The following is a 57,671-nucleotide window of genomic DNA, read 5'->3' as shown; positions in this document are numbered from 1 at the left end:
CAAATTTATAATTACCTGATATTCTCAATTGACATAGCACATGATAAAAGATGATAATAACAAGCGGCTTTTAAGATGCAATAAGGAGAGAGATCATGGATTTATTTCGTAAAAAATCAGCAGAAAGTTACATTCAAGAGGGACTTGCTGGAGATCAGTCAACAAAACTAAAAAAGACATTAGGCGCTATGGATTTGACCATTCTAGGCGTTGGAGCCATTATAGGCACGGGGATTTTTGTGCTAACAGGTGTTGCAGCGGCTGAACTTGCAGGACCAAGTTTGGTACTTTCGTTTGTTATTGCAGCTATAGCGTGTGTGTTAGCAGCTCTTTGTTACTCTGAATTCGCATCATCTGTTCCTGTATCGGGTAGCGCTTATGCGTATAGTTATACTGCTTTCGGTGAGATGTTTGCCTGGATTCTAGGTTGGGATCTTGCGCTAGAGTATGGTGTTGCTGCTTCAGCTGTAGCCAGTGGTTGGTCAGGTTATTTAAAAGGGTTATTAGATGGTTTCGGCATCCAACTGCCAACTGCGATTTCTGGAGCCTTTAATATGTCAGAAGGAACCTACATAGATCTCCCTGCCGTTATAATCGTCCTCTTAATAAGCTTTATGCTAACTAGAGGAATTCAAGAAACAGCACGATTTAATACCATTATGGTTGTCGTTAAGATTGCGGTCATATTATTATTTGTAGTTGTCGGTATTTTTTATGTAAAACCTTCAAATTGGTCACCATTTCTACCCTATGGAATGACTGGCGTGTTTAATGGTGCAGCAGCTGTGTTTTTCGCCTATATTGGGTTTGATGCCCTATCGACTGCAGCTGAAGAAGTGAAAAATCCACAAAGAGATTTACCTATTGGGATTATATCTTCTCTTGCTATATGTACTGTTCTGTATATTATCGTGGCCTTGGTTATTACAGGGATTGTTCCTTATGGACTTCTTAATGTGACAGATCCAGTGGCATTCGCGCTACGTTTTGTTGACCAGAACTTGGTAGCCGGTCTCATCTCGGTAGGTGCAATAGCGGGTATGACCACGGTTCTTTTAGTGTTAATATACGGACAGTCACGCTTGTTATTTGCGATATCCCGGGATGGGATGCTGCCCAAGGTCTTGTCTAAAATTCATAAAAAGACACAGGTACCTGTCGTGGGCACATGGACCACAGGTATCATCATTGCTATACTAGCTGGGTTAATTCCACTAGATAAGCTTGCGAGTCTTACAAGTATTGGAACACTGTTCGCATTTGCTGTCGTCTCCTTAGGGATCATTGTTATGAGGATTACAAGTCCAGATCTTCCAAGAGGATTTAGAGTACCTTGGGTACCCTTTATTCCACTATTAAGTGCGGGAGCATGCTTTTATTTAATGTTCAATTTAAGTAAAGAAACATGGCAAGGGTTTCTGTTATGGTTATTGATCGGAATCGTGATTTACTTCGCTTATGGTTACCGACATAGTAAGTTAAATAAGTAAATGAATAGTTAACGCAGGGTAGGCCATGAACTTTAACGTTCATGGTTTTTTTATATTGTAGAGATAAGAATTATTTACAGAATGGTAACAATGGGGAGAATTACTTCGACAAAGAAACAAATCCTTCATGTGATTAATCAGAACTTAATTTATTCCCAAAATGAAGGCCTGGAAGGATATAAATCAACATAGGATCCCTTTTATCCAAATCGAACGTGAAAGTGATATCCTATTAATATTTAATATAGTTAAACATTAATCTATGATGTCTCGTTTAATTTGTTATTAATAATCCATTTTACATATTGTGATATAATGTTTACTTAGATTATACTTCATCTAATAGAGGCTAACACAGACGAGGGTTATTCATAGAGTATTTACTCTTAAGAACTTTTAGGAAGCCCGTATGACGGAGGTAGAAATTATGAAGTCACATAAACATATATGTCTAACCATTGCTATTATATTAGGATTACTACTTACGGCTTGCTCGAAGACTAATAACGTATCGTTAGATGCTCAGCCGTTACAACAAGCACAAGAGGATCCAGGTGAACTGGGGCAGACATTGAATGTAGTTACAGTATCCACACCATCTGAAGACCAGAAACAAGAACAAGAACAATATCAGATTCAGACTCGCTTAGTTGATTTTCATCTTCTAAATGAGACAACTGGACTAGCATGGGGATTAACGCGAAACTCGATTAGGATATATTCTACTGAAGATCGCGGTGGGAGTTGGGTTAATATGTCCCCTGCAGAAAATGTACAATTCACTTCTAATCCGGAGTATGGAACAAATGTGTTCTTTATAGATAAGAATAACGGCTGGATTGTTCGTAATGGGCAAGGAACGCAAGAAACGGTTGTACTTCGGACCAATAATGGTGGTCTTCATTGGAAGATATCCTCTTTGCCTAAATCGGATGATATCAAAGGGATTTCTTTTAGTTCTGTTAAACGAGGGTGGATTCTAACTACATCAGATTCTTCTATGGGGCAAGAAGAGAAGTACCTATACAGAACAGATGATGGTGGAGCAAATTGGACGAAAGTCATGCAGAACACAGGATCACGAAACGCTTCAAAAGATACGCCATTTGCTATTTCCAATCAAGGTTACGTAATGGATATGTCTTTTGTAGATTCTCTGAATGGTTTTGTCACCCTTCAAGATGAGGGGACCGGAACATTATATACGACAAAGGATGCGGGTAATTCATGGGTAACTGTACCTAATCTCATTGATCGTAAAAAAATGGCTGTATGTCGTACAGTGACTCTAGGGAATTCGGAGTTTAGCGGTGAATCGACTAATCAGGGGTTTATTCCTTTGGCTTGCACAGATGGTGATCGTACGAAATTAAATGGTTACTTTACATCGGATAAAGGTGTAACGTGGAAATTCACTCCATTTGATCTCAATTGGTCAACGGGATTGAATCAAATGTTGAGTCCAATCTTTTTAAATCGTAATGAAGGTTGGTATCTTCAAGAATCAACGATTTATCATACGATAAATCAAGGGAATAATTGGGATGCTTTACCTGTTAGTAGTACTTTACAAGAATATATTGAGACATACCCGAGTGTTGTCAAAATGGAATTCATTTCTTCTAAATTAGGCTGGATACTCTTAGAGAATACGGAAAACAAACGTTCACTGTTATTACAAACCTTAGATGGCGGAGTGAGTTGGAAAGTGTTGTAATATAAGATTTCTTTAATAAAGCTAATTAAATTTTAGCTTTTAGCCAACATTGTGAAATATATCACAATAAATAACTTATTTTTATGGTATCTTTAATTTGTAAACAAGATTGAAAAGACGATAGGAGTGGGAAAGATGACAACATTCAATTATGAAACGGACCTAACTAGTAAAAAATTACTCCAGTTCTGCTATACATGTGAAGATGCTCATTTATGTAATTCCGAAGAGAAATGCAAAGCTTGTTGGACAGAACAAGGAATGCTAGTAGAAGAAGATGAAATGAACGAGACGCAAGTATTATTGCAACTGATCCATGCATAACGTATATAGGAATAGCGTGTTAAAAAGATGAGTAACGCAAAGTGTGATTAAGCTTTGTAATACTCATCTTTTTTGTGTGTAGACATGTATGTTATATAAACCTACGAATAAATGATCAATTTCTGAAATGGGATGCATATACTTGATAATGGAGAGCCCAATAGAAATGCGCACGAGGATTTTATTTGACAAAAGAAATGACATCGACTTCCTCTCCAAGCCAATACTTTCGAAGCTTACTAAGAAATACATAACCTTGAGAGAGCCATTTCAACGAGAAATATAATCAAAGGTTGGCGTAATATGAAGGGAGGAGAAGTATGGGGACAGACTCATTTTGGATGTTCGATTTCATAGGTACGGTTATGCCGATATTTATCATTGTGATCATTGGTATATTGTTATTGAGTGCTGGAAAAGGTATATTACGTTGGAGTAGTAACAATAAACAACCGCAACTTACTGTAGGATCTTCTATAGTAAGTAAGCGAAATGAAGTTAAACAACATCAGAATTATCAGAATGATCAGATATCAAGTTACACAAGGACTTGTTATTATATAACTTTTGAGGTAGACAGTGGTGATCGGATAGAGTTCGTCGTCAATGGGGAGGAATATGGACTTTGTGCAGAAGGAGATACGGGTCAATTAACGTTTCAGGGGACTCGCTATATGGGATTCCAGCGTAATCCCCGCTTCACTAGGCAAGAAAATGCACATTCACAGCGAAGAGGATATGATTAATAAGTATGCCGCCTTTAGATAAGGCGGTTTTTTATTAGATAATAAGGAGGTCCATCATGTCATATAAGAATAAGGTAGTTGTCATTACAGGAGCAGCTCAAGGAATCGGACAAGGTATTGCCCAGATGTATGCATCTAGAGGCGCATGCGTCACGATCGGTGATGTCGATACAATCAAAGGTGAATTAACCGTAGCGTGTATTCGCGAAGCGGGTGGTAGGGCTCTATTTGTGGCCTGTGATGTAAGGTCAGAGGAAGAGATACAGAAGTTAATGGCTCTAACCGTTGAGGAATTCGGAACCATCGATATTCTGATTAATAATGCGGGAGTATCCCGCTTCAAATCACCTTTTGAATTAACTGTAGAGGAATGGGACGATTGTTTAAACACAAATGCTCGCAGCTGCTTCCTAGCGACGCGTGAAGCAGCGAAGATCATGAAGAGCCAAGGTAGAGTAGGTTCAGTAGTGAATATCTCCTCAACCCGCTCTACGATGTCTGAGCCACATTCTGAGGCCTATGCAGCATCAAAGGGCGCTATTCTCGCTTTATCCCATGCAATGGCGATCTCACTTGGGAAAGATGGCATTAGAGTGAATAGTATTAGTCCTGGTTGGATTCAGACCCATGACTATACCGCATTAAGCGCAAGAGATCACGAGCAGCATCCTGCAGGACGAGTTGGGACTCCTGAGGATGTCGCACGTACTTGTCTATATTTAACTGATCCAGATAACAGCTTCATTACAGGAACAAATATTGTACTGGATGGAGGCATGACACGCAAAATGATCTATGAAGAATAGATAAGCATTACTGGTCATCAATAAGGAGTAACAAAGACACTTCCCCATTTGACGTATGTGTGGTCAAAGGGTGGTGTCTTTATTTTATTTGTCACCAACTGGGCGAATGTACATAAGATACTGTGAAGTTAGCAAGATCGTAAACAAGGAGGTGTATTAAATGCCAGCTGTTAAAGCGACTTCGGAAGATATTAAGGTACTCGCACGTTTAATGCGAGCAGAAGCCGAAGAAGATGGAGAACTAGGTATGCTGATGGTAGGTAATGTTGGGGTGAATCGGATCTTAGGAGATTGTTTGGATTTCAATAATGTTCGTAACATTTCGGATATGGTATATCAAAGTCCAGGTGGGTTCGAAGCTCCACAAAAAGGATACTTCTATCAAAGAGCTCGTGAAAAAGACATCAGACTTGCCGAAAGAGCTATACGTGGAGAACGCACTTGGCCTGCGAGCAATGCACTGTGGTTCTTCAGACCGACAGGCGATTGTCCAGCGACCTGGTACAACCAACAGAATACAGGAAGATTTAAGGCACATTGTTTCTTTACTCCAACGTCCGAGGATTGTCCGACAGTGTATTAACAAAATAAATTATTGTTTTATAACATAAGGAGGAATTATTATTATGTCAATGCAACCTTTTCAACCGGTATCTTATCAAATTGGTAATGAACGTGGAGGTTTTGGCGGTCAAATGAACCCAGGTATGGGAGGATCATATATGATGCCTCCTCAAGTAGCATCTGGAAACCCAATGACGCCGCAAGGTAGTGTTATTCCAACAAATGCGCCTGTATATGAGCAGTCATATGTTGAGAATATCTTGCGCTTAAATCGTGGGAAAACAGGAACCTTCTATATGACATATGAGAACAATAAAGAATGGAATGCTAAGATATTCAAAGGTATAGTTGAAGCAGCAGGACGCGATCACATCATTATCAGTGAACCGTCGGGTAAAAGAGTCATCTTATTAACGATTTATTTGGATTACATTACGTTTGATGAGCCAATCAATTATCAATACCCAGGTACACAAGGAAATCAAATTCAACCAAGACGTTAATATCGTATAGAAACATCCAAAAGGGGTGCTTATCGTCGCAATTGACGAAGGCATCCCTTTTAGCGTTATAAATGGCTGTTTACACATTAAAAGTCAGTGTTTCTGTGAAATACAGTCATACCCTAGCGTTTGACTGTGTAATGTATAACTATATAATTAATTATAAGGTTTAAATTCAAGATAACTGGGAGATGAGTCGCTTGGGAAATTGATGCTCTATTGCGTAGGCTTGATAATTCAACCGCATCATATTTTTGAAAAACGAAGGAGGTGTACCTATTCGTCAGTGAAGGTTTACGATGAATAGGTTAAAGATTGGACCCATTACCGAGTAGTATAAGTTTATTTTGGGTTGTTGCTTTAATATTATTAAATGGTTTTTTCGTCTCAGCAGAATATGCTATGGTGAAAGCAAGAAGTAGTCGAATTGATACACTTGTAGCAGACGGACGTAGAGGTGCAATATTAGCTAGAAACATTACGAATAATCTTGAATCATACTTATCAGCATGCCAACTTGGAATTACATTAGCTTCATTAGGACTAGGGTGGATTGGTGCACCGGCCATCGGACGATTATTATACCCACTAGTTAACTTACTTGGTTATAGTGAAGCCGTTGTACATGGTATTTCTGTTACCATTGCATTCATCATTATTACAGTACTCCATATCGTATTAGGTGAATTAGCACCCAAGACATTAGCACTTCGAAAGTCGAATTCAGTCACATTATTGTCTGCTGCACCAATCACATTATTCTATAAAATAATGTCGCCTTTTATCTGGTTACTTAATGGATTAGCTCATCAAATATTGAAATTTCTACACATAGCACCTGAATCCGAACAAGATTCCGCTCATTCGGAGGAAGAAATACGGATCTTGATGAAAGAAAGTAATAAAAGTGGATTGATCAATAATACAGAACTCGCACTTGTAAATAATATCTTCGGATTTGCGGAGACGACCGCACGTGAGATCATGATCCCTCGAACGGAAATGATCTGTCTATACAAACATGTTCCTAGAGAAGAGAACATTGAAATAGCATATGAAGGGATGAGAACGCGTTATCCCCTTTGTGATGGAGATAAAGATAATATTATCGGATTTATTCATATTAAAGACTTGTTAAGAGCGAACGACAGTGAATATCCGAACATTGTTCGCCCAATGATTACGGTACCAGAGTCTATCCACATCAGTGCATTGCTCAAATTGATGCAAAGAAGTAAGTCACAAATCGCCATATTAATTGATGAGTATGGTGGAACTTCGGGACTTGTAACGATGGAAGACATAATGGAGGAAATCGTAGGCGAAATTCAAGATGAATTCGACGAAGAAAGACCAGGGATTGAGAAGATAAGAGATGACGAATACTCTATTGATGGATTGATGTTAATCGATGAGATCAATGAACGTTTCGGTCTGGAGATGGACACAAATGATTATGACACGATCGGTGGCTGGCTCTATTCAAGACTTGAAACGATTCCACCTCAGAAAGGTCAATCCTTGGAATTCGACAATCATATATATATCGTAGATGAAACGGATAACAAACGTATCTCCCGAATTCAATTGATTAAGAAGCTTCATTTGGAAGAAGGCGCGTAGAAAGTCATAGTTAGATAAGTAATAATAAATTATTTTGTATAAACATGAAACTTTCTCTCTCTATAGGCGTTTCTATTATATCCCAGGATAATATCCATATACGAGAGGAAGTTTTATCTATGAAAAGAATCAAGCCAAAGAAGTTTCTCACATTAACATTGTTAATGGCCTTAGTAAGTATGTTGTTCTCTATTCAAGTGAGCGCAGCAGATTCGCAACAAACGCTAGAGCCAGGTGCGTTAACGACAGCTCCGCCTGTAACAGAGAGCCTACTGCCCTTTGCTGTTAATTCTAGTTTTAAGTACATTTATTATACTGATCTTGGAATATCGAATCCGAGTAGCTTAAAAGTAAGACTCAATGCCACTATTTCAGCTTATGAGATTGTGAACTCTATAGGTGCTAATGTCTCCTTAGAGCGCTATAATGGATCTATTTGGGTGGCTGTTTCAGGTACGGGTAGTTCACTATCTTCTGTCTCAACGGATTATTATAGTGGAAATGTTGAATATACGGTAACGGCAGGTTATTATTACCGTGGTAGAGGTGTTCTTTGGGCGAAAAAAGGGACTACACTTGAAGAAGTCACGTATTCCACGGGTTCCGTTTTAGTTACACAATAGAATACAATAAAGGGGAGTATCAGTGAACTGATACTCCCCTTTATTTATTTCACTAGAAGTTTTTCTTTTATTTAAGAGTCAGAAGCACAATAAATTTTGCAGTCAATATCTATCATGTGTTAAGACCTTAATTGTTCTTACAATAAAGCAACCGCCCCATGATGAGTAGGGCGGTTGCTTTATTGATAAAGTTCTTATGAATTACCTATCTTGGAAGGCTCTCTGCCATCTTTACAAGCTCTTCCTTTGTTACATTTCCATATATCCAAATTTTCATTCCATTATATAGAAATTTAATATCATTAAAACGGCCAGGAGTGTAGTATGCTTCAATTTCATTCTCTAATATTAATATTTCTGTATCCTCTGAACCAGTAGAAGAGGATACTGTTGGATAAGCGAAATAATGCATTATTATTCTCATCGTTTCATTATTGTCCGTTTTATAAGTCATGGTAACATCATCTGACTTCTCTACGGGAGTTGTCGTGGGTAACTCAGAACTTTTCAACTTAAATCGTTCAGGTATATTGTGTATGTTGGGATACGCAAAGGATATATATTTCTGTACTTCTTCAACGGATAATACTTTGGACTGATACTCAGTCACACTTTCCAATGTCGCTGAAGGGTTTTCCTCGGTTTCATTAAAATAATCAGGTGGTGCTGAAGTCTTAGCATCTTCCGAATTGGATTGGTCAGTTGTACCAAAAACGATATTGATAACGCCGTCGCCCCAGTCTTTAATGGAAGAATATACAGGAGAACCAGCCTGTGTTATAGCTGGAGGATTGAAGATAATTGCGCCCGCAGCAACAGAGGCAGCGACGACAGCAGCAAGCTGGAAATGGCGCTTTCTCTTTTTGAGCATATTTATTTTTTCAATCTTTACCTGAACCTTTTTCCAAGATTCCTTTTTAGATTCCTCCGAAGAGAGGCTAGATGATGAAACTGAGTTATCAAAGGCATCATCAAACCATTGATCAAATCTTTCGTCGTTCATCTAGTACACCCCATTCTTTATGCATCATTTTTTTAATGTTCTCCCGCGCTCGGAATAGTCTTTGCTTAATGATATCTTCACGAAGATCCAGAAGTTCTGACATTTCTTTATACGATAATCCTTGTTTCCAACGGTATTCAATTAATACGCGGAACTCTGGTTTCAAAGAATTAATATACGAAAGTATAGAATCCTCCATCATTTTACTCTCCACAGAGTGTTCAACTGAGACTGGTGACTGTAATACTTCATCTATATATGTATAAACGCTGTCAATATCTAGTTGGTTACGGTGTTTTTTGTTTTTTCTTAAAAAATTTATGGAAGTATTCCGGGTAACTACTTTTAACCAAGCTTTAAGTTTGATCTCGTTCTCAAAGATAGGCTTTTTCGTAATTATTTTTATAAAAGCATCTTGAATAATGTCTTCTGTAGTCGCATGGTCTTTAACTATATAATAGATCATGCCATAGACGTATTCATAATACTCATAATAGATTTTTTCTTGTAGTTCTTCACTAATTTGACTGAAGTCAGCTGCTACTAAAAGATTCAAATTGTTCGACATGATACTCTCCTCTCTAACAAAGACCTTTCTAAAGGTAAAAGTGGTAATATTTTCTTAACTACTACATATTACATCATTTATATGGGTGTGCCTATCTTATTTCATAGTTAGAATATGAGGTTACTTCTTTGGATAACGTAATAATACATGGTATGATATACCTATTATTTTATAAATCATCTAGGACTTTATAAAGTGCGTATAATATAATTTTTTAGGAGGAACTTATGAACACTCAATATTCGGCATACGAAACCAACTTTCAGGGAGAAAAGGCAATATGGCTTAAGCATGGAGATTTGGAAGCAGCTGTGTTACCTGAATTAGGTGGAAATCTAATTTTATTCCGAGATACTAATAAGGGCTACCAATTCCTACGTGAACCGAAAGCGGATGAAATGGAACATTTTAAAGCTAATCCAGGCATATATGGGATTCCTATATTGTTCCCACCCAACCGCTTCGAAGATGGAAAATTCCCGTGGGAAGGGAAGATATACCAATTACCTATCAACGAGGAAGCGAATAATAACCATTTACATGGATATATGCATACACTTCCGTGGGATGTGGTTCATTTTTCTTCAAATTCCTATGAAAGTAAGGTCGTACTATCACAAACAGTGCGTGAAGGTCATTTATATAAGAAGTATTTTCCTTTTGAATTTACCATTACACTAACATATACCCTTAGTGAGGCTGGACTTCAACAACAAGTGAACGTGAAGAATGACGGTAAAGAACGGATGCCTAATTTAGTTGCCTTTCACACAGCCATTAATGCGCCATTTGTTCCTGATAGCGTTGCAGCCGACTATCGTGTGAAGCTCACGATTGGTGAGCGAATAGAACTGGATAATCGTACCTTGCCTACAGGTCATATCCTTCCATTAAGCACTGATGAAGAGCTCATGAAGGGTGAAGGTGTTAATCCTTACTTTGATGGCTTGGATAACCACTATACATCACGTCCTCAGAATGGACGTAATATGATGGAACTTAACGATATAAGAACAGGTGATAAGCTCATTTATGATGTAGGTACATCCTATAAGTACTGGATGATTTGGAATAACGGAGCGTGTGGAGAGTTCTTCTGTCCCGAGCCACAAATGAACCTTGTGAATGCCCCTAACATTCAGGGCAGAGATGCTGAAGAAATTGGGTTAATTAGTATCAAACCTGGTGAGAGTTGGGAAGAGACGAGTCGCTTGTATTACATACAGGGGTAATGACATAAAAAGATAGGTAGCGTAACAGCTACCTATCTTTTTATTATAATTTAAGACCCTTGATCCGTTGATTTGGATTGTAGTTCCATGGAACTATACACACTCATCATGCCTATAATTGATGCCCACAAGTTTTACAGAAATGATCTGTTGACATAACGGAGCTTCCACATTGTGTACAATGTCGGCTTGAATTTACGTGTTGTGTATTTGAAGAAGATCCCTGTCCACTAGTAGGTACCGTTCTTACCTTGACTACATGAAACTGTTGTCCGCAAAAAGGGCAATAGGTGGCATCGGCTGGCAACATTTTACCGCATCCACATTCCTTCTGACTTTGAATCTGTTGTATTTTTCGCTGCATTAGTTCCATTTCTTGTTCAAGATTTAGGATGATTTTTTGGAATTTCTGAATATCAGCAATGGGAATGGTACTTTCTTTACGTGCTACGGATTGGTGAATGATACGACCAATTGCGGAATAATTCTTATCTATTTCTTTTTCCTTCGATGTAATTTGAATTTTCAAAGTAGCCGCTTCAACGGTATTTTGTGCTTTTTTGCTAACATCGGTTACACCTTGTTTCATTTTATTGAAGAAATGTGACATCCTGTTCCTCCTTTTAGGGATGATGTGTTTGGAATCCCCTTGAACAACTTAAATACACGGTTCATAATTATATTGTATGGTATATGTTTGTCTTGTATGACCTTCGAGGCTTTCTTGAATTTTCTTTGTATGACTGGATTATAGGTGACATATAAGTTGTCACTAATCCTTTGCTATAATCATGGCATACCTTCTTGAGAGGAGGGGCAATAATGAAAAGAGTAGACCGGTTAATGGCGGTCATTATGGCATTACAGCTACAAGGGGAAACGGCTTCATCTTTGGCGAATAAAATGGAGGTGTCTCGTCGGACTATTTTACGAGATATTCAATCTTTATCTGAGATGGGCGTTCCATTGTATGCGATAAGTGGTCCTCAGGGTGGATTTAGACTGATGGAGGGATACCACCTTCCACCGCTTCAGCTTAATTCACAAGAGGCTCTAACCGTATTGTTTGCGCTGCAAGGTTTAATGGAATACTCAGACACACCATTTAACAGTGAACGTTGGACAGTAAGAGACAAGATCAAGAACATCCTTCCGATGAATATGATCGATCAGATTCAGCCTCTGCTTCAAACATTGGAAATGAATGTGCCTAATCGGAATTATGTAACACCATACTTGTCACCATTAATACTGCTAACAGCAGAATCTAAGTGGATCTCTACACTTTACAAATCCATGAATCATCATAGAAGACTCATCCTTCAACCACATAAAATATATGCTGCACACGGGTTCTGGTACTGTGAGGCTTATTCTCCTACACACGGTGAAATAAGGGTGTTTAGAGTAGATCGAATGGAGGAGGTTAAAGAAGAACAACCTCAAGAGAATCTACGATATAAATCCCGACATGATCCAGAACATAAGAAAGACCCGGTATCCGTACATATTCGTGCAAAATTGACTTACAAAGGCATGCTTCATGTCGAGCGGGACGAGCATATCGGAGAGTCTATTAGATCTATAGGTGAAGATGAATGGTTGGTTGAATGTGATCTACCAGCTTCAGAGATTCCCTGGGCTATTCAATTGTTCTATACGCTTGGAATGGATGCAGAAGTCATGGAGCCTACGTCACTTAGAGACGAGATCCGTTCTAAATCAAGAGAAGTGTATGATCGCTATAACCAATAGTCTAATGAATAAGGAGATGGAAATAGTTGAAGATGGATACAGATAATAAATATGAAATCATCCATACTTATGAGGAGGTAATACAACTTATTGAGCGTGTTGGTATTCTTCCTCTTGCATCACTGATACCTGAACACCCTTCTCTTTCAAGTGTGACTGAGTCTAGACAATGGCATTCAGGTACAGACCAGGATCCTTGGTCGTGGAGAGTTCGATTCCCTGGGATGGTTCAGCCGCATATGGGAAAATGATCAAAAAGAAAGCAATTCTCGTGTCACGGGAGTGGTTTCCGTATGTTCATAAAGTTCTGGGACTTCCAGACGTGCCAGATACTCGTTATAGGGAAGGGTTATTATCGAAAGCGGCATTAGATGTATACCAATGTATCCAGCATAAAGAAGGTATTGATACGCGCGAATTGCGATCTCAAGCTGGCATGAAAGCAAAAGAAATGAAATCGACATTCGATAATGCGCTAATTGAATTACAAGGGAGTCTAGATATCGTTATCTCAGGGGTTAAGGAAAGAGTAAATGAGCTAGGCGAAATAAATGGTTGGAATAGCACCTCTTATGAAACGGTAGAACATTGGATCGCATCTTCAAGGGTTAAAGAACTATCAATAAGTCGTGAAGTAGCAGCTTCTATATTACAAGTTAAACTTGCGAGCGTATGTAGTCCTGAGGCCTTTACATATCTTCAGAAACAATTTCATTTAAAATAATTTGAAAAGGGGTTGAATTCATTGTTGACATCAGAACAAATGAATCGTGCAAGAACATTCGTCTATTCGAATGCTAGATTACTGGATCGCAAAAGATATGAGTATCACTTCGAAGGCGGATCTTCGGAGGCTGTTGTTACAATATTACGTATGTATCAAAATCCAGATGGTGGATTTGGAAACGCATTGGAACCTGATATTCGGACAGCGATCAGTCAGCCTATTCCGACTGAAATGGCGCTTCTGATTATGGATGAAGTGGATGCATTTGATCCTGAAATACTTGAGGGGATCGTATCGTATCTTAAGCAGATTACTATTCCTATAACAGGTGGATTTCCACGAGCATTCTGTAGTCTGAATGCAGATCCTCATGCCCCATGGTGGACTACAGAGGAAGATCATATAGGTTCTATGAATCCAACAGGTTCCATACTAGGATTACTATATAAACAGTCGGTATTAACTTCATTTTATAAGGAACAATGGTTCGAACAATCTGTTCAATTAGTTTGGGATAATATGGCTAAGATCGATACCAAAGACTATCATGATCTGATTCAATGTATTACGTTCTTGGAAAATACACCTGATCGAGATCGAGCAGTTCCTATGTTACGCTGGCTAGATGAACAACTTCAGCAACATGGAACCATTGAATTGGATCCCGAAGCGGGTGGGTATGTCCATAAGGTATTGGACTTTGCGCCAAGATCAAGAAGTTACTGTCGTAAATGGGTATCTCCAGAAATCTTGACGCAGCATTTGACTGCACTGGTTAATGAGCAACGCGAAGACGGTGGTTGGCCGATCAGATGGCCTGCTCTCAGCCCTGGTAATGAAGCAGAGTGGAGAGGTTCCATAACGGTTGATCGATTGCTTACACTACGAGAATAATAACGAGAATACAAGAAGAGACCAAGTTATCCCACATAGGGTAACTTGGTCTCTTCTTGTGCTAAGCGAGTGAATAGTCACTACATTCTTCATATTTCATACTGCATCAGGAGGATACGAAGTGATCCTCCTCATCATGAATTTCTGGTATTCCCACGACTTAAGGCGGGGAGATGCTCCGTCAGAAGTCGGATTTCATAACCCGTCGCATGGCCGTTGTGTCCACTTTCTAAACCATCTATATTTAACAAAGTACATAGGATATACCATATTTTGAGAGGGGATTAAATGGAATGGGATGGTTAACAAAGTGGTCATTTGCAAATAAAGCAGCTGTAGGATTACTGGTCGTTATGGCGCTTGTAGTTGGAGGGATTAGCTACACGACACTTCCGATGGAATTCATGCCGGAGGCGGATAACCCACAGGTGAGTGTTATGGTAATGGGACCTGGTCAGAATGCCGGTTCCATGGAGAATAAGGTTACTAAACCGATTGAAAGTGCCGTCGGTTTAGTGAAGGGAAAGAAGGAGATACTTTCTACTTCCGGAGAAGGGTATGCGAAGATTGATATCTACTTTGATTCCAGTACGAATATGAAAGAGGCCTCACAAGAGGTTCAAAAAGCATTGGATCCATTGCAGTTACCTGAAGGTGTGATGAAACCATTCGTACTTCAATTAAACACTTCTATGATCCCAATTTCTCAAATCACAGTATCATTTGATGAAGGTTTGACGGAAAGTAATCTGGCCGTTGCAGAGACAACGATCCTCCATGAGTTGCAAAATATTAAAGGGGTCTCAAATGTTGGACTTTATGGTAGACCTGCCTCACAGATCAGTGTTAGTGCAGACCAGACTAAGATGGCTCAAAAGGGAGTCTCCTTCACGCAACTGATGAGTGTACTTAAAGGTCGTAACGTAGAAGCTTCCGTAGGGGCACAAACGATTGGCGGACAAAGTGGCAACGTGAATGTTATATCACAAATTGACAGCATAGATACGTTGAATAAGCTACCGGTAATGGAAGGTGTGACACTCCAAGATATAGCAACGATTGAGCTGAGACAGGATCATGAAAGTATTAGTCGAGCCAACGGTAAAGATGTACTATTCGCAGTGGTGACTAAAGAAGCCAATGCAAATGCAGTAGATGTCGGTAATAAAGTGCAGGAAGTCGTTAATGATATTAATAATACAGTGAAAAATGCAGATGTAGCCGTCGTATTTAGTACTTCAGACATGGTAGTTGACTCGGTTAACAGTATGATGCGTGAAGTTCTCATGGGCGCACTGTTCGCGACGATCATCATTTTATTGTTCCTTCGTAATATACGAGCGACGTTAGTTACGGTGATTTCAATACCTCTATCTCTAGCAGTCACCTTGTATCTGTTGAAAGTATCTGGTGTGACCTTGAACATTATTACGTTAGGGGGTGTCGCTGTTGCGGTAGGGCGTCTAGTGGATGATAGCATAGTCGTTATCGAGAATATTTACCGTCGAATGCAAAAAGAATCCTTCTCCGTTGAGATGGTGATTAGTGCAACGAAAGAAGTGGCTCAAGCCATTACAGCATCTACGATTGCCACGGTTGCTGTATTCCTTCCGATGGGGCTGTTAAGAGGCGGATTACAGGCTTTCCTTTTACCTTTTGCCTTAACGATAACGTATTCACTCATTACATCTCTGGTCGTAGCACTGACGGTAGTTCCATTACTTAGTTCATGGTTACTACGGAGTTCTCGCCTTAAAGAAGAGAAATCATCGAAAAAGTTCGGATTGTTTCTAGCATGGAACCTTCGTCATAAATGGATAACGCTATCCCTTGCATTTTTCGTATTTGCTGCTTCGATTGCAGCTTATGTATATATGCCAAAGGGTGCTCTTGATGCATCCGATGCAGGTTATGTCGTGGTGAAATTGAAATATGCGAATGATGTACCGGTTAAAGAAGTTCTTGAAAATGGTAAAAAGCTTGAAGATTATATGATGAAACAAGATCAAGCCGATACCGTACTACTTCAATATGGAAATAGTGCTGAAGAAGCACAGTGGGGGAATGTTTCCTCGCTCGCAGAGGTTAACTACACGATTATGATGAAGGAAAACGCTGATGCGCAGGCGTTCATGGAAGCAGTTCGAGCACAAAAGAAAAATTATGACGGAGCGACTTTGACAGCTAATGAAACAGGCGTCATGAGTTCAGGTTCCACAACCGAATACGTTGATATTGTGGGTGATGAATTCACAGCAATTTCGTCGGTAGCCAAAGAACTAACGGCTAAATTACAAACAGTGGATGGTGTAGAAAAGGTCACTAGCAGCGGTGATGATACAAAGCCAGTATTTGCTTTCAATGTTGATCCACTTGCAGCTAATGGTCAAGAAATTGCGATGCAAATTAGCGCGATGCTTAATCCCATGCCCATAGGTCAAATTGAACTAGATCATGTCTCAACGTCAGTGGTATTGGAACCAACGGTTCAACCTACAACTGAGAAGGAACTAACTAGCCTGGCGTTAATGACTGCTGGAGGACCGGTACCTCTATCCAAGCTTGCGACACTTGAAGTTCGGAATGAGCCAGCTATGATTTATCACAAAGAAGGTAAGAAATACCTTCGTATAACGGCAGAAATAGATCCGAAGTTGGTATCGAAGATTGGTGCTAACATTCAAAAGGAAATAGACACAATCAAGGCTCCTGACGGTGTACTGATATTAGCGGGTGGTGCATCTGTCGACCAATCTGATGATTTTGGAGACTTGGGGATGACAGCATTGATATCGATCGGTTTGGTTTACCTAATCATGGTGCTTACGTTCAAGACGTTACGGGCTCCGCTTGCGATTATGTTCTCACTCCCGTTAGCAGCGATTGGCGCGATTGTTGGACTCCTCGTCTCAGGCGTAACACCAGACTTCACAGCCTTGTTCGGTGCATTGATGCTCATCGGTATCGTAGTCACAAATGCGATAGTCCTCATTGACCGGATTAAACATAATGAGCAATATATGACGATTCGTGAAGCGATTATCGAAGCAGCATTAACACGGATGCGTCCGATATTAATGACCGCAATTGCGACAATCTGTGCTATGCTGCCACTTGTATTCGGGCATTCAGAAGAGGGTAGTATCGTCTCACAAAGTTTAGCGATTGTCGTTATCGGAGGGTTGACCGCCGCAACGATTCTGACTCTAATCGTGATACCCGTCATTTATGAACTATTCTATTTCCGTAAGTCAGCTAAACAGCGTATCGGGAAGGTTGATTCGGCAAACCATTCGATAAGTTCCCTCTAATTGTTCTGATAATACAAGTGATAGTTACGTTCAGACCCAAGTTAATAACGTGAATAATAAAAAAGGGAAAAGGCTGAGTTACTCCATGTGGGAGAACTCAGCCTTTTCTTGTGCATGCACGTCGGAGCAGGAATATTGCTAAAGAACCCTATCTCGAATCGATCTTTTGGTTTAAAGTGTGATTCTTATACTTCCGAGAAAACTCATCACAGAAGAGAAGGCTGCACCAATCATCGTGCCGCGGCTACCTAGTTTGGAGAATGTAATTTGAAGCTGCTGCTTGTGGTAGGGAAGTGTACGTTCTGCTACAACTGCATTCATGGATGTTGCTAGCCATGGCTCAGCCTCTGACAGAGCTCCACCAATAATAATCAATTCCGGATTAAAGCTGTTAATTAAATTGGTAACGCCAACACCAAGGTATTTACCCATTTGCTCGAAATGTCGAATGGCCTCAATGTCCCCTTGTTTAGCACAGCGTATCAGATCCTGTGTATTGTGTGCGGGTAGCTTAAACAAGGACGTGTCATATGTTTTCTCGGAGGCATACAATTCCCAACATCCACGGCTGCCACAACTGCAGGGTTTGCCATCTGCCTCAATACACATATGTCCTGTCTCACCAGCATATCCTCGAGCACCCTTGTATAACTTTCCGTCAATGATGATGCCTGAACCGATTCCTGAACCTGCACTGACGTATAGTAGATGACTCACATCTTGTGCCGCTCCAAAGTTCAATTCACCAACCGCACCGGCATTCGCTTCATTATCAAGGGTCACGGGAATAGCAAAATAAGTCTCTAGTATCTGTTGAAGTTCAACCATCTCCCAACCAAGATTGGGCGCAAATAATAGGATTCCTTGTTCATCGACCATACCAGGCACACCGATGCCAATCCCTACTGTTCCATAAGGAGTAGAAGGGGCAACGGATATTAAGTCAGCAATGAGTTCTTTCATTGTATCTAACACATAGGCTAGTCCATGGTGCTCCAATGTGAAATCACGTACGAGTATGATATCGCCTTTCAAATCGCATAGAACAGCAGATAACTGTTTAACATGCAGTTCAATCCCAATCACAGTGCCTGCCATATTGTTGAAATGTAGCATAAGCGGTTTACGACCACCACTAGATTGTCCAGGTCCGACCTCAATGACGAGCTGTTGCTCGCATAGTTCTGCAACAAGCGTAGACACGGTGGCTTTATTTAAACCTGTCATGACTGATACGCTAGATCTTGATAGGGGGAAGTGCTTACGAACGGTATGCAGCACTAGCGATTTGTTGATTTTTTTAACCAATGCTTGATCCCCGGTAACTTTCACAAACCACACATCCTTTTTAAACATTCGGTTAATAAGCTTCTAACATTATATCGTAAGACTAGTATACACTAAATAAAATACTTTGTTTAACCAATATACAAAGTGGAAAAGTTATGATACGATACCGTTGTAAACGCTTGCGAATGTTCTAAATTTGAGGAGGATACATCACATGGCCTATTTTAATTCCGTTGGTAAGATTGCTTATGAAGGTAGTCGTTCCACTAATCCTTATGCATTTAAATTTTATAATCCGCAAGAAATGGTAGCCGGTAAGTCGATGGAAGAACATCTGCGTTTCGCTATGGCGTATTGGCATACCCTAACAGCTGGCGGATCAGATCCGTTTGGTCAAGAGACGGCGGTACGTGCTTGGGATTCATGGACTGGACTTGATTTGGCGAAGGCACGCGTGGAAGCGGCATTTGAATTTTTAGAAAAAATGAACCTTCCTTATTTCTGTTTTCATGATATAGATATTGCACCAGAAGGAAGTAGTCTACGTGAATTTTATAGCAACATAGATATCATTGTGGATCAAATCTCAGAGGGTATGAAATCAACAGGTAAGAAACTGCTCTGGAATACGGCCAATATGTTCTCCAATCCACGTTACATGCATGGTGCAGGGTCAACCTGTAATGCTGATGTATACGCACATGCCGCTGCGCAGATTAAGAAGGGCCTTGAAGTCGGTAAACAACTTGGGGCAGAGAATTATGTGTTCTGGGGTGGGCGTGAAGGATACGAGACATTACTTAATACCAATCTAGAGCTTGAGATGGACAATATGGCACGTCTGTTCTCGATGGCTGTAGATTATGCGAAGAAAATCGGATTTGATGCACAGTTCTTAATCGAACCGAAGCCGAAGGAGCCGACCAAACATCAATATGATTTCGATGCGGCAACAACGATTTCTTTCTTGCAGAAATACAAATTGGACGGTCATTTCAAGCTTAATCTAGAAGCAAACCACGCTACACTTGCAGGACATACCTTTGAACATGAACTGCGCGTTGCCCGTATAAACGGCATGTTGGGATCACTTGATGCTAATCAGGGAGATATGCTTCTTGGATGGGATACCGATGAGTTCCCTCTCAATATTTACGATTCAACACTAACACTCTATGAAGTGCTGAAGAACGGCGGTATGGGTCGAGGTGGTATTAACTTTGATGCTAAAGTACGTCGTCAATCTTTCGAACCTGAGGATTTGTTCTTAGCTCATATTGCGGGTATGGATACGTATGCCAAAGGGTTGAAAGTCGCAGCAAGATTGATCGAAGATCGTGTGTTCGATGATTTCATCGATCAGCGTTATAGTAGCTTTAATGAAGGCATTGGTGCAGATGTGATCAATGGGAAAGCAACGCTCGCTTCACTTGCTGAATATGCAATGAATAATGCTAATCCTCGCAGAAATGAATCAGGTCGTCAGGAAATGTTGAAGGGTATACTGAATCAATACATTCTAGCTGAGTAGGAGTGCGCTATGAAATACGTCATTGGGATTGATCTAGGCACAAGTGCCGTGAAGACAGTACTGCTAAGTAAGGAAGGGAATATCGTCTGTGAGCAAGCACAGCCTTACCCCCTGAGTAGACCGGAAGCGGGATGGAGTGAGCAAAATCCAGAAGATTGGGTTCAGCAAACGCTAAGTAGTTTGTGTCAACTTATGGAAACATCCAATGTGAATCCTGAAGATGTTGAAGGTATTAGCTTCTCTGGACAAATGCACGGACTCGTGCTCATTGATGCTAATGGACGTGTGATTCGGCCAGCGATACTCTGGAACGACACACGAACAACTGAGCAGTGTCGTAGGATCGAGAAGACACTTGGAGATAAGCTTCTAACTATTGCATGTAACCGTGCGCTAGAGGGGTTCACGCTTCCCAAATTATTATGGGTGAAGGAACATGAACCTGAGTTGTTAGAGCAAGCGAGTCTATTCCTACTACCTAAAGATTTCTTGCGCTACCGTCTGACAGGAAATCTAGCGATGGATTATTCGGATGCTGCAGGAACACTGCTTCTCGACGTACGGAATAAATGTTGGAGCTCAGAAATTGCAGAAGCCTTTGATTTACCAATGTCTCTGTGTCCCACATTGGTCGAAGCTTTCGAACAGACGGGGACACTGTTACCAACGGTAGCGGAATTCACGAAGCTTCTACCTGAGACAAAGGTATTTGCTGGGGGTGCTGATAACGCTTGTGGTGCGATTGGTGCAGGAATTCTGAGTGAGGGCAAAACTATGTGTAGTATAGGAACTTCAGGTGTTATTCTCTCTTACGAACAGCGCAAGGAGCTTAAGCTTGACGGCCGTGTTCATTTTTTTAACCACGGAGAACAAGATGCTTTTTATACGATGGGTGTGACCTTGGCTGCGGGACACAGCCTGACATGGTTTAAGGAGACATTCGCGAAGGATCTCAGCTTCGATGAATTACTTCAAGACATTCATTTGATCCCAGCAGGTAGCGGAGGGATATTGTTCACGCCGTACATTAGCGGAGAACGTACACCGCATCCTGATGCAGATATTCGCGGTAGCTTGATTGGTTTGGATGCTGGGCATACGTTATCGCATGCTGCTAGAGCTGTGCTTGAGGGTATTACTTTTTCACTTCGTGAATCACTTGAAATCATGCGTCAATCAGGTAAGGAGATTACTGAAATTGTAGCTATTGGCGGTGGGTCACTTAACGAGACATGGCTGCAAATGCAAGCGGATATCTTCGAAGCACCTGTTGTAAAGCTAGAGAATGAACAGGGGCCCGCGATGGGAGCAGCGATGTTAGCAGCCTACGGTTGTGGTTGGTTCTCATCACTTCGTGCCTGTGCCGAAGCCTTCATTCGACCAGCACGAGTGTATAGTCCCAATCCCCAGCAAGTTGAAGAATATCAAGGTCTATTCTCACTCTATCAGCAGGTCTATGGGTTAACCTATGAACTGAATCGACAGCTTACGGTATATCGCAGATAAAGCGATGAGCCTTGATAAATTTGAAATAATAGATGTCTTTCGCATGACTCGCGGAAGGCATCTATTATTTATTACATATTGCAGAATGTTCTTTTCTTATGTAAGGTATGGATATTCACACCAGTAGATTGAGAGGGTCGTGAAATCCGAAAAAGAGTTGGAGGCATCCCCCTATGTGGCACCGGTTGGTGAAGCTACTAAATGATATGAAAATCCGTAATAAACTTCTTCTATCCTTTTTAGTTGTAGCCCTGATACCTGTTGTGCTTGTTGGTGGTTATTTAACATTCGAAATGAGGACCATGGCATTTCAGAATGCCAGTGAACAGGCGTCGATCAACGTGGATCGGGTTAATAAGAGAACTGAGGAAGTTCTTAATGTTTCGTTGGATATCTCATATCGATTGTCGAATGATGCCCGACTAAAAAGACTTGCAAATCGTCAATATGAAAGCGTATATGATGTGGTTGAAGCTTACCGTGATTATCCCGATTTTCGTGAGTATATACGATTATATAAGGAAATATCCAATATCCGCTTGTACACAGACAACCAGACATTGCTTAACAATTGGGAGCTTATAAATGTCTCGGAAGAAATAAGGAGTAGCGAGTGGTATCAGAAGGCACTACATAATGTAGGATTGGTAGGTTGGGAATATCTCGAGGACGAACGGGACCATAAGAAATATTTAAGTCTTGTGCGCAAAATAGAACTAGAGGGTCAGAAGAATTACGGTATGCTTGTCATTAATGTAAATAGCTCTCAAATAAGCTCCATCCTGAATCAGGAATCATTCGAAACGATGATTGTCGATGAGAAGAACCATATTATCGCATCTAATCGCAGTGAGCGAACGAATAAAGAGCTATCAGATATAGGGTTGGATACAAGTGTACTTGGGCAGGAAAGTGGTAGCTACGAAGCCATTATGGATGGTGAAGCATCCAAAATTATTGTGGAGAATTTAAACCCACAATCCAGTTGGAATGGGCTAAGGATTATATCTGTATTTTCAGTAGCTAGCATTGTGAAGGAGCCTAATCAGATTATTAAGCTCGCACTTACGGTTATCGTAATTAGTCTAGTACTAGCCTTTTTATTTATTTATAGCTTCTCGTCCCTATTCTCTCGAAGATTATTACAGCTTAGCCGTCATATCAATAAGGTAGGAACAGGGCATTTCGATACGACCCTACAGATGGAAGGGAAGGATGAGATTGGACTGCTGGCACGCCAATTTAACTCTATGGTAAGAAGTATTCATGATCTGATGATTGAGGTACAACAATCGAATGAACAGAATATTCAATTAGAGCAGATGCAGCACGATATCCGATTTAAAATGCTGGCTAGCCAGATTAATCCCCATTTCCTATTCAATGCGCTCGAAGCTATTCGAATGGATGCACATATGAAAGGACAAGCGGAAATTGCTAGAGTGGTTCGTTTGCTTGGGAAGATGATGCGAAGTAATTTGGAAGTTGGAAACAGTACAATCCCATTGAAACAAGAGCTTGAAATGGTTCGATGTTATTTGGAAATACAACAGTTTCGGTATGAAGAACGGTTACAGTATCAATTTATCGTGGATCCTGGAACTGAGAATTTACATATGCCGCCGTTGATTATTCAGCCCCTGGTAGAGAATGCAGTCATCCATGGCTTGGATAATAAAATGGGGGGAGCTCTCGTAATAGTGGAGATAAAAAGGGTAGGAGACAAAGCGGTATTCATGATTCGAGATAACGGGATCGGAATTTCTTCCCAGCGACTGGTGCAAGTTCGTAACATGCTAGAAATGCATGAAGAACAAGCAGGCGAGAGAATTGGACTTCGGAATGTGCATTTGAGATTGAAACTTACCTATAAAGAAGAAACACATGGATTGATTATTGAGAGCTATCCAGAAGAGGGGACTACCATATCCTTTAGCATTCCAATGGAGGAGACAATCAGATGATAAAAGTGCTAATTGTAGACGATGAACCTAAGATCCGAGAAGGAATGAGAACCTTCATCCCGTGGGAAGAAACAGGGTATCAGGTTGTAGACACGGCATCTAATGGATTTGAAGCGCTTGATAAATATCATAGTCTAAAACCTGATCTTATGATTATAGATATCCGAATGCCAGGGATGGATGGACTGGAGCTAATTGCTGAACTTCGAACACAGGGCTCCAGTTCTCATATTTTGATCTTGAGTGGATATGCCGATTTCGAATATGCGAAGCGAGCAATGGCACACCAGGTCGATGGTTATTTACTTAAGCCTGTTGATGACGATGAGCTGATTACTTATTTGGATAATCTTCGGAATACGTTGAAGCTAGAGAATCAATTTCGTCAGTGGAGTAAAGCAGAGCCAGATCGTAACAAAGAGACCTTATTTCATGCATTGTTAGAACCTCAGGCTGAGGAAGCTTCTATAATGCTCAGAATAAAGCATGCTCAGGATCTAGGTCTTGGGCAAGAGCCGTGTGAGGTTGTCCTATTCAAGTTCAGTGACATCACGGAAGCATCGCCGGAAGCGTTGGATTTACTCAGAGCTAAACTTTCGAAACAGGTTCAATTGACTGGGGTGGGTGTGTTCTTTAACATTCCTCCTTATGTAGGCATACTTTTATACAAGCCGCTACAAGACATGGAAAGTTATGAGATGTGGTTCAGACCGCTTGTTGAAATCTTTCGTAATGTTGGGCTTGATTTCAGTGCAGTAGCGGGTGGTGGTGTCGAAGGGCCGGAAGTTGCTACAATCTCATTCAACGCTGCACGTGAGTTACTAGAATTAAGCTTTTTTTCTCCCAAAAATAGACTGATGAGCACGAGTTCCGCACTCCCTAATATGGAATTGAAGGCTTTCAAAGAGCTATCCGTTCCTGGTGAAGTCCAGACCCGGTTACAGCTCGCGGTAGAAACAGGGAACAGCATGATGATTGAGCCACTCGTATTACAAATAAGTGATGAACTAGATATAAGTCAAATGGATGAGACTGGAATAAAGGAAAGCTTTGTTCTTTTGTTGAGCGGCATCCTTGCAAGGTTAGAGTCGGTTTACCCAAGTATTCGCCTGTTCGCTGCAGAACATTCTGTCCCTGTAGGAGAAATATATCATAGTCATTATCTGAGTGATTTGTTAGAACATGCGGTATCTTATTTACAAGGGATGGCTAGTCAGATTAGCAGCGAGGGACGTGGCAATGAAATTAAACAAATTACGGAACTTATTCATGTACGCTACAACGAAAATTTGAAGCTGGAAACACTATCGGAATTATTTAACTATAATACAGCCTATCTGGGGAAAATGTTTAAGAATACGACGGGTGAATATTTCAATACGTATCTAGACAAGGTTCGCATTGAAAACGCCAAACGATTTCTAGAAAAAGGTATGAAAGTATACGAAGTAGCTGAAAAGGTTGGTTATATGAATGCGGATTATTTCAACGCCAAATTCCGTAAATATGAGGGGGTGTCTCCTTCCTCATATCGTAAAGGTGTGTGATATTTCGTGATGGAGTCCTTTCTATATGAGAGGTCTTTTTTTTATGTGTAATTTTGGGGTGAAATCTCTAATTTTCATATGATTTTATATCGAATTATCAGGGTACTGTAATCGCTTACATTTTATTAAAATTACGATATAGAGAGGAGGGCGTTATATGAAGACGGCAACAGCCCTAGAGACGGAAAGTTCAGTTAATCAGCCAGAACCCGTGAGAAAGCCTAAGTCATCAAATTTTTGGAAGACGTTCAAAAATCAAAAGTATTTATATTTCATGACGATTCCTTTTGTAATTTGGGTGTTCGTATTCAGTTACCTTCCATTATGGGGTTGGACGATGGCCTTTCAAAAATACAAGCCAGCACGAAGTTTTTTTGAACAAGAATGGGTAGGCTTGGAACACTTTAAAACGTTATTCCAAGATGATCAGTTTCTATTGTCGCTCCGAAATACACTCGCCATGAGTAGTATGGGATTGATAGCAGGTTTTATTTTTCCAATTACCTTTGCTCTTCTTTTGAACGAATTACGCTTAGGTATATTCAAAAGATTCGCACAGACGATATCTTACTTGCCTCACTTTGTATCTTGGGTCGTTGCAGCAGGTATCGTTACAAAGATGTTGTCTACAGAAAACGGCATGATAAATGCTATTCTAGTCGGTTTAGGAATCATACACGAACCTATACAGTTCATGGCACAAGGTCATCTGTTCTGGGGAATTGTCACCTTATCTGATGTTTGGAAGGAAACGGGATGGAACGCCATTATTTATCTCGCTGCGATATCAGGCATTGGTCCTGAGCTTTACGAGGCAGCACGCGTGGATGGTGCAACTCGGTTACGGCAGATTCGGCATATCACCATTCCAAGTATTCGTCCAACAATCATAGTACTCCTCATCATGTCCGTTGGTAATTTGTTGAATATCGGATTTGAGAAGCAGTTCCTATTAAGCAATAACTTAGTAACTGATTATTCGCAGGTACTTGATTTGTACTCACTGAAATATGGACTTGGCATGGCAAGATATTCATTCGGTACCGCTATCAACATTTTTAACTCAGTCATCAGTGTAGTGTTGCTATTTACGATAAATGGTATTTTCAAACGTACGACGAAGGAAAGCCTTCTATAGCAAACTGACTTCCAAGTTATTAATCATGAAAAAGGAGGGCCTACTGTGTCTAATACATCGTTTGCTAGCCGCAAAAGTTGGTCAGATCGGATTTTTGATATATTCGTATACGTTATTATCTCATTCGTCGTTATAGTCACAACTTATCCATTTCTGAATGTACTCGCGATCTCGTTCAATGATTCCATTGATAGTGTCCGCGGCGGAATTACAATTTTCCCTAGGGAGTTTACGTTAGACAACTATATTAAGATTTTTACATTCTCTGGACTTATTACAGGTTTTAAGATTTCTGCGCTTCGGACTATCATTGGTACAATATTAGGCTTGATTAGTGCTTCGATGTTGGCCTTTGCTATTAGCCGCGTAGAGTTTCAAGCACGTAAATGGATCTCAACTTTCCTAGCACTAACGATGTATATCTCTGGAGGACTCATTCCTACCTATATACTAATGCGTGATTTGGGTCTAATGAATTCTTTCGCAGTTTATGTTCTTCCTGGTGTTGTAAGTGCTTTCAACGTATTCGTTGTCCGTTCTTTTATTGACAGTATTCCTTACGCTTTGCAAGAATCCGCCAAACTTGACGGAGCCAATGACTTTACGATTTACTGGCGCATTATTCTACCGCTTGCTAAGCCGGCTCTAGCTACGATAGCCCTATTCCTGGCAGTAGGACAGTGGAATGCATGGTTCGATACGTATTTATACAATGGATCGAATGAAGCGTTGACTACACTTCAATATGAGTTGATGAAAGTACTCCAAAGTACGACATCAGGCAATGGTGGAGATTATCGTTCCAATATTCCATCCAATGCGACGAATCAGGTCTCGCCAGAATCTATCAAAATGGCTATTACGATCGTAGTTACTGTACCCATTTTGATTGTATATCCATTCCTGCAAAAGTACTTTGTTAAAGGTATGACACTTGGTGCGGTTAAAAGCTAACGGCTAGATAGGTTTGTAAAAAAGGTATGATCAGGGGTAATCCTGTTATACGATAGATACAACTAACTTAGGAGGGTTCGATAAATGGATAGCAAACGAAAAACAAAGACGAAAGCATCCGCTCTATTACTTGCTTCTACAATGCTCATTGGCTTGCTAGCTGGATGTAGTGGGACCAAGAATGTAGAGACGGTTGCTCCGGTAGACAAAGGAACAGAAAGCACAACACCTACGACAAAAACAGAAGATATAACACCAATGACGTTATCCCTCTTTAGTGCTGATCCAAGTCCGAACTGGACGGGGATGAAAGATGAGACAGGTAAAATTATTACAGAAAAAACGGGTATTACGTTAGATGCAGAATTCGCCGTAGGTGATCCACAGCAGAAAGTGGGCTTGATTGCTGCTAGTGGTGAATACCCAGATCTAATCAGTGCGAAGAACGATATCAGTAAACTCGTCGATGCTGGTGCGATGTTAGATTTGACAGATTTAATTGAAGAACATGCGCCGAATATTAAAAAAGTATTAGGTGAATATACAAAACGCGCTCGTTATAGTGATGATGATAAGGCTATTTATGCGATTCCTTCCTATGCAGGGGTAGATAATCAATCGTTGAGAGCAACGGGTGGGTTTGAATTGCAGCACCGTGCCGTTAAAGAAGCAGGATATCCTGAAATCAAAACTGTTCAAGATTATGAGAACGTTATCAAATCATACATTGATAAACATCCTACAGATGAGAATGGTAACAAAAACATTGGTCTGACACTGAATGCGGATGACTGGTATATGTATATCACTGTTACAAATCCAGCCTTCTACACAACAGGTTCCTCCGATGATGGAGAATATGCGATTGATATCGATACGCAGGAAGTTACCTATCACTACAAACGTCCAGCAGAGAAAGAATACTTCCGTTGGTTAAACCATATGAACGACATTGGATTATTGGATCCGGAAAGTTTCGTACAGAAATATGACCAGTATAAAGCGAAGATTGCAACGGGTCGTGTTATAGGTATGATTGACCAAGACTGGGCTTATGGGGATGCGGAGAAGGCACTTAAAACGGCAAATAAGCTAGATCAAGGCTACGGTCACTATCCAGTAACCCTATCTTCCGAGTATAAAGAAACATCATTCTGGCCTACAGGATTTATGGCTGGATACGGTATAGGTATCAGTGTCGATTGTAAAGATCCTGTCCGTGCAATCAAATTCCTCGATTACCTAGCTTCAGACGAAGGTCAAGTGTTATTGAACTGGGGCGTTGAAGGTAAAGATTACAAGATAGAAGATGGTAAACGTGTGATTCCTGCAGATGTAGCTTCACGTAAAATCAATGATGCTACCAATTTTACTAAAGAAACAGGTATTGGCTTATATAACAATCTTAGCGTTCACTATGGCGATGGTGTGAAAGATTCAACAGACAACTATTACACAACAAGCTTCCCTGAACAAATTGTTGCAGATTACAACGCTGTTGAGAAAGAAACGTTAGCTGCGTACAAAGTGACAACTTGGAGAGAGTTATTCCCTAAAGATGATGAATTCAAAGTTAAACCTTGGGGAGCTGCATGGAATATTGCAATTCCAGGCGATAGTGAAGTTTTAATCCTTGATAACAAACTGAGAGATATTACGTGGAAACGTATTCCTGAAGCGATTCTAGCTAAACCAGATAATTTTGATAAGGTTTGGGAGTCCTACATGCAGGACCTGGATAAAGCAGGTGTTGATAAGGCAGAAACACTACGTGAGGAACTTGTGAAACAACGTGTCAAACTGTGGAACGATTAACATGAATCATTGATTTGACAAACGTTAGATGAACAAACACAAAACATATGGCGGGGAGTCTGTACCATGAGTTCAGGCTTCCCCCTAAACTACTGAGGTGACCTTATAATGAAATTTAGTGATGGTAACTGGTTGACACTTCCAGGATATGAAGTAATGAGTCCGGTACAAGCCTATGATCCTAAAGCCCAAGAGAAATCAATTAGTGTCTATGCATCTCCAAGAGATTTGAAGCCACGTTGGGCTTTACTTGATTTACCTTTAATGACGGTCAAACTATCGTCCCCTATGGCGGACGTTATTCGTGTATCTGTTCATCGCCATAAAGGTGGAATTGTTCAGAGACCTGAGTTTGAAATCACGGAACAAGAAGGCATACAGATTGAGACAGGTATGGAAACGGGTGAACTGTGGCTTCAGAGTGGTGGACTCAAAGCGTGTGTGCATACCGAAGGTGATTGGGGCATTTCATTCTTCCAAAATGAACGCCGTATTACAGGTAGCGGAATTAAGTCCTTAGCCCATGTAACAAGGGAAGATGGGCAGACATACATGCGCGAGCAATTGGATCTGGGTGTAGGAGAACAAGTATATGGTTTAGGTGAGCGATTCACAGCTTTTGTTAAAAATGGCCAGTCTTTCGATATATGGAATCGGGACGGAGGCACCGGTACGGAGCAGGCATATAAGAACATCCCGTTCTATCTTTCTAGTCATGGATATGGTGTATTCGTTAACAATCCGGGGTTAGTCTCATTTGAGGTTGGTTCGGAACGCGTATCGAAGGTACAGTTCAGTGTTGAGGGTGAGAAGCTAGAGTATTTCATCGTTGGTGGGAAAACGCTACGTGATGTGTTAAGAAACTATACTACATTGACCGGTAAACCAGCATTACCTCCGGCATGGACGTTCGGGTTATGGCTAACGACTTCTTTTACAACCAATTACGATGAAGCGACAGTCATGAGTTTTGTTGATGGTATGAAGGAGAGAGATTTACCGCTGCATGTGTTCCATTTTGATTGTTTTTGGATGAAGGCACTCCACTGGACGGACTTTGAATGGGATGAGAAGGTATTCCCAGATCCCGAAGGAATGCTCCAGCGCTTGAAGGAGACAGGTCTGAAAATATGCGTGTGGATTAATCCCTACATTAGTGAACAATCACGTCTATTCGATGAAGGTGCTGAGCGTGGCTACTTCCTTAAACGGATAGATGGAGGCGTATGGCAATGGGACCGGTGGCAACCGGGAATGGCTATTGTCGATTTCACAAATCCTGATGCATGCCAATGGTATGGTGATTATTTACGTGAATTGATTGATATCGGTGTAGATTCATTTAAAACAGACTTCGGTGAACGGATCCCGACAGATGCTGTTTACTTTGACGGATCTGATCCGCATCGTATGCATAATTATTATACACAGCTCTATAACAAGGTTGTGTTTGAAGTATTAGAAGAGAAGCTAGGTAAAGGAGAAGCTGCTTTGTTTGCTAGATCAGCAACCGCTGGTGGGCAACAGTTCCCAGTCCACTGGGGCGGCGATTGCTCTGCTAATTTCGAATCGATGGCGGAGAGTCTACGAGGTGGGTTATCACTAGGATTATCAGGGTTTGGATTCTGGAGTCATGATATTGGAGGCTTTGAGAATACAGCGCCTGCAGATGTATATATGCGTTGGGCTGCATTTGGACTATTATCCAGCCATAGCAGACTACATGGTAATCAGTCGTACCGGGTACCATGGATGTTTGGCGAGGAAGCTGTGGATGTGATGCGTTTCTTCACGAAACTAAAATGTAGTCTTATGCCGTATCTATATGGTAGTGCTGTAGATGCACATGTGATTGGTTTACCTATGATGCGTGCAATGGTACTCGAATTTCCCGAAGATCCGGGATGTCGGACGCTCGATCGTCAGTATATGCTTGGAGATTCACTGCTTGTTGCTCCGATATTTAACGAAGAAGGAATTGCTGAATTTTACTTACCTTCAGGTAGATGGACATCTTTCGTTACGGGTGAGTCCGTAGAAGGTGGCAGTTGGCGTTCGGAGCAACACGGTTTCATGAGTCTTCCTCTATATGCACGTCAGGGCAGTTTAGTTCCTGTAGGTGCAGTAAATACAAAACCAGATTATGATTACGTAGATGGTGTGGAAGTTCACGTGTTTGCACCTGTAGAAGGTGTTGAAATGCATTTAGAAATACCAGATCTAAAGGGCAATTCTAGCTTTAAGATGAATGCGATTCTAAATGAGACTCAGCTCACGGTAGAATTGATATCGGTTGATAGTAAGGCTTGGAGCTTGTTATTACGTGGCGTTACTGAGGTAGAAAGTATCATCGGTGGTATAGGAGAGGCAGTAGAACTAGGAATGCGCATCAGGCCTGATATCGGTGTAACTTCGATAGTAATCAAATACGCATAAAGTACCAGTATACGATGTAGAAATTATGGTTTATTGGATAATTAACATAATGAAGTGTTCTGTATTAACTATGGTTTAAGCTTATAAGCCTGACTTCGATTGGGGGAGTTGCATGGAGCACAGCAAACAAGGCAGCCTTAATCATCTGTGGTATAGGGAACCCGCTACAATATGGGAAGAAGCACTACCTATAGGTAATGGCCGACTAGGCGGGATGGTATTTGGAGGGATAGAACAAGAAGTCATTCAACTGAATGAGGATACATTATGGTCCGGATTTCCACGTGATACTGCAAATTATGAGGCACTTAGATACTTAGAAGCTGCTAGAAATTTGGCTATGAATGGAAAGTATACGGAAGCCGAGGCAATAGTTGAGGACCATATGGTCGGAAGACGCACGGAGTCTTATCAGCCTTTAGGAGAGCTACGTATTAATATGCATTCCAAAGCCTCAACTATAGCATATCGTCGAGAATTAGATCTTGATAGTGCCATCGCATCTGTATCATATATTCAAGAAGGTGTACGGATTGTACGTGAAGTATTTGCAAGTAATCCAGACAATCTAATCGTGATACACATTCGGGCAGAAGAGGTAGAAGGCGGTAATACTCAAGAATGGAGAGCTCTGCTTCCAGATATTTCAGCAGAACTGTTCTCACCTCATCCCTTCAATGTAAGACAGGAAGCAGGAGCCATTATTCTACATGGCTCTGCTCCTTCACATGTAGCTGACAATTACATGGGTGACCATCCCCAACCCGTCTTATATGAAGAAGGGCTGGGACTCCGATTTGCTACTTGCATGGAGGTACGTACGGATGGCGGAGAAGTTGAACGGAACAGTAATGGGTTCATCGCACGAGGAGCTAAATCAGTCACGATATTCATGACAGCAGCTACTAATTTTGCAGGTTATGATGTCATGCCAGGAGTTGACGAATTACAGTCCATTGCCACATGTGTGCAAATACTTCATGATGCTCCAACTAAGTATGACGACCTAAGAAATCGTCATATTCGTGATTATTTAGAATTATACGAGCGGGTAAAGCTCAGTCTTGGATCGAAGAATGTATACCATATGGTAGATCTTCCTACGAATGAACGCCTCCAACGTTATCGTATTGAAGGTGATGATACAGGATTAGAGACGTTGTTATTTCACTACGGACGTTACCTGATGATTGCGGGTTCCAGACCAGGTTCACAAGCATTGAATCTTCAAGGCATATGGAACCCACATATTCAACCGCCTTGGAACAGCAATTATACAACGAATATCAATACAGAAATGAATTATTGGCCATCTGAAATATGTAGACTTGGTGAGTGCCATGAACCTTTACTTGAGCTTATTCGTGATCTGAGCGTAACCGGTAGTCGTACAGCTGCGTTGCATTACGGTTGCCGGGGCTGGGTTGCACATCATAATACTGATTTATGGCGTATGTCTTCGCCATCAGATGGAAGAGCTATGTGGGCGTTTTGGCCAATGGGCGGTGTATGGTTATCACGTCATTTATGGGAGCGTTATGCCTTTCGTCCGGATGAAACGTACTTACGTGATACGGCCTATCCAATCCTAAAGGGCGCAGCACTATTTTGTATCGATTGGCTTGTTCAATTACCTGAAGGTACGTTAACAACGGGACTGTCTACCTCGCCTGAGAATGTCTTTCTATACTCTGAAGGTCAAGCTTGTAGTCTTTCAACTGGATCAGCGATGGATATGTCACTCATCGATGAATTATTCAGCCATTGTATTCTAGCAGAGAACATTTTGAATGAGGATACCGACTTCCGCGAACAGCTTATAAACATGAGGGAACGTCTATCTCATCCGGGAATTGGAAGTGATGGAAGGCTGAGAGAATGGCATGAAGATTTCATAGAGTCTGAGCAAGGGCATAGGCATATCTCGCATCTATATGATGTGTATCCTGGTAGCCGATATAACAGCAGTAAAACACCTGACTTGATTGAGGCTGCGAAGAAATCACTCCAAGTAAGATTGGAGGGAGGGAGCGGTCATACAGGTTGGAGCGCTGCGTGGCTCATCAATCTATATGCTCGATTATGCGAGCATGAGCAGGCTTACAGTTATGTTCGCCGTATTCTAACGCATTCAACTTTACCGAATTTATTGGGTAACCACCCTCCATTCCAAATTGACGGTAATTTCGGGGTAACGGCAGGTATTGCTGAGATGTTGCTACAGAGTCATCACGGGGAGATACATCTGTTACCTGCACTCCCCAATCGTTGGAGCGAAGGAAAAGTACAAGGACTTGTAGCTCGTGGAGGTTTTATCGTAGATATCACCTGGCAAGATGGTTTGCTAATGCAAGCACGGGTAACTTCAACGCATGGACAGCGTTGTACAATCTATTATGAGCATCAAATTCTCATCATCAAACCAGATGGAATGATTATGGATGCGGAAGGACCTTTTGACACACGTATAGGTGATATTTATATTATTACTTCCAAATAGGAGGATATTCATGACTATATACCAATTTCCGAAAGATTTCTGTTGGGGTACGGCAACAGCAGCCTATCAGATTGAAGGAGCTTATGCAGAAGATGGAAGAGGTCTATCCATTTGGGATACGTTCTCGCATACACCTGGTAAAGTTAAAAATGGTGATAATGGGGATGTGGCTTGCGATAGCTATCATCGTTACAAAGAGGATATTGCCTTCATGAAAGAATTAGGGATAACAACATACCGTTTCTCAGTATCATGGTCTCGCATTTTTCCAAATGGACGTGGAGTAGTGAATCAAGCGGGTTTAGATTTCTATCACAGATTCGTAGATGAACTTCTAAGCAATGGCATTGAACCTTTCTGCACGCTCTATCATTGGGATTTACCGCAGGCTCTTCAAGATGAAGGTGGTTGGGATAACCGCAATACGGCGACAGCTTTCAAGCTTTATGCTGAAACGATGTTTAAATCGTTCTCTGGAAAAATCAATAAATGGATCACATTAAATGAACCTTGGTGCAGTTCGTTCTTATCTAATTATTTAGGTGTGCATGCACCAGGTTACCAAGATCTTAAACTTGCTGTTGATGTCGCTCATCATTTATTGCTCGCTCACGGAGAGGCCGTTCGCAGTTACCGTGAACTAGGTTTTAATGGTGAGATTGGTATCGCTCCGAATATTACATGGGCTTATCCATATACGAAGAGTAAAGAAGATCAAGAAGTGTGCTTTCGTGCCATAGAGTGGACTTGGGATTGGTTCCTTGACCCCATATTTTTTGGGAAGTATCCCGATGGTCTGTTGAAGACGTTTGAGAAAGCGGGGGCTAAACCTGACGTTTTACCAGGAGATATGGATATCATCCGTCAGTCGATAGATTTCATTGGAGGTAACTATTACTCTGCAAGTGTGCGTCGACATGCACCGGGTCATGGGATATTTGAAGAAGAGGATATGAATATGGGCTACGAGCGTACAGATATTGATTGGCCAATGGATGCGGTAGGTCTTTATGACTCTCTAAGATATACACATGACAAATATGGCGATATTCCGATTTATATTACAGAGAATGGTGCATGTATCAATGATGATCCTATCAATGGTAAAGTCCATGATACACGACGTATTAACTACCTTCGTCAGCATATCATTGCCATGCATCGAGCGATCGCTGACGGTGTACCTGTAAAAGGATATATGGAATGGTCACTACTGGATAATTTTGAATGGGCTGAAGGTTACGGCATGCGTTTTGGCCTAATCCATGTGGATTTCCGAACCCAGAAGAGGACACCTAAAGAAAGTTACTATTGGTATCAAAAGATTGCAAAAAACAACTTCCTTGTTATCGATTAAGAAAGACCTAGCAACCAAGCTTTCTATTAACTCACAAAGCCAATATTACTCGATAAGTAGATAGAGGAAAGGAAGTGCCTATCTTGATTAATGATAAACTACCAAAAATATGGTACGGCGGAGATTACAACCCCGAACAGTGGGGGCCAGAGGTGTGGGAAGAAGATCAGCGGATGTTCAAGCTAGCTGGGATCGATGTGGTTACCATAAATGTGTTTTCTTGGGCACTAAATCAACCAGAAGAGAATACCTATGACTTCAACTGGTTAGATGAAACGATGGATCGTTTGCATCGCAATGGTGTAGGTGTTGTACTTGCAACCAGTACAGCAGCTCACCCGGCATGGATGGCCAAACGTTATCCTGATGTTACACGAACTGATTTCTATGGACGAAAGAGAACATTTGGTGGAAGACATAACTCTTGTCCAAATAGTCCCACCTATCGTAAATATTCGCGCCTCATAGCAGGGAAGCTAGCGGAGCGTTATAAAGATCATCCTGCGTTGCTTCTGTGGCATGTATCGAATGAATACGGTGGATATTGTTATTGCGATAATTGCACTGCTGAATTCCGAGTATGGGTGCAAAGTCGGTATAATAGCATAGATTCGGTGAACAAAGCTTGGAATACACGCTTTTGGGGTCATACATTCTATGATTGGGATGAAATTGTACTACCGAATGGACTCAGCGAGGAAGGAGAAGGAAATGTCAGTGCTTTTCAAGGGATCTCACTAGATTACCGAAGGTTTATGTCTGACAGCCTTCTGGAATGTTACATCATAGAAGCTGAGGAAATCCGTACGCATTCGAGTAATGTTCCGATTACAACCAATTTAATGGGTAACTTCGGACAGCTTAATTATTTTGACTGGGCAAAGCATATGGATATTATCTCATGGGATAATTATCCGTCACTGACGACACCCGTAAGTGAAACGGCGATGGTACATGATTTGATGCGCGGTTTGAAGGATGGGGATCCGTTCATGCTGATGGAGCAAACACCAAGTCAGCAGAACTGGCAAGCGTATAACTCTTTGAAACGACCTGGTGTGATGCGACTGTGGAGTTATCAAGCTGTAGCACGGGGTGCGGATACCGTGTTATTCTTTCAAATGCGCCGTTCAATTGGCGCTTGCGAGAAATTCCATGGTGCTGTCATTGAACATGTAGGGCATGAACAAACACGGGTGTTCCGCGAATGTGCAGATCTTGGCGAAGAGTTAATGCGTCTTGGAGATACACTTCTAGATGCGCGTACAGAGGCTAAAGTGGCTATTGTGTATGATTGGGAGAATCGATGGGCGATTGAGATGTCTAGCGGACCGACTGTCGATCTACAGTATCCGAGTGAGGTTCATAAATATTATGATGCGCTCTTCAAGCTAGGCATTCAAGCGGATATAGTAAGCGTAGATGCAGATTTCAGCAAGTATGAAATCGTTATCGCTCCCGTTATGTATATGGTGAAGAAAGGATTTGCGCAGAAGACTGAATCATTTGTATCTGAAGGAGGTACGTTTGTGACAACCTTCTTCAGTGGTATTGTGAACGAGAACGATTTGGTTACCGTTGGCGGTTACCCGGGAGAGCTTCGTAAATTGCTAGGCATTTGGGCTGAGGAGATTGATGTGCTTCCGGCTGGGCAATTCAATCAACTCGTGATGAATAAGCCCATTGGTAAATTAGAAGGCTCATATCCATGTGAACTTCTATTTGATCTTATTCATGCCGAAAGTGCCGAAGTGTTGGCGGAGTATGGATCTGAATTTTACAAAGGCATGCCTGCACTAACGGTAAATTCATTTGGTAAAGGTCAGGCATATTATGTGGCGACAAGCGCTAGCAGTGAATTCCTACAGGGGTTCTTGTCCAATCTATGTCAAGACAAAGGCGTTAATCCTCTCATACCGAATATTCCAGCGGGTGTAGAAGCTTCTCAACGGGTTAAGGAAGGAAGGTCCTTCCTATTCCTACTGAATCACAATGCAGATCCTGTAACCGTTGATATCGGAGAGGTCACCCTCGAAGATTTACTTACTGGAGAAACGATTTCTCTAAATGCCGTTCTTCCCGGACGGGGAGTGATGATACTAACTGAACAAGTTCATCCTAAATAAACTCTGAAACTTAGAGAATAACAAGACACATACAAACAATTAAACAAGCTGAGTTCCCCAATTGGGAGAACTCAGCTTGTTTAATTCAAACAGATAGATGAGTCAGATTGCATCTATCTAACATACGATTAAATCGCAGGCATCACATTTCCACCATTAACGGGGATATATGCTCCTGTAATAAAGCTTGCTAGATCAGATGCAATAAATGCTACGACATTTGCTATTTCTTGATCACTACCTCGACGTCTCAAAGGAACGGTCTGTGAATAACCTTCACTGATCTCGGTATGGTTTAGTCTGTCATTCTCACTTACGGTCCAACCCGGAGCTATTTGATTTACGGTAATTTGATGCTCTCCGATTTCTTTAGCAAGCACACGATATACCCCATCCATGCCTCTTTTACCAGCAACATAGGCTGATTGACCGGGAGCATTTTGCATGGAGCACTCTGTATTAATCCCAATAACACGTCCGGCCTTACGATCGATCATTGAGGGAACGAAGGCTTTTGCTAAATAGACACTTTGCATAAGACAAGAATTGATCTGACTCGTATAGTCTTCAATGGGTTGCTCAAGGATAGACTTCCATTCATATTGAACAACAGCATTAGCTACAATAATGTCAACAGCATCGAAATGTTCGAGTATACGATCCTTCATGCTCATTACGTCATCGAATTGGGTGACATCGGCTCGAACGATCATAGACCGTCTACCTATAGACTCAATCTCTTGTTTCAGTTCGTTAGCTTTACCTTCATTACCATGATAATGAATAATGATATTTGCACCACAATCAGCAAGCGTTCGTGCCATCACTCTTCCTAGCTGTCCTGTTGCACCTGTGATTAGAGCTGTTTTTCCAGTTAAATCGACATTTAACATACCCGTTGCTCCTCTCCAAGTAGCAAATCAATGGGTCACTCTATTAGAATGCCCAGTTTCCATCAGTGAAGATTTGTACTTTAGCTCCATCATGTGTTATCCCGTATATGTTCATCTCTGACGATCCCATCATAAAGTCAACATGAGTAATGCTCTGATTCATTCCTTTAGCTGCGAGATCTTCAGAAGACATCGTTTTTCCACCATCAATGTTGAACGCATAAGAACTACCAATAGCTAAATGGCAAGAAGCATTCTCATCGAATAACGTCGTGTAATACAAAATATTACTCTGTGAAATAGGAGAGTGGAAGGGTACTAGAGCAACTTCTCCTAAATAATGCGAACCTTCATCCATGTTCACTAACCGCTCGAGTGTTTCATAACCTTCCTCTGCACTGAAATCGACGATACGCCCATTCTCGAAAGATATTGAGAAACGGTCAATAATATTTCCGCCATAGCTAAGAGGTTTGGTACTAGTCACTTTACCATTAACACCATTTTTAAGTGGAGCCGTGAATACTTCTTCAGTAGGAATGTTAGCTACGAAAGTGGTTCCTTGTTCATTCACGCTTCCTGCTTGTGCCCAAATGTGACCCTCAGGTAACTCAACAGTTAGATCTGTACCTGGTGCAACAAAATGAAGACTTTGGAATTTCTTGTTATTGAGTTCATCTGATTTAACTTGAAGCTTGTCGATGTGGTCATGCCAAGCTTGAATAGGGTCTGGTTGATCCGCACGTACTGCTGCAAAAATAGCATCCCAAAGCATGTTTACTTGATTTTCAGGTAATGCATCAGGGAATACTTTAGCTGCCCAATCAGGAGAGGGTGCAGCTAAGCCATTCCAGCTCACTTTATCGGCTTGTTGGTATTGACGGTACTTGGCCATCGCTTGACCGTAAGTACGCTGATGATTTGCGATACGTTCAGGAGCTACACCTTTTAAGAGATCCGGACTTGAAGAAATAACCGTAAGGAATGCGGCACCATTCTCAGCGAGTTCAATCATTTCTCCAGCGAACCATGTTGGAGCTTCAAGAAAAGATTCCTCTGATGCATGGTCGTAACGCATTCGTGACACAGCTTCATCTGTATAATTCACTTTTACGAGCTTAGCACCTGCTTCATAGGCTTTACGTACAAGAAGTTGTACAAGTTGGCCTGAATCAATCATAGCGTTGATTACAAGCGTCTGTCCCGGTTGAACATTGACACCAATTTGGATGGCTAAAGTAGCATAATTATCTAATTTCTGTTCAAAACTAAGCATGATGTTATTCCTCCAATGTGTATAATGATCTTTCTAAATGGCCCAATTCCCATTTCGGAATAAAGGTTCTTCCTGTCCATCTTCGGTAATTCCGTTAATATCCATTTGTGCGGATCCAATCATAAAGTCCACATGCGTTACGCTAGTATTTAAACCGCGTTCTAAGAGTTCCTCTTGTGTCATCTCTTTACCGCCCTCAAGACAGAATGCATAAGCACTCCCGATGGCTAAATGGTTCGATGCATTCTCATCAAACAACGTATTGTAGTAGAGAATGTTCGATTCCGAGATTGGCGATTGATGAGGAACAAGTGCAACCTCGCCTAGATAATGAGAACCTTCATCCATTGCGACGAGATGTTCAAGTGTCTCTTGACCCTGTTCAGCGGATACACTAATAATGCGGCCGTTCTCAAAAGTGATCGAGAAGTTATCAATAATATTACCTCCATAACTAAGAGGTTTCGTGCTGCTTACCATACCATTCACACCTGTTTTTAAAGGAGCTGTGAATACTTCTTCTGTTGGCATGTTAGCCACGAAATGATGTCCTTGCTCATCTGTACTTTCACCCGCTGCCCAGATATGGCCTAAGGGTAGTTCAATAGTGAGGTCTGTTCCCGGTGCTATATAATGAAGTTTCTTGTACTTCTTAGCATTGAGATAGGAGGATTTAGTGGATAAGTTCTCCAAGTGTGTCTGCCATGCTTCCACAGGATTCTCTTGATCCACACGAACAGTATGGAATATGGCTTCCCATAGTTTTTGAACTTGTTCATTCGGAGGGAGGTCTGGAAATACTGCTGCTGCCCATTCTACCGATGGAACAGCGACTATACTCCAACTAAATTTATCTGATTGCACATATTCACGATATTTCTTTAATGCTTGACCTCTAGTTTTTTGAGCCGTTGCGATTCTTTCTTGAGGAATCCCTTTTAGAAGATCTGGATTCTCTGCTATTACGCTCAATACAGCTGCGCCATTTTCTACGAGTTCAACAATTTCACCTGCATACCATTTCGGAACAATTGTAAAAGCCTCATCAGCGGCCAATTCATATTGAAGACGAGTAACAATTTCATCGCTCCAGTTCACTTTCACGAGTTTGGCTCCCGCTTCATAAGCTTGTTTTACAATTAATCTAACGAATTCAGCTGAAGAAATAGGTGCATTTACAACGAGTGTCTGTCCCGGGTGTACGTTAACTCCAATTCTAACTGCCAAATCGGCATATTTGATCAACTGTTGTTGAAAATCTGTCATATGTATTCCTCCAAATGTAATTAGTTTCTTTTATATTGTACTAAATTGGATAACATAATGAAAATGAACATGTAGCGATTGATTGAACAAAAGTTTATATGCCCATCTATAGTTCATTCTATATAGGTCCAGAAGGTGGTATACTATAAATATATTTAAGGTCAAAGGAGATCACAATGAATGAACGTACATATTGAACATGTCGATATGAAAAAAGATGAGGATGATCATTATATTGGTCATGCGTCATTTCGCCTAGAGGATACTAAGGATTTATTCGAAGTTACATTCCACAGTAAGAGAGGGACGAATTGGGACTACAGCATAAATTTCGCCAAGGAACCCGGAAACGAAGAAGAATTGTTTAGAATAGATACGCTTCTTATCGAAGACGAAACATTATTCGACCAATTGTTAGATGCAGCACTTGATACGATGTATCCAGCTGGTTCAGAACAAGACGATACAGAACACATTGATTCGTATTGATTCATAAATAAACCAGACACCACAAAACAACCGTGTATATGCACGGTTGTTTTGTTTGACAGTTAGCTGATACTCACCTTATAATACCTATTGGGGTATCCCTATTGTGAAATACTAGTTAGATGGAGGCTAGAAAAATGTGGTGGGTCATTAGTGTTATTTTTATCGCAATCGTGGTGGTCATTCGAAATGTCTGGTCTACAGAAGATTTACAAGAAATTTCTTGCGACACCGTAACGAACGAGAATTCTACCTTTAAGTTACTTGATATAAGGGATGCCCTAGATTACCAAGCAGGTCATGTACCTGGAAGTGTCAATATTTCGCTTGGAAGACTGCCTTATGTAGCTAATTTAGATTTAGAACATGCTCATTCCGTTATAATAATGGGTAATAATGATAGAAGAAGTAAAAAAGCTGCTCGTATTTTAAAGAAAAAAGGATTTCAAAATATATATATCTGTATTAACCCAGTCACACCTTGCTACGACAATAAACATTCAATGTGCTCGTAGTAGCGATAGGAGGAAGAACAAATGAACTATGATGAGAACATTACACGTCGCTTGAAAAGATTAGAAGGACAAATTCGTGGTGTGTTAAAAATGATGGATGAAGGGAAAGACTGTAAAGAAGTCGTATCCCAATTATCTGCAGTTCGTAACGCGTCTGATACAGCCATCGCTTATATTGTTGCGACAAACCTTGAGCATTGTATACTAGAAGATATGGATAAGGGAACGGATTCTCGGGAAAGGATTCAATCAGCTGTGCAGTTGCTAATTAAAAGTCGTTAATCACATTAATAATAAATGGTGTGAATAATCAATTAAGTGGAAGTTCAACTTGAGAAGAGCAGGAGTCTACTGACCTCCTGTTTTTTATTTCTATATGCTATACATTTACTATAAGGGGATGATCAACCATGAGAACTAAGTACATAGCAAGCTCTTCCTTGATTGTAATGGGGATTGGTTTTTTATTAACGTTATTTATGCCACAAAATATTGCTGTTCGATTACTTCAGGGCGGATTTGAAGCAGGGCTAGTTGGTGGTTTTGCCGATTGGTTCGCTGTAACGGCTTTATTCCGCCATCCTATGGGTATTCCAATTCCTCACACATCTTTACTACTGAATAACCGAGACAAAATCATTAATTCATTAATTTCCGCCATGGAAACCGAACTTTTAAATAAAGAGAGTATTAAACGTAAACTCAGTCAGACTAAAATTTTTAAGGCGCTTGCTAACGGTATTTTCAAACTCATTCGTAAACGTGAGCTAAGAAAGACGATGATTACGTCTGTTAAATCGGTCGTAGAGACGATTCCTCTCGATAAAGTATCCGCATCACTTCAAACGATTCTTGTAGGATATGTCAGAAACAAAGAATTAGAGCCAATCGTAGCTCAGACAGCTGTATCCATTGTGGAAAGTAAATATGATGAGAAAGTATTAGATTATGCCTTGGCGTATGGTAAGCAGTGGGCGACGAAACCAGACAGTGAAGCATTACTTGGCAATTTGGTACACAGTAAATTACAAGAGATACAGCTTGGGGGTATGAAAGGGTTCGCAGTTCAAGCTTTTCTAGGATTTATGAGTGAGGAGAAGTTGGGTTCATTACTTACTGGCATGATGATTTCTTCATTTGATGATCTAGCGAAACCAGATAGTGAATACAGAGAACGAATTCTACATGAAATAAGAATGCAATTAACTACGGCTGCCTTGAACCCGAGCATTACACTCCAACTTAAATCATGGCTGGATACGAAGCTAACCAATCCAAGTACACAAGTATTCATATTGAATCAATTAGAAGAGCTGCGAGGTCAATTGCTCAATAGATTAAGTAGTGAATATGACAATGGGGGTCGACTCATCTTGACCGGATTCCGGTGGATGACTTCCACACTAAATAAGCATGAATCATTGGTTCAGAAGTGGGAACAAGGCATATTGTCACTCATCGTAAATATCGTGGAGAACAATTACTATAGATTGGGTCTGTTGGTCAAAGATAACTTGGATCAAATGGATGACCAAACGCTTGTAAGAATGTTAGAGGATAAAGTGGGTAATGATTTACAATGGATCCGAGTTAATGGTGCGTTATGCGGATTTATTATCGGTATTCTACTTACCGTGCTACATATGCTTGTTTAAATCATATTGAATATGAATTAAGAGGAGGGACTATCAATGAAAAGATCAAAATTAGGTTCATCTGATTTATTGGTCAGTGAAATTGGACTTGGATGTATGTCACTTGGGACAGAGGAAGTATCAGCCATCCGACTCATTCATGAAGCATTGGAGCGAGATGTTAACTTCCTGGATACTGCCGATCTATATGATGATGGACGCAATGAGGCAATCGTTGGAAAAGCCATCAAAGGCCGCCGTCATGATGTGATTCTAGCTACAAAGGTTGGAAATCGTCGAACCCCTGGTCAAGAGGGTACGACATGGGATCCTTCGAAGAAGTACATTATTTCGGCTGTGAAAGAGAGCTTAACTCGTCTTAGAACAGATTATATAGATCTGTATCAACTTCATGGCGGAACACTAGAAGATCCTATGGATGAGACGATAGAAGCTTTTGAAATGTTGAAACAAGAAGGTCTTATCCGTCATTATGGTATATCATCTATTCGTCAAAATGTGGTCAGAGAATATGTCTCACGCTCCAATATCGTCAGTGTCATGAGCCAATATAGCATACTAGATCGTCGTCCAGAAGAAGAGATACTACCAACATTAGCTGCTAATGATATCAGTATGATTGTACGTGGACCTGTAGCCAAAGGAATTCTATCCGCGCGAGGCGATCAGAAAACTGATAATGGTTATCTAGAACACAAAGCTGCAGAATTACAAAAGATACGTGCTGAATTACAAACACTTGTTCATGAGAATAGAAGCATGGCTCAGATTGCGATTAGATATGTATTGTCTGACCCAAGCGTCGCTGTTACAATTCCTGGGGCGAGTTCACTAGATCAACTTCTGCACAATATTGCTGCTGGAGATGTAACACCACTAACAGAAGAAGAAATAGCCATCATTCGTGATTTTAGCAAAGCATATCATTACGCTGACCATCGATAAAATTAAAAGTTCGTTATTATAAGAAGCTTGCCTTGTGCAAGCTTTTTTTTTATGTTGTCAGAATGACTATTAACCCGTAAACTATGTAAAAAGTACAAGGCAGAGGTTGAGATCAATGGAATTAAATCATCAAAGAACAGCCATACAAGAAGATAGATTTATTCAAGGTGTTAAAGATTGTGTTCCTACGCTTCTCGGTTACTTGAGCATTGGGTTTGCTGCTGGTGTAGTTGGAAACACCTCGGGAATGAGCGTAAGTGAAATTGCGTTAATGAGTGCTTTACTCTACGCGGGATCAGGTCAATTTATTGCCGCGGGTATGATCGCTGCCAGTTCACCTATATCTGCTATTATTTTTACGATCTTTTTTATTAATCTACGACATCTTTTACTAAGCGCTGCCATCGCCCCACATTTCAAAGGATTATCTTCCTGGAAGAATCTTGTGATCGGTTCTCAATTAACGGATGAGTCATTTGGAGTCGCCATGAACCGTGTAGCGAGTGGGAAGACCTTAGGATATCGTTGGATGCTAGGACTTAACATGACTGCGTATCTGAACTGGTTACTAGCAACGATTGCAGGAGGCTTACTTGGAAAGTGGATTCCTCACCCGGAAATATATGGACTTGATTTTGCTTTGCCTGCGATGTTTATTGGCTTACTTGTACTCCAACTTCATAGTAGTAAAAAACTACTGGTTCCTATGATCGTGGCATTGAGTTCTGTATTGATCGTGATTGGTGCCAGTTATATATTTACCGGAAGTATGGGCGTTATTATAGCCGCCGTTCTTAGTTCAACGATAGGAGCTGTCATTCAGAAATGGACATCAGATGGAACATTTTAATCATAATTATGGGTTCTGCCCTCGTAACGTTAATTCCTCGTGTGCTCCCATTAGTCGTACTCAGCAGATTCCAACTACCTAATGGTCTAATTCGTTGGTTACAACATATCCCAGTTGCAGTCATGGCCGCGCTAATTGCTCAAGAACTATTTATTACAGAGGGGCAATTCGCATTCAATCAACTCGAATGGTTAGCTGCGCTTCCTACGTTCGCAGTTGCTATATTTACTCGTAGTCTACTTGGAACAGTGATCGTAGGATTGGTATGTATGATGTTGCTTAGATGGTTATTCTAAGGTTGGTGTGACAAAAAAGAAATAAGACTGCCGATGTGCAGTCTTATTTCTTTTTTGTCACGGTGTGTCTGTAGATTTTGATGCATCCAGACGTTAATATCAGATATTATCTCAATGTTCACTAGCGGTCTAATCAAAGGGTTATTCATCAATGATTTAAATTTCACCACAAGACTGTTGACAAGGAGGTATACACAATTTAAACTAATAGTTATTGATAAAGATTATCATTTTCAACGACATTAGTCATAACATTCATCATTTTTTACATAGCATCTTAAATTAAGAGGAGGAACATTCCATGGAATTAACACAATTGATAAAAGAAAGAAGATCTATTCAAATTTTTGAGGAACGGGAGGTTTCACTAGATCTTGTAAAAGAACTATTGGACACCGCTGTCTGGGTCCCTAACCATAGAATGACTCAACCTTGGAGATTTGTCATCGTCCATGGGGAAGCACGTAAACGTATTGCCGAATTAAAAGGAAAACCTGGTGATGCTTCATTTAATGTGAATTACTACAATAAAATGATGGGTGTTCCGATGTTCATTGCTGTAGTCATTCAGGAAAACCCTGTTATTGGCATTCGGGAAGAGGATTATTCTTCTGCAAGTTGTATCATTCAGAATTTGAGCTTACTTGCTTGGGAACAGGGCTTAGGTATGATATGGAAAAGTTATGGACACATGCATGAAGCAGCTTACCGAAATGCTCTAGGCATTCAACCTGGTGAAAGAGTCGTGGGTAGTCTTCACGTTGGTTATGCTAGTCAAGTACCAAATGCTCAACCAAGAATTCCAGCAACCGATCTAATCACAGTGATTGATCAAGCATAAATTTACATGGCATAATTCAAATAGTTTTTATAAGTTGCGTAGTATGCCTCTATTTTGTTTATATAAATACTATAGACATTATAGAGGAGGCGTTTTTTATGTTAGAACAACCCGAAATTAAACAAGCTATGCAACAATATATAGACCATTTTAATGCAAATGATTTGGAATCTTTATTGGGACTTTTTTCAGAAACAGCTTCTCTTGAAGATCCCGTCGGTTCAATTCCAATAGAAGGAACGGAGCCAATAAGGCAATTTTACAGTAAGGTAGTCAATGGAGATACGAAGATCAAGCTAATGACCCCGATCTGTGGATCTCACAGCCATTCCGGTGCCATGGCAATAGAGATTGAAACGAACGCCAAGGGAGAAAAGGTAGTCATTCAGGCGATTGAGATTATGTCATTTGATGAATTCGGTAAAATCATGAATTTGCAGGTTTATTGGGGTAAAGAAGATTTAAATTTCTCATAAGATATGAAATTAATGAAAACGAACCTATGGAATAAATGAAAGCGTGAGTGTCATCCCGCTATCATCTGTTTCATAGGTTTTTTATATGTGTAAGTAAGAGTATCTTGTTCTTAGAATAAGAAGGGGTTACATAGAACAATAATATGATTATGGAATATTTGTGAAGACGTTGGAATCTAAGAAGAGGTGATGAAATGAACCAAGCGGATTTCGAAGAGGCTCGTAAAGCAGAAGCCATCTATCATAATGAGCTGTACAGTGATCATGAGATTTTAGAACCCGGAACGTGGTTGTCTAAGCCCAACCATGTGATCATGGAACTTCTAGATCGGCTGTTAGTGCATAAGGATCATGTAAATGTGCTTGATCTTGGTTGTGGGGCTGGTCGCAATACGATTCCCATTGCACTACGACTTCAACACACGGATAGCAAGGTCGTCGGGTTGGATTTACTATATGAAGCCATTAATAAGCTACGTGACAATACTAATAAATACGGTGTTACGGATGTCATTCAAGCAAAAGAAGGTGATGTTGAGCACGCGGATATAACGAAAGACCATTACGACTATATTGTAGCGTGCGGATGCCTTGAACACGTCTCCTCAGAGGAGGCGTTCGTACAAGTGCTCGAACGAATGAAGCAAGGTACCCGTATGGGGGGGATTCACTGTATTATCATGAATACGGATATCCAAGAAGTGGAACGAGATACCGGTCGTGAGTTAGATACATTGATCGAGCTCAATCTCCCCAAAGATAAGGCGTTTACGATTCTTGAGAAAGTCTATTATAGTTGGAATGTCCTTGAACACACAACGGTAATTCATTCGGTTGATGAGGAGAAATACGATACACCAACCCAGTTTCGTAGTCAGTCGATTACATTTGCAGCGCAGAAGGTTAAATAAATGTAAGGTATGAATTAATGAAATGCCGATTGGGTAAATCCAGTCGGTTTATTTTGCGTTGAATAACTCATATTTTATAATCGTATATATCTCCTGTTGTACCTCTGGATTGTGGTCTCTATGTGTGTTCATGATATACTAAAACTATTGTTTGTAGGATAAATATTTGTTTTTTTATGTTAGAAAGTAGCAAATCAATGAAGTTATTATGAAGCGAAGGGAGATAAACGTTTGAATGTCATACAGTTAGGGCCATTCGTACTGAATCTAGAATTGCTGATGTTTATATTGTCTGCTTGTATCGGCTATATGGCTTTGAAATACCGATTAAAGAAAGTAACAGTAGTCGTTGAAGGGAATATTAGCGATAAATTTGTGAACGCTCTCATTATTGGTTTTGTGATATGGAAATGTAGCTTAATCTTATTTGATCCTATGTCAGTGATCCACTATCCAATGTCTCTGATTTACTTTAGTGGTGGGGATCGAGGGTTAATGTTGGCCATCGCTATTTCAGTTATATATGTATGGTTTCGTACACGGAAAGATGGCACTGGTATCATGTTGAATCTGGATGTCTTATTGATTGGATGGACTACGAGCAGCAGCATGTATCATCTCTTACTCTTAGCTTCGCACAAGGAAAATGTATTGTACCATGTAATCTTTATAATTCTAAATATTATGCTCGCTTTATACTTTTACACTAGAAAAGTAGCTCTTGGGGATTCAAATGTACTTACCCGAGTGATGATCTGGTATAGCTTGATTATGATCGGGGTCTCTTTCCTCCAGAAGGGTAGAACATTGTTCATATTCGGATTCACGATGGAACAACTAATCTATGTATTTGTGTTTATTCTATTCTTATGGATTGATACCGCATTGGATAAGCAGAAGAGAAAGGGGAGACATTGATGGAGAATACTTCGGTTATTGTAGCACTGATTGCCGGCATTCTATCTTTCCTTTCACCTTGTGTATTTCCGTTAATTCCTGCTTATGTATCACATTTAACAGGTTCCTTCGTACAAGATAATCGAGTGAATGTCGAGAAAAAGTTACTTATGATGCGTTCAATAAGCTTTATTCTGGGATTTAGTGTGATATTCGTAGCGATGGGTGCATCGGCTAGTTATATCGGTCAATTGTTTAATGGTAATAGAGATCTTGTTGGCAAAATCAGTGGGCTATTGATCATCGTATTTGGTCTACAAATGGCTGGAGTGCTAACATTGCGTTTTCTTATGTTTGAGAAAAAATGGGTTACTACTGATCATTCTAAAAAAGGAAATGCAAGTTCCTTTATATTAGGGTTGGCTTTTGGTTCCGGATGGACACCCTGTGTCGGGTTAGCGTTATCCTCTATCTTGTTGCTTGCTGGTTCTACTGACACGTTATATAGCGGCATGTTCCTACTATTTGTCTATTCAATAGGATTAGGGCTTCCTTTTCTGATATTGTCTTTTATGATTACACGTTCCTTAGGGATTTTGAAAAAGATAAATCGATGGCTGCCTACACTTTCTATCCTCAATGGTTGGATATTGGTTGTTATGGGATTGTTACTGTTCACAGGGAATTTACAAAAGATAAGCGCCTACTTGGCTCAATTCAGCACATTTAGTTATTAAAAAGGAGTACACGATACGATGAGGAAAAATGGAATTGCGATCATCATACTACTGATTCTAGTCGTATGGGGAGTTTACGATTACACCAACAATAATGGACAACAAAATAAGCAAGTGAGTACTTCTGGAGTGAAAGTTGGCATTGCAAAAGGAAATATGGCACCAGATTTCAATTTGCTCTCACTGGATGAAAAGAATGTGAAACTTTCGGATTTCACAGGTAAGAAAGTGATTTTGAACTTCTGGGGCACATGGTGTCCTCCTTGCAGAGTTGAAATGCCACATATGGAGAAGATGTATAACCATGATGGGGACAATGTGGTGGTATTATCGGTCAATTTAACGCAAACAGAAAAAAGCGAGAGTGATGTAAAAGCGTTTGTTGAAGATTTCGGACTTACGTTTCCAGTCGTGATGGATACAGATGGTGACGTCGCTAGTACCTATCAAATATCCGCGTATCCGACGTCGTATTTCATTGATTCTCAAGGGATCATTCGAGAGATATTTAAAGGTGCAATTAATGATGAAATGATGGAAAAGGCAATATCCAAAATGGATTGAAATGCTATTGGGCAGAAGAAGAGTGGATAATGGGTATCAGATTCTGCTAAAATAAATTAATCTGAATAGAGAGAGGAAGACTGAATATGCATCCAAAAACAGAAAAAGAGAAAATGATTGATGGGGAATTATATATTGCTGGAGACCCACAATTAATACAAGACCGTGATCATGCTAGAAGATTAACACGTTTGTACAATCAAACCCTAGAAACAGAGCATGATACACGTGTCGAGCTAATCAAAGAATTATTCGGATCGACAGGTCCAAACCTGTATATTGAACCGACATTCCGTTGCGACTATGGCTATAATATTCATGTAGGGGATAATTTCTACGTCAATTTTGAGTGTGTTATTCTAGACGTATGTGAAGTTCGTATCGGCGATAATTGTTTCATTGCACCAGGCGTACATATCTATACTGCGACACATCCATTAAATCCATTTGAGCGAATAAGTGGGGCAGAGTATGGTAAACCTGTGACGATTGGAAATAATGTCTGGATTGGTGGAGGATCTATTATAAATCCTGGTGTTACCATTGGTGATAACGTCGTTATAGCTTCTGGTTCAGTGGTCACGAAAGATGTCCCTAATGATGTTGTCGTTGGAGGCAATCCAGCGCGATTCATTAAACAAATTGATGTGAGCAATCCTGAATCTTAAACAATAAGATGTTGTAAACATAAAGTCATATTCCGGAAAATGTACGTCTGTAATTAGGCTGTATTTATTGAAATTTAATAAAGGGTATGATATCATACTTTCAAATTGATGATTGGAGTGAAAAGTATATGTAGGATTTCTTGCAAATGTAAATGAATAAAACAAGGACTGCGATTTTTCGCATGTTTTATTTTTTATATGCAAGAAAGTTACTATATCTTTTCACTCAAACAATATATCCTAATCTAACTCTATCCTCATATACATTGGGGAGGATTGGATTAAGTATTTATTTGAGCTACAAGAAAGTAACTTTCTTGTAGCTCTTATTTTTTTATACAGGAGGATATTTGTATGTCATTAATTAATGTTACAAACCTGACGTTTGCCCATGAGGGCAGTTACGATAATATATTTGAAAATGTAAGTTTTCCAATCGATACCGATTGGAAATTAGGTTTTACGGGAAGAAACGGTAGAGGTAAGACATCATTTCTCAATTTATTGCTAGGTAAATATGAATACAGCGGAAATATATCGGCTCATGTTAGTTTTGAATACTTCCCTTTCCATGTAGAGAAGAAGCAAGCAAATACGATTGAAGTAATCAACGATATTTTCCCGGATTATATACACTGGAAGCTCATGCGTGAGCTTTCCTTGCTAATGGTTACTGAAGATGTGCTATATCGATCTTTTGATTCATTGTCTAACGGAGAGCAAACGAAAGTATTACTGGCTGCATTATTTATAAAGGACAATAGCTTTCTGTTGATCGACGAACCAACCAACCATCTTGACATGACTGCAAGAAAACTTGTTAGTGATTATCTCAAGACTAAAAGTGGCTATATTCTAGTGTCTCATGACAGATCATTCCTTGATAACTGTGTAGACCACATTCTTTCCATCAATAAGACCAACATCGAAATTCAAAAAGGTAATTTCTCCGCTTGGTGGGAAAACAAAATGAGACAAGATAACTTTGAACTCGCAGAGAACGAAAAGCTTAGAAGAGATATAAACCGCTTGTCTGGTTCTGCTAAAAGGACGGGTAGCTGGTCACACGAAGTGGAGAAAACCAAAAATGGAACAAGAAACTCCGGTTCAAAAGTGGATAAAGGTTATATTGGCCATAAGGCTGCTAAAATGATGAAACGTTCTAAATCAATTGAACAAAGACAACTATCCGCCATTGATGAAAAGTCTAAACTCAAGGAATGCGAATAGCACTTACGGGTAAAAACGGATCAGGAAAATCAAGTATTATCAAACTTATTTGCGGTGAGGATCTAGATTATACAGGTAACTTTGTGAAGGATAGTCAGTTGAAGATATCCTATGTATCACAGGACACATCCCATCTTCAAGGAACTTTATCTGACTATGCGATAGACAACGGGATTGATGAAAGTTTATTTAAATCGATTTTAAGAAAGCTTGATTTCTCCAGAGTTCAATTCGAGAAAGACATTTCAGATTTCAGCGGAGGACAAAAAAAGAAAGTATTGATTGCAAAAAGTCTTAGTGAGAATGTTCATTTGCATATTTGGGATGAGCCGCTTAATTTTATTGATGTTATTTCTCGCATGCAAATTGAAGAGTTACTACTAGAATACGAACCAACCATTCTTTTTGTGGAGCATGATAAAGAATTTTGTAACACTGTTGCAACTGAAATAATTGATCTCTAGGTTAGAGTTAATAATCTGACATGTTCAAATATTATTGCAGACTGCAGTCTGCGGACTGTTGATGTGGAGCATCTTATACATTCTAACAAGACATATAGGTGTCTAGTTAACTATGTTATGCTCTTGAAGTATAACAGTCCGCAAAATAAAGGAGCAACATCATGGCAGAACCTTTGAAACACATGTATAACGAACCTTTTTTAAGAGGTTTTAGCGAAAAGTTACACGATGTTTATGATGCTTTTGATATAGATGGATTTATGGCTACAACGATGGATGACACATGGGAAGCACTAGAATTGAAGGCTCGCATGAGACGGATTACAACATCACTCAGGATATATTTTCCTTCTATGTACGAAGATGCACTAGAAGTATTATTCAAGATTGATCAGTCATGTATCGGATTCCCATATTTGTTCTTCCCTGATTTCATTGAGGTGTATGGCCAGGCTGAGGAGCATTGGGAGCTTTCGATGAAAGCATTAGAGCGATTTACATCGAAGTCATCCGCGGAATTTGCGGTGAGACCATTCCTACTTCGTGATCCCGTCCGGATGATGTCCCAAATGTTGAAATGGGCTGAACATCCACAGGAGCATGTTCGTCGTCTTGCAAGCGAAGGTTGTCGGCCGCGTCTACCATGGGGACAGGCACTACCGATGTTCAAGCATGAACCATCACCTATTCTGCCAGTACTTGAGCTATTAAAGGCAGATCCATCACTATATGTACGTAAAAGTGTTGCCAATAATCTAAATGACATTGTGAAGGATCATCCTTCCGTCGTGATAGATATCGCAAGACGTTGGAAAGGATTGAATCCACATACGGACTGGATTGTACGTCACGGCTGCCGCACCTTAATTCGTAATGCAGATCCTGAAATTATGTCGTTGTTCGGATATGCAGAACCTACGGAGGGTAACCACTCTATTGCAACCTATGCCTCTTTATCGATTGAGCCAAATGGACTATCTATTGGGGGTACATGTGAACTACGATACGAGCTTCACGTTCGGGATGGAGAACCAGCACATATCCGCGTCGAATACGCAATAGATTTTGTGAAGGCCAGGGGAAGACATCGCGTAAATCTTTCCTCCTGTCAGATAAGACAGTTCTAGGAGGCACACGTCTTCAAGGAATTCGTAAGCACAGTTGGAGGGACTTAACCACCCGCCGTCACTATCCTGGAGAGCACCGATTGACATTATTAGTGAATGGACGTGAGGTTGCTAACTCGTTGTTAGACATCACTGAAGCTTGATTTGTAATGCGGTTTTATTAGAGCGTAGTTATATTTGAACTTCTATACGTAGAGGTTCTTTTTTTTGAGAATGAGATAGAAGAGTGGAATAATTAGTAAAGCTTATCGCGTGGGATTTCAAAGGAAATACACGTCGAATGTGTACAAGATAAATGATCCGAATAAATTTATTTTAAAAAAAAGCTAAATAAAATGTCACAATATGTCGATAGTACTTTAAGACTACTAGACTAGCACGAGAACCTCAATTTACTTTGCGTTTCAAAGAGCTGCTCTATTACATAGGGAAAGCTCTATTTTTTATACACAGAGGAGAAATAACTAGATGAAGATCAAAAGTTTGTTGAAATTTAAGATTGGGTTAAAGCTATTCTCAGTATTTCTATTACTAGTACTGATAACTAGCGTAGGGGGAGGGTATTTCTCATACCAGACTTCTGTAAGTTCTTTAGAAAAGCAGTTATTAGATTCATCCAACAGCCAAATATCAAATTTAAACACGATTATTGACAGAGTTGTATTACCCGTTATGAAAGATACGGATGTACTAGCTAGAAGTTTATCTACACCAAGTTCAGGCAATATGACACCTATTGTAGATATGAACATTTCTAGTAATCCAGAAGTACAATCAACATTAAGCATTTTTAAAGCAGTACATACCGATGATACAGAATTGATAGGTTTTGCAACGACTACTGGTCTTTTTGCAATAGAACCACAGTCTAAGATGAAAGATGGGTTCGACGCACGTACTAGAGTCTGGTATACGAAAGCTATGGAGAATAAAGGGAAAGTCATTATTTCTGATCCATATGTTTCTGCAGGATCTGGAAATGTCGTGATTACAATTGCAAAAACGACAACTGATAATCGCAGCGTTGCAGCTGTCAATTTATCACTTAAGCAATATTTAACGGATACGATAAATACTCAAAAAATAGGATCAAAGGGATATGCATTCGTATTGGATGGAACACAGAAGGTTCTTGCACATCCATCGATGGAGGCTGGAACTGATTTATCAAAAGAATCAACACTTGAGTCGATGCATAACTCTAAATCTGGTACATTACAGACTACAGTAAAAGGTGAAGGTGCCAAACTAATCTATACGACTAATCCATTAACTGGATGGAAAATCATAGGTGTTCTGTACGACAGTGAATTGGATGATTTAAAGGGTCCTATCATTATCAATACGCTGTTAACGATTCTAGCGTCATTAATACTGCTAGCTATCATTCTATATTTTGTAAACAAAGTCTTTGTAAAACCGATCAAAAAGATAACACAAATAGCAGAGAAGATGGCTACTGGAGATCTTTCAGAGGATATTGTCCCTCTACAAACGAAAGATGAAATTGGTGAATTATCTAGAGCTTTCAAAACGATGACTATACAGTTCAGACATCTGGTTGGTAATTTAACGAACAGTACTCAAGGACTCTATCAAGCCGCTGATGTATTAAATGAAGAAATCACTTCTACAGCCGGTGCAGCATCCCGCATATACGATGTGAATAAGCAAGTAACCGATAGTTCAATAATTCAAGCACAAAGCACTCGTGAAATCTCCCGTGCGGTACAAGAGAGTGCTATTGGAATAAATAGCATAGCTAGTAGTGCATCTGAGATCAGTGATATATCTGATCAAACGTTTAAAACGGCAGATGAAGGAAGTTCAAGCGTCTTACAAACGATGTATCAAATGAATTCTATTGATGTAGCACTTACCAACTCTTCTGATGCCGTACAGTCCTTAATGGACAAGGTCAAAGAAATTGGTGCTATCGCTACTATTATTAATAGTATTGCCACTGAGACTAATTTACTCTCCTTAAATGCGAGTATTGAAGCTGCTAGAGCAGGAGACGCAGGAAAAGGATTCTCAGTTGTAGCCAATGAAGTTAAGAAGCTGTCTGCTCAATCTTCAGAGGCGGCCAAACAAATTAGTGCATTGATTTCTGAAATTAATGATAAAACCAAAAAGTCAGTAGATGCTCTTGTAGAAGTGAAAACAGAAGTAAGTGATGGTATCACACTCAGCACAACTGTTAACACATTATTCTCAGGTATCATGGATAATATGTCCAAACTTAATAGTGAGATTCAGAGCTTAAGTGCAACATCTGAAGAAATTGCGGCTAGTTCAGAAGAAATTAGTTCGTCAGCGGAAGAGTTGTCGAGTATATCAAATTCGAATTCAGCAAATTCACAAAATGCACTTGAGGATACTCAGACTCAGAAGACTTCTATCACACGGATCAATGAACAAGTTAATATTGTTCTTCAGACGGCTGAGAAAGTTAAATGTGATGTTGAGAAGTTTAAAATCTAGTTAGTATGGCGTTTAGCCTTTACTATAAATATATCATCGGAGGTTTTTTGCACATGAAGAAGACAGTAGTAGCATCAATCGCATCAGTAGTTCTATTAGGTTCATTAGGAGCCACGGTATTTGCTAAAGCTAATGAAGTTCCAAAAAAAGTGGCACCAAGTACAACAATTGCACCAAGCAAAGAAGTGAAGAGTGATAAGTTGTTCCAATACTCTACAATCAATGCTCTTATGAGCGGTCAATATGATGGGGATATCACGCTTGACGAAGTTAAGAAATTCGGAGATTTCGGACTGGGTACACTTAATGGTGCGGATGGAGAATTGACAATTCTTGATTCTAAATTCTACCGTTTCGATAACAAAGGAAAAATGACTCAAGTTCCTGGCGCTTCAAAAACGCCTTTTGTTGTAGCTACTAATTTCAATAAGGATAAGACTGCATACATTTCTAGTGTGAAAAACACAGAGGATTTAACTACAAAACTATTAGCACAAATGGATAATAAGAATAATTTCTATGCATTTAAAATGCCAGTAACTTTGAAGTATTTGAAGACTCGTTCAGAGCCTAAACAAGAAAAACCTTATCGTCTACTAAAAGATGTACTTACTGAAGAGCAAGTAGAGTTTGAATATAAGAATGTAAAAGGAACATTTGTTGGTTTCTACACACCAAACTATGCAGCAACAATTAACGTTCCCGGTTTCCATTTTCACTTTGTAAGTGATGATAAGACGCTAGGTGGACATATCCTTAACCTTGCGTTTGATGAAGCCATTGTTCAAATAGATTCAATTAGTGAATTCGAAGTACAACTTCCACAGACTAAAGAGTTTGCTGAAGCAGATCTAACTAAGATTCAACTTCAAGACATTCTAGATGTTGAAGGCGACACCAAAAAGAAGAATTAAATATATAAGTATTTAACAGGAGAACCCTTATTATGAAGTGACCCCTGTCAAGTAGACAATTAACAAAAAGCAATATTTAAGCAGCCTGAGTCCTGTATTCGTAGGGGCTCAGGTTGTTTAGTT

At 40.3% G+C, this 57,671-nt stretch carries 47 protein-coding genes and 3 pseudogenes; 43 read left to right on the top strand and 7 right to left on the bottom strand.

From position 1 onward, the window contains the following. Window positions 1-95 precede the first annotated feature (95 nt). From PBAT_RS21215 to PBAT_RS21175, 9 genes are all read left to right on the top strand, one after another. Window positions 96-1,490, top strand: coding sequence for a branched-chain amino acid transporter BcaP (locus PBAT_RS21215; RefSeq protein ID WP_068652679.1), 1,395 nt, complete (start codon window positions 96-98; stop codon window positions 1,488-1,490). Between the two features lie 427 nt (window positions 1,491-1,917). After that, window positions 1,918-3,207 carry a VPS10 domain-containing protein gene (locus PBAT_RS21210; RefSeq protein ID WP_068652876.1) on the top strand — a complete coding sequence of 430 codons (1,290 nt, stop codon included), beginning with the start codon at window positions 1,918-1,920 and terminating at the stop codon, window positions 3,205-3,207. A 135-nt stretch (window positions 3,208-3,342) separates the two neighbouring features. Beyond that, window positions 3,343-3,531 (top strand): hypothetical protein, encoded by a 189-nt coding sequence (locus PBAT_RS21205; RefSeq protein WP_068586545.1) that lies wholly within the window; start codon window positions 3,343-3,345, stop codon window positions 3,529-3,531. 320 nt (window positions 3,532-3,851) lie between these two features. Next, window positions 3,852-4,277, top strand: a complete 426-nt coding sequence (locus PBAT_RS21200) for a DUF2500 domain-containing protein (protein ID WP_068652677.1) — start codon at window positions 3,852-3,854, stop codon at window positions 4,275-4,277. 56 nt (window positions 4,278-4,333) lie between these two features. Next, window positions 4,334-5,083 (top strand): SDR family NAD(P)-dependent oxidoreductase, encoded by a 750-nt coding sequence (locus PBAT_RS21195; protein WP_068652675.1) that lies wholly within the window; start codon window positions 4,334-4,336, stop codon window positions 5,081-5,083. Between the two features lie 160 nt (window positions 5,084-5,243). Beyond that, window positions 5,244-5,666: a cell wall hydrolase gene (locus PBAT_RS21190; RefSeq protein ID WP_068652673.1), complete on the top strand. Its 423-nt coding sequence runs from the start codon at window positions 5,244-5,246 to the stop codon at window positions 5,664-5,666. Between the two features lie 40 nt (window positions 5,667-5,706). Continuing rightward, a complete protein-coding gene (gene gerQ, locus PBAT_RS21185) occupies window positions 5,707-6,150 on the top strand; it encodes a spore coat protein GerQ (protein WP_420848817.1) in 444 nt (147 codons plus the stop codon). A gap of 315 nt (window positions 6,151-6,465) precedes the next feature. Continuing rightward, entirely contained in the window at window positions 6,466-7,773 is a 1,308-nt protein-coding gene (locus tag PBAT_RS21180) for a hemolysin family protein (RefSeq protein ID WP_068652669.1), read from the top strand. A gap of 119 nt (window positions 7,774-7,892) precedes the next feature. Beyond that, on the top strand, window positions 7,893-8,396 hold the full coding sequence (locus PBAT_RS21175; RefSeq protein WP_068652667.1) for a hypothetical protein: 504 nt from the start codon (window positions 7,893-7,895) through the stop codon (window positions 8,394-8,396). Between the two features lie 205 nt (window positions 8,397-8,601). Here PBAT_RS21175 and PBAT_RS21170 read toward each other — a convergent pair whose 3' ends face one another. Together PBAT_RS21170 and PBAT_RS21165 are read right to left on the bottom strand one after the other, a co-directional pair. Then, window positions 8,602-9,399 carry a DUF4367 domain-containing protein gene (locus tag PBAT_RS21170; protein ID WP_068652666.1) on the bottom strand — a complete coding sequence of 266 codons (798 nt, stop codon included), beginning with the start codon at window positions 9,397-9,399 and terminating at the stop codon, window positions 8,602-8,604. Continuing rightward, window positions 9,380-9,967, bottom strand: a complete 588-nt coding sequence (locus PBAT_RS21165) for an RNA polymerase sigma factor (RefSeq protein WP_068652664.1) — start codon at window positions 9,965-9,967, stop codon at window positions 9,380-9,382. The genes PBAT_RS21170 and PBAT_RS21165 overlap by 20 nt, the downstream gene beginning before the upstream one ends. Before the next feature lie 227 nt (window positions 9,968-10,194). Here PBAT_RS21165 and PBAT_RS21160 point away from each other — a divergent pair, with 227 nt between their 5' ends. Then, a complete protein-coding gene (locus tag PBAT_RS21160; RefSeq protein ID WP_068652663.1) occupies window positions 10,195-11,199 on the top strand; it encodes an aldose 1-epimerase in 1,005 nt (334 codons plus the stop codon). Between the two features lie 112 nt (window positions 11,200-11,311). Here PBAT_RS21160 and PBAT_RS21155 read toward each other — a convergent pair whose 3' ends face one another. Beyond that, window positions 11,312-11,809: a double zinc ribbon domain-containing protein gene (locus PBAT_RS21155; RefSeq protein WP_068652661.1), complete on the bottom strand. Its 498-nt coding sequence runs from the start codon at window positions 11,807-11,809 to the stop codon at window positions 11,312-11,314. A 212-nt stretch (window positions 11,810-12,021) separates the two neighbouring features. On the opposite strand from PBAT_RS21155, the gene PBAT_RS21150 reads away from it, so the two are divergent. From PBAT_RS21150 to PBAT_RS21135, 4 genes and pseudogenes are all read left to right on the top strand, one after another. Next, complete coding sequence (locus PBAT_RS21150) at window positions 12,022-12,954, top strand: helix-turn-helix transcriptional regulator (RefSeq protein WP_068652659.1); 933 nt, start codon at window positions 12,022-12,024, stop codon at window positions 12,952-12,954. A 32-nt stretch (window positions 12,955-12,986) separates the two neighbouring features. Continuing rightward, a pseudogene (locus PBAT_RS21145) lies at window positions 12,987-13,678 on the top strand (AlkZ-related protein). 21 nt (window positions 13,679-13,699) lie between these two features. Next, a complete protein-coding gene (locus PBAT_RS21140) occupies window positions 13,700-14,575 on the top strand; it encodes a hypothetical protein (RefSeq protein ID WP_246168250.1) in 876 nt (291 codons plus the stop codon). Between the two features lie 293 nt (window positions 14,576-14,868). Beyond that, window positions 14,869-17,886 (top strand): efflux RND transporter permease subunit, encoded by a 3,018-nt coding sequence (locus PBAT_RS21135; RefSeq protein ID WP_068652657.1) that lies wholly within the window; start codon window positions 14,869-14,871, stop codon window positions 17,884-17,886. A 171-nt stretch (window positions 17,887-18,057) separates the two neighbouring features. Here PBAT_RS21135 and PBAT_RS21130 read toward each other — a convergent pair whose 3' ends face one another. Then, entirely contained in the window at window positions 18,058-19,218 is a 1,161-nt protein-coding gene (locus PBAT_RS21130) for an ROK family protein (protein WP_188016956.1), read from the bottom strand. Between the two features lie 172 nt (window positions 19,219-19,390). Here PBAT_RS21130 and xylA point away from each other — a divergent pair, with 172 nt between their 5' ends. The 11 genes from xylA (at window position 19,391) to PBAT_RS21075 (ending at window position 38,050) form a co-directional block, all read left to right on the top strand. Beyond that, window positions 19,391-20,707: a xylose isomerase gene (gene xylA / locus PBAT_RS21125; protein ID WP_068652653.1), complete on the top strand. Its 1,317-nt coding sequence runs from the start codon at window positions 19,391-19,393 to the stop codon at window positions 20,705-20,707. 9 nt (window positions 20,708-20,716) lie between these two features. Continuing rightward, on the top strand, window positions 20,717-22,213 hold the full coding sequence (xylB, locus tag PBAT_RS21120; RefSeq protein WP_068652651.1) for a xylulokinase: 1,497 nt from the start codon (window positions 20,717-20,719) through the stop codon (window positions 22,211-22,213). Window positions 22,214-22,386: 173 nt separating this feature from the next. Beyond that, window positions 22,387-24,177 (top strand): sensor histidine kinase, encoded by a 1,791-nt coding sequence (locus tag PBAT_RS21115; protein WP_068652649.1) that lies wholly within the window; start codon window positions 22,387-22,389, stop codon window positions 24,175-24,177. Next, window positions 24,174-25,724 carry a response regulator transcription factor gene (locus PBAT_RS21110; RefSeq protein ID WP_068652647.1) on the top strand — a complete coding sequence of 517 codons (1,551 nt, stop codon included), beginning with the start codon at window positions 24,174-24,176 and terminating at the stop codon, window positions 25,722-25,724. The genes PBAT_RS21115 and PBAT_RS21110 overlap by 4 nt, the downstream gene beginning before the upstream one ends. A gap of 157 nt (window positions 25,725-25,881) precedes the next feature. Beyond that, complete coding sequence (locus PBAT_RS21105) at window positions 25,882-26,862, top strand: ABC transporter permease (protein WP_068652646.1); 981 nt, start codon at window positions 25,882-25,884, stop codon at window positions 26,860-26,862. Between the two features lie 45 nt (window positions 26,863-26,907). Then, window positions 26,908-27,816 (top strand): carbohydrate ABC transporter permease, encoded by a 909-nt coding sequence (locus tag PBAT_RS21100; protein WP_084403297.1) that lies wholly within the window; start codon window positions 26,908-26,910, stop codon window positions 27,814-27,816. Between the two features lie 84 nt (window positions 27,817-27,900). Then, window positions 27,901-29,631 carry an ABC transporter substrate-binding protein gene (locus tag PBAT_RS21095; RefSeq protein ID WP_068652642.1) on the top strand — a complete coding sequence of 577 codons (1,731 nt, stop codon included), beginning with the start codon at window positions 27,901-27,903 and terminating at the stop codon, window positions 29,629-29,631. Window positions 29,632-29,739: 108 nt separating this feature from the next. Continuing rightward, window positions 29,740-32,067 (top strand): alpha-xylosidase, encoded by a 2,328-nt coding sequence (gene yicI / locus PBAT_RS21090; RefSeq protein WP_068652640.1) that lies wholly within the window; start codon window positions 29,740-29,742, stop codon window positions 32,065-32,067. A 112-nt stretch (window positions 32,068-32,179) separates the two neighbouring features. After that, on the top strand, window positions 32,180-34,567 hold the full coding sequence (locus tag PBAT_RS21085; RefSeq protein WP_068652638.1) for a glycoside hydrolase family 95 protein: 2,388 nt from the start codon (window positions 32,180-32,182) through the stop codon (window positions 34,565-34,567). A gap of 10 nt (window positions 34,568-34,577) precedes the next feature. After that, on the top strand, window positions 34,578-35,924 hold the full coding sequence (locus PBAT_RS21080) for a GH1 family beta-glucosidase (protein ID WP_068652636.1): 1,347 nt from the start codon (window positions 34,578-34,580) through the stop codon (window positions 35,922-35,924). 83 nt (window positions 35,925-36,007) lie between these two features. Continuing rightward, window positions 36,008-38,050 carry a beta-galactosidase gene (locus PBAT_RS21075; protein ID WP_068652874.1) on the top strand — a complete coding sequence of 681 codons (2,043 nt, stop codon included), beginning with the start codon at window positions 36,008-36,010 and terminating at the stop codon, window positions 38,048-38,050. Window positions 38,051-38,178: 128 nt separating this feature from the next. On the opposite strand, the gene PBAT_RS21070 is transcribed toward PBAT_RS21075, so the two are convergent. From PBAT_RS21070 to PBAT_RS21060, 3 genes are read right to left on the bottom strand one after another with little or no spacing between them, the layout of a single operon-like run. Continuing rightward, window positions 38,179-38,943, bottom strand: coding sequence for an SDR family NAD(P)-dependent oxidoreductase (locus PBAT_RS21070; protein ID WP_068652634.1), 765 nt, complete (start codon window positions 38,941-38,943; stop codon window positions 38,179-38,181). Between the two features lie 43 nt (window positions 38,944-38,986). Then, entirely contained in the window at window positions 38,987-40,219 is a 1,233-nt protein-coding gene (locus PBAT_RS21065) for an aminopeptidase (RefSeq protein WP_068652632.1), read from the bottom strand. A gap of 33 nt (window positions 40,220-40,252) precedes the next feature. After that, complete coding sequence (locus tag PBAT_RS21060) at window positions 40,253-41,485, bottom strand: aminopeptidase (protein ID WP_068652630.1); 1,233 nt, start codon at window positions 41,483-41,485, stop codon at window positions 40,253-40,255. A gap of 180 nt (window positions 41,486-41,665) precedes the next feature. Here PBAT_RS21060 and PBAT_RS21055 point away from each other — a divergent pair, with 180 nt between their 5' ends. The 18 genes and pseudogenes from PBAT_RS21055 to budA all read left to right on the top strand — a co-directional run bounded on the left by PBAT_RS21055 (window position 41,666) and on the right by budA (window position 57,548). Then, window positions 41,666-41,974, top strand: a complete 309-nt coding sequence (locus PBAT_RS21055; protein WP_068652628.1) for a transglutaminase-like domain-containing protein — start codon at window positions 41,666-41,668, stop codon at window positions 41,972-41,974. Between the two features lie 137 nt (window positions 41,975-42,111). After that, the gene (locus tag PBAT_RS21050) at window positions 42,112-42,489 is read left to right on the top strand and encodes a rhodanese-like domain-containing protein (protein WP_068652626.1); all 378 of its coding nucleotides are present in this window, start codon (window positions 42,112-42,114) and stop codon (window positions 42,487-42,489) included. Between the two features lie 21 nt (window positions 42,490-42,510). Further along, window positions 42,511-42,771 carry a metal-sensitive transcriptional regulator gene (locus PBAT_RS21045; protein ID WP_068652624.1) on the top strand — a complete coding sequence of 87 codons (261 nt, stop codon included), beginning with the start codon at window positions 42,511-42,513 and terminating at the stop codon, window positions 42,769-42,771. A gap of 128 nt (window positions 42,772-42,899) precedes the next feature. Further along, on the top strand, window positions 42,900-44,144 hold the full coding sequence (locus PBAT_RS21040; protein WP_068652622.1) for a DUF445 domain-containing protein: 1,245 nt from the start codon (window positions 42,900-42,902) through the stop codon (window positions 44,142-44,144). A gap of 36 nt (window positions 44,145-44,180) precedes the next feature. Next, window positions 44,181-45,089, top strand: coding sequence for an aldo/keto reductase (locus tag PBAT_RS21035; protein WP_068652620.1), 909 nt, complete (start codon window positions 44,181-44,183; stop codon window positions 45,087-45,089). A gap of 115 nt (window positions 45,090-45,204) precedes the next feature. Continuing rightward, window positions 45,205-45,939: an AzlC family ABC transporter permease gene (locus PBAT_RS21030; protein WP_068652619.1), complete on the top strand. Its 735-nt coding sequence runs from the start codon at window positions 45,205-45,207 to the stop codon at window positions 45,937-45,939. Further along, complete coding sequence (locus tag PBAT_RS21025; RefSeq protein WP_068652617.1) at window positions 45,915-46,235, top strand: AzlD domain-containing protein; 321 nt, start codon at window positions 45,915-45,917, stop codon at window positions 46,233-46,235. Before PBAT_RS21030 ends, PBAT_RS21025 begins: the two co-directional genes overlap by 25 nt. A 301-nt stretch (window positions 46,236-46,536) precedes the next feature. Then, entirely contained in the window at window positions 46,537-47,076 is a 540-nt protein-coding gene (locus PBAT_RS21020; protein ID WP_068652615.1) for a nitroreductase family protein, read from the top strand. A 98-nt stretch (window positions 47,077-47,174) separates the two neighbouring features. Then, entirely contained in the window at window positions 47,175-47,552 is a 378-nt protein-coding gene (locus PBAT_RS21015) for a nuclear transport factor 2 family protein (RefSeq protein WP_068652613.1), read from the top strand. A 194-nt stretch (window positions 47,553-47,746) separates the two neighbouring features. Next, complete coding sequence (locus PBAT_RS21010; RefSeq protein WP_068652611.1) at window positions 47,747-48,463, top strand: class I SAM-dependent methyltransferase; 717 nt, start codon at window positions 47,747-47,749, stop codon at window positions 48,461-48,463. 231 nt (window positions 48,464-48,694) lie between these two features. After that, window positions 48,695-49,381 carry a hypothetical protein gene (locus PBAT_RS21005; protein WP_068652609.1) on the top strand — a complete coding sequence of 229 codons (687 nt, stop codon included), beginning with the start codon at window positions 48,695-48,697 and terminating at the stop codon, window positions 49,379-49,381. Next, window positions 49,381-50,097, top strand: a complete 717-nt coding sequence (locus PBAT_RS21000) for a cytochrome c biogenesis CcdA family protein (RefSeq protein ID WP_068652607.1) — start codon at window positions 49,381-49,383, stop codon at window positions 50,095-50,097. Before PBAT_RS21005 ends, PBAT_RS21000 begins: the two co-directional genes overlap by 1 nt. Before the next feature lie 18 nt (window positions 50,098-50,115). Continuing rightward, entirely contained in the window at window positions 50,116-50,661 is a 546-nt protein-coding gene (locus tag PBAT_RS20995; RefSeq protein WP_068652605.1) for a TlpA family protein disulfide reductase, read from the top strand. Window positions 50,662-50,747: 86 nt separating this feature from the next. Continuing rightward, entirely contained in the window at window positions 50,748-51,329 is a 582-nt protein-coding gene (locus tag PBAT_RS20990) for a sugar O-acetyltransferase (protein WP_068652603.1), read from the top strand. 354 nt (window positions 51,330-51,683) lie between these two features. Then, a pseudogene (locus PBAT_RS20985) lies at window positions 51,684-53,023 on the top strand (ATP-binding cassette domain-containing protein). Between the two features lie 161 nt (window positions 53,024-53,184). Continuing rightward, window positions 53,185-54,293 (top strand): annotated as a pseudogene (locus tag PBAT_RS20980) (DNA alkylation repair protein). 325 nt (window positions 54,294-54,618) lie between these two features. Beyond that, the gene (locus tag PBAT_RS20975) at window positions 54,619-56,634 is read left to right on the top strand and encodes a methyl-accepting chemotaxis protein (RefSeq protein ID WP_068652601.1); all 2,016 of its coding nucleotides are present in this window, start codon (window positions 54,619-54,621) and stop codon (window positions 56,632-56,634) included. Between the two features lie 53 nt (window positions 56,635-56,687). Next, complete coding sequence (gene budA / locus PBAT_RS20970; RefSeq protein WP_068652599.1) at window positions 56,688-57,548, top strand: acetolactate decarboxylase; 861 nt, start codon at window positions 56,688-56,690, stop codon at window positions 57,546-57,548. Window positions 57,549-57,671: the final 123 nt, after the last annotated feature.

Source organism: Paenibacillus antarcticus (genome assembly GCF_001637225.1).
Classification (GTDB): domain Bacteria; phylum Bacillota; class Bacilli; order Paenibacillales; family Paenibacillaceae; genus Paenibacillus_AQ; species Paenibacillus_AQ antarcticus.
Note: the sequence above shows the minus strand (reverse complement) of the source record. Positions and strands in the feature narration are given on the sequence as shown.

Excerpts from the sequence above, each read along its gene's own strand:
- PBAT_RS21215 (WP_068652679.1), top strand. The coding sequence starts at position 96 with ATGGATTTATTTCGTAAAAAATCAGCAGAAAGTTACATTCAAGAGGGA.
- PBAT_RS21210 (WP_068652876.1), top strand. The coding sequence starts at position 1,918 with ATGAAGTCACATAAACATATATGTCTAACCATTGCTATTATATTAGGA.
- PBAT_RS21205 (WP_068586545.1), top strand. The coding sequence starts at position 3,343 with ATGACAACATTCAATTATGAAACGGACCTAACTAGTAAAAAATTACTC.
- PBAT_RS21200 (WP_068652677.1), top strand. The coding sequence starts at position 3,852 with ATGGGGACAGACTCATTTTGGATGTTCGATTTCATAGGTACGGTTATG.
- PBAT_RS21195 (WP_068652675.1), top strand. The coding sequence starts at position 4,334 with ATGTCATATAAGAATAAGGTAGTTGTCATTACAGGAGCAGCTCAAGGA.
- PBAT_RS21190 (WP_068652673.1), top strand. The coding sequence starts at position 5,244 with ATGCCAGCTGTTAAAGCGACTTCGGAAGATATTAAGGTACTCGCACGT.
- PBAT_RS21175 (WP_068652667.1), top strand. The coding sequence starts at position 7,893 with ATGAAAAGAATCAAGCCAAAGAAGTTTCTCACATTAACATTGTTAATG.
- PBAT_RS21170 (WP_068652666.1), bottom strand. The coding sequence starts at position 9,399 with ATGAACGACGAAAGATTTGATCAATGGTTTGATGATGCCTTTGATAAC.
- PBAT_RS21165 (WP_068652664.1), bottom strand. The coding sequence starts at position 9,967 with ATGTCGAACAATTTGAATCTTTTAGTAGCAGCTGACTTCAGTCAAATT.
- PBAT_RS21160 (WP_068652663.1), top strand. The coding sequence starts at position 10,195 with ATGAACACTCAATATTCGGCATACGAAACCAACTTTCAGGGAGAAAAG.
- PBAT_RS21155 (WP_068652661.1), bottom strand. The coding sequence starts at position 11,809 with ATGTCACATTTCTTCAATAAAATGAAACAAGGTGTAACCGATGTTAGC.
- PBAT_RS21150 (WP_068652659.1), top strand. The coding sequence starts at position 12,022 with ATGAAAAGAGTAGACCGGTTAATGGCGGTCATTATGGCATTACAGCTA.
- PBAT_RS21135 (WP_068652657.1), top strand. The coding sequence starts at position 14,869 with ATGGGATGGTTAACAAAGTGGTCATTTGCAAATAAAGCAGCTGTAGGA.
- xylA (WP_068652653.1), top strand. The coding sequence starts at position 19,391 with ATGGCCTATTTTAATTCCGTTGGTAAGATTGCTTATGAAGGTAGTCGT.
- xylB (WP_068652651.1), top strand. The coding sequence starts at position 20,717 with ATGAAATACGTCATTGGGATTGATCTAGGCACAAGTGCCGTGAAGACA.
- PBAT_RS21115 (WP_068652649.1), top strand. The coding sequence starts at position 22,387 with ATGTGGCACCGGTTGGTGAAGCTACTAAATGATATGAAAATCCGTAAT.
- PBAT_RS21110 (WP_068652647.1), top strand. The coding sequence starts at position 24,174 with ATGATAAAAGTGCTAATTGTAGACGATGAACCTAAGATCCGAGAAGGA.
- PBAT_RS21105 (WP_068652646.1), top strand. The coding sequence starts at position 25,882 with ATGAAGACGGCAACAGCCCTAGAGACGGAAAGTTCAGTTAATCAGCCA.
- PBAT_RS21095 (WP_068652642.1), top strand. The coding sequence starts at position 27,901 with ATGGATAGCAAACGAAAAACAAAGACGAAAGCATCCGCTCTATTACTT.
- yicI (WP_068652640.1), top strand. The coding sequence starts at position 29,740 with ATGAAATTTAGTGATGGTAACTGGTTGACACTTCCAGGATATGAAGTA.
- PBAT_RS21085 (WP_068652638.1), top strand. The coding sequence starts at position 32,180 with ATGGAGCACAGCAAACAAGGCAGCCTTAATCATCTGTGGTATAGGGAA.
- PBAT_RS21080 (WP_068652636.1), top strand. The coding sequence starts at position 34,578 with ATGACTATATACCAATTTCCGAAAGATTTCTGTTGGGGTACGGCAACA.
- PBAT_RS21070 (WP_068652634.1), bottom strand. The coding sequence starts at position 38,943 with ATGTTAAATGTCGATTTAACTGGAAAAACAGCTCTAATCACAGGTGCA.
- PBAT_RS21065 (WP_068652632.1), bottom strand. The coding sequence starts at position 40,219 with ATGCTTAGTTTTGAACAGAAATTAGATAATTATGCTACTTTAGCCATC.
- PBAT_RS21060 (WP_068652630.1), bottom strand. The coding sequence starts at position 41,485 with ATGACAGATTTTCAACAACAGTTGATCAAATATGCCGATTTGGCAGTT.
- PBAT_RS21055 (WP_068652628.1), top strand. The coding sequence starts at position 41,666 with ATGAACGTACATATTGAACATGTCGATATGAAAAAAGATGAGGATGAT.
- PBAT_RS21050 (WP_068652626.1), top strand. The coding sequence starts at position 42,112 with ATGTGGTGGGTCATTAGTGTTATTTTTATCGCAATCGTGGTGGTCATT.
- PBAT_RS21045 (WP_068652624.1), top strand. The coding sequence starts at position 42,511 with ATGAACTATGATGAGAACATTACACGTCGCTTGAAAAGATTAGAAGGA.
- PBAT_RS21040 (WP_068652622.1), top strand. The coding sequence starts at position 42,900 with ATGAGAACTAAGTACATAGCAAGCTCTTCCTTGATTGTAATGGGGATT.
- PBAT_RS21035 (WP_068652620.1), top strand. The coding sequence starts at position 44,181 with ATGAAAAGATCAAAATTAGGTTCATCTGATTTATTGGTCAGTGAAATT.
- PBAT_RS21030 (WP_068652619.1), top strand. The coding sequence starts at position 45,205 with ATGGAATTAAATCATCAAAGAACAGCCATACAAGAAGATAGATTTATT.
- PBAT_RS21025 (WP_068652617.1), top strand. The coding sequence starts at position 45,915 with ATGGACATCAGATGGAACATTTTAATCATAATTATGGGTTCTGCCCTC.
- PBAT_RS21020 (WP_068652615.1), top strand. The coding sequence starts at position 46,537 with ATGGAATTAACACAATTGATAAAAGAAAGAAGATCTATTCAAATTTTT.
- PBAT_RS21015 (WP_068652613.1), top strand. The coding sequence starts at position 47,175 with ATGTTAGAACAACCCGAAATTAAACAAGCTATGCAACAATATATAGAC.
- PBAT_RS21010 (WP_068652611.1), top strand. The coding sequence starts at position 47,747 with ATGAACCAAGCGGATTTCGAAGAGGCTCGTAAAGCAGAAGCCATCTAT.
- PBAT_RS21000 (WP_068652607.1), top strand. The coding sequence starts at position 49,381 with ATGGAGAATACTTCGGTTATTGTAGCACTGATTGCCGGCATTCTATCT.
- PBAT_RS20995 (WP_068652605.1), top strand. The coding sequence starts at position 50,116 with ATGAGGAAAAATGGAATTGCGATCATCATACTACTGATTCTAGTCGTA.
- PBAT_RS20990 (WP_068652603.1), top strand. The coding sequence starts at position 50,748 with ATGCATCCAAAAACAGAAAAAGAGAAAATGATTGATGGGGAATTATAT.
- PBAT_RS20975 (WP_068652601.1), top strand. The coding sequence starts at position 54,619 with ATGAAGATCAAAAGTTTGTTGAAATTTAAGATTGGGTTAAAGCTATTC.
- budA (WP_068652599.1), top strand. The coding sequence starts at position 56,688 with ATGAAGAAGACAGTAGTAGCATCAATCGCATCAGTAGTTCTATTAGGT.